This is a genomic window from uncultured Megamonas sp. (assembly GCF_958438645.1).
GTDB lineage: Bacteria > Bacillota > Negativicutes > Selenomonadales > Selenomonadaceae > Megamonas.
This window is the reverse complement of record NZ_CAUBSM010000012.1, coordinates 1-57,671: the sequence shown is the minus strand read 5'-3', so window position 1 is coordinate 57,671 and position 57,671 is coordinate 1. Positions and strand designations below refer to the sequence as shown.

Here is a 57,671-nt window from a genome sequence, read left to right as displayed (position 1 = left end):
TTAGCCCTCGAGCCTGAAATCATTGTCTGTGATGAAGCGACATCTGCTCTTGATGTATCTGTTCAGGCTAAAATCATTGAATTATTAGTAAAACTTCAACGAGAAAAAAATATCACCTATATTTTTATTTGCCATGATTTAGCTCTAGTTAGTTTATTTAGTCATCGTATAGCCGTGATGTATTTAGGCAATATCGTTGAAAAATTTGATGGTGATAAATTGATCGAAGCAAAGCATCCATATACTAAAGCTTTATTAAAAGCAGTTTTTTCTCTAGATAATGAGCAAAATAAAAATATAGAAACTCTTTCCGGCGATATTCCAAGCCCTTTAGATTTACCTAAAGGTTGTCCATTTCAAAATCGCTGTAAATATTGTAAAGATATTTGTACGCAAGAAAAACCTGTATTAAAAGAGCTTTCAGCTAATCATTATGTTGCTTGCCACCTAGTTTAATTTTCTAGGATAACATATCCCTCCTAAAACACCTATAAGAAAAATATTTTTTATAGGTGTTTTTTCTTAAAAATTTATTGATTTTGATTATAATTATTAAGGAGTTTTTAACAATTATGCGAAAAAAGTTAATAACTAAATTATTAGTTGCTACTATTTTATCTATAACAATATCTACAGGAATTGCCTATGCAAAAACAGATACGAAAAATATAGATGAAACAAATAATAAAATTGTAGAAGAGCAACAAAAAAGTATTATTAATAAAGAGAAACAAGATATAATTACTATTAAAGGATTAAGTCGTTATGATATCCGCCACGATAATCGACCAGGTAAAAAAGGTGAAACGCGTAAATCTTTATGGCGTACACGTTTAGAACCAACTATAAATATTGATAATGGCTGGAAAATAAAAAATCGTATGGATTATGAACAAAATTATAAAGCTAAAGGAGATGATAAATCTCATTTTTATAATCGTATGCTATATTTACAAGGACCAGCGTTTGGCGGAACAATTTCTCTAGGTAAAGTAGATTATGCTGATTTTGCTAATATGGATATTGCTTATGGTATGATTTTTGATGATTATATTAAAGGTGTAAAATATGCTTATACAGATAAAGATACTAGAAATATTTATACAGCAATGATAGGCAATTTTGATTCACCATATAACGACAATGTTAATGGGAAAATGCATTATAATGGTAAACAAGCTTATCCAGAAAGTGATGCTATGCATTATGTAGGATTACAAGCAGAAATGCCTATCTCAAATAAATTAATGACAGGACTTGCTTATCATAATATAAGAAGTGGAGAACTTGAAGATACTCAGCAAATTCTTGAAGTTGCAGGAGAATATAAATTGGATAATAATTTTAAATTAGGTGGTGTATATGCTTTATCTAATTTAGATGCTAATAAATATGACTTAGGCAATAGTGCTCAAGAACAAGCTTATATTTTTCAATTAAATTATAAAGGAGCAAAACGTACTATACCAAATACGTATGGATTATGGGTTGCATATAAAAATATTGGAGAACTAGCTACATTTTTACCAACATATACTAATAGCTTCACAGGTGAACAAGGTTATGAATTAGGGGCTAGATATATATTTGCTAAAAATTTAATGGGTGAAGTTTCATATTTTAATGGTAATGATATTGAAAATGATAAAACAAAAACACGTTGGTTTGGTCGTGTAGAATATCGTTTTTAAATAAAATATAATTAGGAGATTTTATGCTATCACAATTAACTCATAAAGAATATCTAAAAGTAACTATTCCTTTTATGTTATCTACAGCTACACAGCCTCTATTAGGAGCTGTAAACACGGCTGTTATGGGACATATGTCAGAAGCTTTTTATATAGCTGCTGTTTCTTTGGGAGTAATCTTATTTAACAATATATATTGGCTATTTGGATTTTTGAGAGTATCTACTACAAGTTTTTCCGCTCAAGCTTTAGGCAGTGAATCCGCCAAAGATAAATTTTTAGCTTTAGCTAGACCACTACTTATAGCTATAGTAATAAGTTTAATATTTTTAATCATTTATCCGTGGATTTTCAAATATTATGCATTGCTCATGAAGCCTGAAAGCCAAGTTGTTGAATTGATGAAAAATTATTGTGATATCATTATATGGGGAGCTCCGTTTGTTTTAATCAATTATGTAACGCTAGGCTGGCTCATGGGGCAGATGATAATTCGCTATACTATGTTTATGCAAATATCCATGAATGTGTTGAATATCATCTTATCTATTGTATTTGTATTTATCATGGATATGAATATTCAAGGTGTAGCCTATGCTTCATTGATTGCTCAAATATATGGTTGTATGATAGGTTTTATCGCTATTTATAAACAAGGAAATTTAACTATTCGCAGTGAATACATTCAAAGTTTAAAAACTATACAGCCATTTTTAGCCATGATGAAGGTAAATGTGGATTTAATGTTTCGCACTGTTTGTCTATTGACGATAAATAATTTATTTGCCATAGCTGGGGCAAGCATGGGGACAGTTACACTAGCTAGTAATGCTGTTATTTTAGAAATTATTTTTATCGTGGTCTACTTTATTGATGGTATGGCAAATGGTGTGAGTGTATTTTCAGGAAAAGCAAAGGGATATAAGGATATAAATCTATTAAATTCAGTATTAAAGATAAGCTTAAGATGTTTAGCTATATTTATAATTTTTATTTCAGTGATTATGTATATCACTAAATCGTATTTTATAAATATGATGACTGATTTAGCAGTCGTAGCTAATTATGCTAACGATTATAGTATCTATTTGATTTTGCATCCAATATGTGCTTGTGTGGGATTGCTTTTATATGGTATGTATACAGGTATTGGTGGCAATACAGCTTCTATCAGAAATATGATGTTTGTCGCTGTGATATTTTTTTATATCTGCCAAAAAATATTGATGTCTTATCTAGGTAATGATGGTATATGGCTAACATATAATTTAACGTATTTATTAGAATCAATTATTCTCATTTTGTATTTACCGTCATTAAAAAAATATTTTAATTAAAGAAAACCTACTATAAATTACTTTTAAATAAGTTAATTTATAGTAGGTTTATTTTTATAATACGTTATATTGTTTTAAAGCATAGGCTATGCCATCATTATCTACATCTAAAGTGATGAAATCCGCTATCTGTTTTAAGCTATCATTAGCATTTCCCATAGCGATGCCATATTTTACAGCTTCAAGCATTTCCACATCATTTCCGCCATCGCCAAAAGCCATAGCTTCATTAATATCTATATCATAATAAGCTAAAACTTTTTTGATGCCTGTGCCTTTACCGCCATCTTTAGGAATAATATCTGTAAAATAAGGACACCAACGAACAGCTTTGCAATTTGGCAAATATGGTAAGACTTCTTGTTCCTCATCTTCATTTAAGAAAATATTCAATTGATATGTTTTATGATTAGATACTCGACTTACATCATCAAATGCCCTATCAGGTGCAGTATCTCCCAGTTTTTCTTTTAATTTTGCCAAGCGGTCATTATAAAGATTAAAATAAAAATAATCCATTTCCATAAAACCACAAGCGATATCTTTATCTTTGATGTAATTTGTAAATTGAATTAAATCTTCGCGATTTAAATATTCTTCGTGTAAGATTTTTCCTGTACTATCATAACAATATTGACCATTAAAAGTAATATAACCAGTGAATAAATCGCCAAATTTATCAATTAAAAATTTTAAGTCATATGGCGGACGACCAGTTGCGATAAATAATTTTATTCCTTTAGCTTTTAAAGTATGTAAAGCCTGTATTGTAGATTCAGGAATTTTATGTGTTTTAAAACTGACTAAAGTGCCATCAATATCAAAGAAAATAGCTTTTATCATCATATCACCGTACTTTCATTAAAATCATAAAATATAAATCAATTAATTATAACAAATTTTAAGCTAGTACGTATATTGTTTTTATGCTATATTATAAACGGCAATTATTAACTAGATAAATATATAGAGAAAGAGATGTGATTTTTTAATGAATGCAACTTTAAAAAATATTACTGCCATGCTTGTTTTTGGTAGTATAGGTTTATTCGTGCGAAATATAGAAATTGCAAGTTCACAAATAGCCCTAGTGCGTGGTTTTATAGGAGCTTTTGTTTTATTTATCGCGATGATATGTCTACATAAAACATTTAATCGCCAAGCTTTAATAAAAAATCTACGTTACTTATTAATTGCTGGTATAGCTATTGGTTTAAACTGGATTTTTTTATTTCAGGCATATAATTACACTACAATAGCGACAGCAACACTTACATACTATCTAGCACCTACTTTTGTAGTATTATTATCACCATTTGTATTAAAAGAATCTTTATCTACTTTTAAAATTATTTGCGTTGTTTTATCCTTATTAGGTATGGCATTAGTTGCAGGTATATTCAATGATAATCAATCAGGAACGAATGATTTCATCGGAGCTATATACGGTACATGTGCTGCGTTATTTTATGCTATTGTAATTTTAGCAAATAAATTTTTTAGAAATATTGCTGCTCTTGATAGTAGTATTGCTCAATTATTATTGGCTTCAATAATTTTATTACCTTATGTAATTTATCAAGATAATTCATGGAGTATGAGTGGTTTTTCCTTGTTATCTTTACTTATTTTAGGTGTTATACATACAGGTATAGCATATTTATTATATTTTTCATCATTGCAGACATTACCAGCACAAAAAGTTGCTATATTTAGCTATTTAGATCCTGTGACTGCGATTATTTTATCCACTGTACTTTTAGCTGAACCAATGAGTATATCCCAATGGATTGGTGCTATTTTGATTTTAGGTTCATTATTTGCCAGTGAATTAATAAAGAAAAATAATTAACGATTATTGACAAATAATAATTTATAAATTATATTGTATATATAAATTAATAACAGGGAGCTAGTAAACTGGCTGAGAGGAAGTTGTGAACTTCGACCTATGACCTGATTTGGATAATGCCAACGTAGGATAATATTTGTAGTTTAATGATAATTATAAGAGATGGCATTATGTCATCTCTTTCTTATTTAAATATCTATATATTAATATTAGTTTAAATTAATTTTTAAAATTGCATAGAGTTGACCATGTGATTGAACAGGAGTTCATGAAGGGGTGCACCACCGCGGGTGTATCTTTTTGTGGACTCCTTTTTTAATAAAATTTTTCAAAAGATAAAAAATGAGGAGGTCTTATTTTGATAATAGTTAATGGACAAAATCAAGAAATATCTTTGCCTATGGATTTAGTTACTTATTTGCAAGAAAATAATTATCCTTTAGATAAGATAGCTATAGAGTTAAATGGTCAAATAGTCCCAAAAGCAAAATATGCACAAACTATTTTAAATCCTAATGATAAATTAGAAATCGTAACTTTTGTTGGTGGTGGCTGATAATGGCAGATATTTTGGCAAAAGAATTAATTTATCAAACTTTAAATGACCGCCATGGCATAGTCAATCAAGAAAAATTGAACAATGCTAAAGTTGCTATAGCCGGGCTTGGCGGTTTAGGCTCTAATATTGCTGTGGCACTGGCTAGAATAGGTGTAGGTCATTTACATTTAATTGATTTTGACAAAGTAGATATCAGTAATCTCAATAGACAACATTATTTCATCTCACATTTAAATAAATATAAAACGCAAGCTTTAGCTGAGCAATTACAAATGATAAATCCTTATTTAAATATTGTTACTAATTGTATAAAGGTAACAGAAGATAATATATTCTCATTATTTAAAGATGAAGATATCATCTGTGAAGCTTTTGACGTTCCCGAAAATAAGGCGATGTTAGTAAATAAGGTATTAGAACTTTTCCCCGAAAAATATATTATCTCAGGAAGTGGTATGGCGGGTTTTGGTCATAGCAATGAAATTCATACTCGCAAGGTGATGGGTAAATTTTATATCTGTGGTGATGAAAAAACTGCATTATCCAATGAAAATAGTTTAATGGCTCCTAGAGTAGTTATTTGTGCTGGTCATCAAGCAAATTTAATCACTCAATTGATTTTAGAAAATAATTTATAAAGAAGGTATCATATTATGTGGCAATTAGGAAAACATCAATTCAATTCAAGATTTATTTTAGGTTCTGGTAAATATTCTTTAGAATTAATTCAAGCAGCAATCAATGAAGCAAAAGCTGAAATCGTAACTTTAGCACTTCGCCGTGTAAATAATGGCGGTATGGCTAATATTTTAGATTATATTCCCAAAGATATAGCACTACTCCCTAATACTTCTGGAGCTAGAAATGCCGATGAAGCCATTCGCATAGCTCGTTTATCTAAAGAACTTTGTGGCAGTGATTTAGTAAAAATTGAAATTATGCGTGATAGTAAATATCTTTTACCTGATAATTATGAAACTATCAAAGCTACTGAAGTTTTAGCTAAAGAAGGCTTCACTGTTATGCCATATATGTATCCAGATTTAAATGTAGCTAGAGATTTAGTAAATGCTGGTGCTAGTTGTGTAATGCCTCTTGGTGCTCCCATCGGTTCTAATAAAGGTTTATGTACAAAAGAATTTATTCAAATCCTCATAGATGAAATCGATTTACCAATTATCGTAGATGCTGGCATCGGTAGACCTTCTCAAGCTTGTGAAGCTATGGAAATGGGTGCCACTGCTATTATGGCTAATACTGCTATAGCAACAGCAGGTGATGTCGTTCGCATGGCAAAAGCTTTTAATTATGCTATTGAAGCAGGACGCCTCGCTTATGAAGCAAAATTAGGTCGTATAAAAGCACAAGGAGCAAGTGCATCTTCTCCATTGACAGGATTTTTACAAGATTAATTATTAATTTAATCAGTAATAATTGTGAGGTAAGATGAATGAATAAAGATAATCATATTAATGAAAGTATTATTAATGATGAAGTAAGAGCTGAATTAAAAAAAGAACGTATTGACCATATGGCATATTTACCAGATATGGAAGTTATACCTAGCGATATTTTAGATAAGGTTATAGCTGATATGAATAGTTATGATTATGATAAATATACAGCTCAAGATGTACAAACTGCACTTAGTCATGACCATATTACACCAGAAGATTTTAGAGCTTTATTATCTCCAGCAGCACTCCCATTTCTTGAACAGATAGCACAAAAAGCTCAAAAAACTACTAAGAGATTTTTTGGTAATTCTATCTATATGTTCACACCAATATATATTGCCAATTACTGCGAAAATTATTGTATCTATTGTGGTTTTAATTGCCATAATAAAATCAAACGTGCTAAATTAAATTATGATGAAATCGATAAAGAAATGCAGGAAATTGCTAAATCTGGATTGCAAGAAATATTGATTTTAACAGGTGAAAGTCGCAAACAATCCAGTATAGAATATATAGGTGAAGCTTGTAAAATAGCTAAAAAATATTTCCGCGTTATTGGACTTGAAATCTATCCATTAAATACAGATGAATATGCTTACCTACAAAAATGTGGTGCGGATTATGTAACTGTATTCCAAGAAACATATAATAGTGATAAATATGAAACTCTTCATTTAGCTGGACATAAACGTATTTTCCCTTATCGTTTCTATGCTCAAGAAAGAGCAATTCGTGGCGGTATGAGAGGCGTTGGTTTTGCTGCACTTTTAGGTTTAGATGATTTTAGAAAAGATGCTTTAGCTACAGGTATGCATGCATATTATTTGCAACAAAAATATCCACATGCAGAGATCGCATTCTCTTGTCCTCGCCTTCGTCCTATTATTAATAATGATAAAATCAATCCAAAAGATGTACATGAAGCCCAACTTTTACAAGTTGTATGTGCTTATCGTCTATTCATGCCATCTGCTAGTATCACTATATCTACTAGAGAATGTGCTAGAGTTCGTGATAATCTCGTAAATATTGCTACTACTAAAATTTCCGCTGGTGTAAGTACCGCCATCGGTGAACATAGCCAAGAAAGTGAAGATAAAGGCGATGCTCAATTTGAAATTGCCGATACTCGTTCTGTAGACGAAGTATATCATGATTTAATTCATAACGGCTTACAGCCTGTTATGGCAGATTATTTATACGTATAATTTACTTCGTATATATTATTCTTTCTATGATTATTGTACTAAATATTGTACAATAATCATAGAAAGAGGTGTTAAATATGTTAGCTGTAAACTATTCTACAATTAGAAATAAACTTAAAAATTATTGTGATGAAGCAACAGATAATAATCAAACTATTATTGTTACTCGTAAAGCTGAAAAAAATGTGGTAATTCTAAGTCTTGAAAAATATAATCACCTCATGAAAATAGTTCAAAATGCTGAATATTTATCTATGTTAGATAGAGGAATAAAACAACTAGAAGCTGGAAAAGGTCAAAAACACGACTTAATAGAGGCGGATATTGATGAATAAACTTTGGTCTGATAGGGCTTGGGATGATTATTTGTATTGGCAATTTCAAGATAAAAAAATTTTAAAGAAAATAAATGAGCTCGTAAAAGATATAGAACGAAATGGATTATCTGAAGGAATAGAAAAGCCAGAGCCTTTAAAATATAAAAATGTTTGGAGTAGACGTATAGATAAAGAAAATCGTTTAGTTTATAATATTGTTAATGGGGAACTCTGGATTATAGCTTGTAGAGGTCATTATATTTCTTTATAAATTATGCTGTAATATGTTAAAAAGTCTAACCTTTTGGTTAGACTTTTTCTTTTTAAAATATAATATATAGATTATTTGTTAATAAAAGCCAACAAATCTTTTGTAGTCCAAAGATTTATATTAAATCCATTTTTATTTAGAGCTCTTGCTGTTTCGAATGCATTTTCATTATATGTAGATGTAGTAATAAATATAGCATTTTTCACACCATCCATCATTGCGGCACCAGCAAGTTTTTGAATTTCTTCCCTGCCAATGGTTTTATTACTATTCCAATATTTGCATTCAATATATGTTTTTATACTATTTTTTCTATAATGATATCTTTTCCGCCATCATTAGTTCGTGGTGTCAATATTACTTTAAAATTTTTTACTTTAAACTGTTTAGCTATAAATTGTTCAAATTTTCTCCAATCGTTAATATTTTCTATATCTTCTTTTCTATATTTTTGCAGATTATTCTTTTGTAATTCGATAATCTTTTTATGAGCTATCTCTAATTCATTTTCAAGTAATATTAATTTTGCATGTTCTTTATCATAAGTACGTCTAAGATAAATAATCTCATCATGAGTTTGTATATATTTTTTATTTAGTTCTTCATATTTATTTTTCCATGTATTAGAATTATCCTCATTTAAAGATTTAATAGAATAGGCTATATTATTTTTCGTAGAATATTTTAGTGAAGTAATTACTTCATTTAATTTAATTATTTTTTGTTTATAATCTTTTATAGTTTGTTCTTTCTTAATTATTATTTGCTTATTTTTTTCTATTAAATGTATATTATTTTCATTAATAATATTAAATATATCTTTTTCTTTTTTATATAAAATATTTAAGTCATTTATTTTATTTTTTTAATTGGATATTTTATTATCTTTACGAGCATAATCTATAAAAAATATTAATATTATTAAAATAAGAAAAAAGAGCTCATACATAAAATCACTTCTTTATAAATATTGTGTATTATAATTATAGTATTTTTCTATATCTAATATTAAATTAATTATATCTTAATTAATATTAAAAATAAATGATAAAATATACAGTACTAATTGTTTATATTAATTTATCATTTATTATGGTAGATTATTTATATGTATAGAATATTTTAAATTAGGCACTAGACAAAACTATATTTCTAAAGTACACTTTAATCAAAGTAAATATTTCTCTTTGAAAGGATTAGGAGGACTTAATTATCTTATGCTAGTATTAAAAAAACTACCTTTTCTAGTACTTTTAATATGTTGTTTATGTTTAGTGCCAACTCCTACAAAAGCAGCTCCTACTGATACTAGTAATTTAGCCATCAGTACAGTTACGGGTTTTTTAAATCCAGAAAATGCTACTATAAGGGACGATTTACTAGAGCTATTGAAAGACTCTGAACATAGACAAGAATTAGCTGATTATATTGAATCAACTAGACCTGTTATTGAAAAATATAAAGGTTATTTTGATACAGCGTCTAATGTAGCAATATGGTCAGAAGAAAATATTCCCATTATCGGTCATTTAATAGGTAATGTAGCTATTAGTGTCACTAATTATTTTTATCAACAAGAACTACAAGAACTTGCCACTACTGAAGTTGCACAGAAATTTGCTAAGCTTCGTGAATCTGGTATTAATATCGAGATAGATATTTTTCAAAGGGCCTTATCTAATTATGTTTTAAATGGTGGCGTAGATTTATCCTTAATCATGAATTTACAACAAGTTCTCAATGAAAGATTAGAAGTGCATAACTTTTTAAAAGCTATAATTGAAAATTCTAACCTAGAATATAATATTGTTGATGATGGTAATATTATTCCTAAATTAGATACTAGAATTAATTTCAACAAATAAAAAATCCTATCTCTAAGTTAATGTCAATATTATTAATACGTATTGAATGCTTGGAGATAGGATTTTTTATAGAATTTTTTAGATAAATTTTTCAAAACGATATTTTCGGAAAACGTCAGGATATTTTTGGCGGTCGACTTCGCTCATAAACATATCTAAAGGTCTAATATAATCTTTATAATCACCATATAAAGCCTTATAAACTACAAATTGTTCATGAGTTTCTGTATGTGTAGCCACAGTAATAATCAAATATTTTTTATCTTCACCTTTGAAGTGAACCCATATTTCCCCTGATTTAGGTAGAGCTCTCATTATATTATGTTTCTCCTTTATTTTAATTATCAAATGAAATTACTAGCCATATGGCGGAGATGATATAAATCTGCATATAGATTTTCACCAGGACAAGCGGTAGCATTAAAATCGCGATGTCCAAATATTGTATTTTCATTTGGACTTAAGCTATACATTTGACATAACAAACCGATCAATTTACTTGCAGAGGCAATTTGCATATCTGTAGGCATTTCATCGTTAAAATTGCCAGATAAACAAATGCCTATACTACTATTATTGTGTTGATAAGTATGTGCACCGATATCTTCTAGCGGTCTGCCTGTTTCAATTAAACCACTTTTGCGAATAAACATATGATAACCTATACCAGACCAACCATTTTGCAGATGGATGCGATGGATATCTGCAGCTGTGATATCATCATTTCCGCCAATGGCAGAATGGTGTACTATTATCTGCGAAGTTCTTGGTCTAGTAGATAAAGATGTGAAATTAAAATAATTTTCTACAATTGGTAAATCAGAAGCATATAATGTATAATCGGCTGCTTTAGCTACATTATTATTTATATTTGCTATAGAATTTAAAAATGTGGAAATATTTGCTCCTGCAAGTAAAGCTCCACCTAATTTTAATCCTTTAATTATAAAATCTCGTCTATTCATATACTCGGAACCCTTCTATTTAATAATTCAATAATATGGCTATAGTATAGCATTTTGAGTTAACTTTATGTCTAGTAAAAAATAACCCAATATAATATATTAAATGTATTGAAATATATTTTCAAGTATATTAGAGAATATTTCTCAATTATCTCGAAATAAAACTAAAAAGTACAATATTTACTACACTTTGAAATTTGCAGTTGCTTATGATACAATAAAAATTAGTTTTTATAAAGCCTTGAAATATAAGGCTTTATTTTAAATTCTTGAATATTTTATAGGTTAATTTTTATTAAAATTTTAGGAGGAATTTTTTAATGGCACACCGCAAGACTAAACAACATACTGTAAATGTTGTAAAAGCTCAATTTTGTGCACCAGAAAACATATCATATTTGGATTTATTTGAAGGATTTAACGAATTATATACTATAAATATAGCTACTAATATAGATTTTTTAGCTAATCTTTTAGAATTATTTACAAAAGTAGAGATTATTTTTGGTAATCTCGCACTTGTACCATCTACTTTGGAAAATACATTTGCTATGCAAAGAAATACTTTGCAAGAATTATATAAAACGGAACATTATGCTAATTTTAAAGAAAAACATGCTCAAGACAATTTAAATATATATTTAGCAGATGCTCCCTTATACCCTGAAAAATTATTTTGCTTGAAAAATACGCAGACAGGAGCAACTAGAGTAATCTTAGGCAGTAACAATTTTGACCAATTACCAGCTAATAGTGACCGCAATCAAGCTTTAGTTTATTTTGATGATGAAAATGCTTTTAATTATTATATGAACATATATAATGATTTCAAACAAAATAATAGCGAAATAGTAAATGAACAAGCATGGGAAATAACATATGAAGATACTCAAATGCTCGAAAATTTACCTATTTTGCATAAAGCTAAACAAGATAGCGAACATATCTATCCAGCAGTTAGCAAGACAACTATCGTAAAAGCAGCAGAATATATCTCAGATATCGAGCGTTTAGCTAAAGATTTTGTAGATATTCCTAAAGCAGACCGTAAAGGACAGGCTAAAATCACGAATGATAAGATAGATACTATTAAACGTAAAACATTAGAAAATATTCAAGTTCGCCGTGCTAAATTTGAAAAATTTATGCCACAATTGGTTATTGAACCAGAACGCAATCGTGCTTTTTATAATGAACGTGAATTTAATTTCCGTCCTTATCGCAGTGATGTAAAACGTGATGCTGAAATTTATTTACAATATATGGAAGGTTTTAATACAGCAGTACCAGCTAAAAATATTGAACCTTTAAAATTTGAGTATTTTAAATTGATGTCATGGTGCTTTTTATCTCCATTTTTAGCACGTGTGCGTACTACAATTAGAGAAGCTACTGTAACTGATGAGGTATTTACATATCCGATAGTAGCTTTATTATGTGGTCAATCAAATGCAGGAAAAACAATCTATGCTTCTTTATTAATGAAAATGATGACTGATTCTGCTTTGTATAAAGCTTTTGGTCAAAATAACTTCACAAAGACACGCATTGATTCACTTCTCTGCGATATAAAAGGTTTACCTATATTAATAGATGATATCACTCAAACTCAATTTACTAATAATAGTGGAAATATCATCAAACAAGAAGAACGTATCATTCGTGAAACTAAGCCAGAAAATTTAAATTATTATTCAGCTATTTTACTTACAGCTAATAAAGATTTAAATAGTTTAAAAAATGAGCTTACTAAACGTATGGTCGTTTTCCATGTAAATGCCAGCTGGAACAACGAATTTACACGTCAGCAAAAAAGTCCATGCTCTGAATTAATTCAAAAAATGAGAAACAATTTTTATAGTGCATATCTGGCAAAAATCATTCCTCATATTAATTTGTATTTAAGCCAAATCAATGATTTAGGCTCTAGTAGCATAGATTTATATAATATAAGCTCTGAAGTAATAATATCTATCTTTAAAGAATGTGGTTTAGATGTTCCTAGTTATATGCGACCACTTACTATGAAAGATTATTTTGATAGTAGAGCTGTAAATGAAATCATGATAAAATTCTTCCAAAGACAATATCGCTTAAATCGTGATTTCTTTGAAGTTAACAAGAAAAATAATCAATTGATCTTTGAAGATAAAAGCTTATCTTCTGTAGGTAAGATGACTCCTATGCGTATTGCTGAATCACTTCCACCTGAATTGGAAGCAGATGTAGTCGGTGATAAAGTGATCATGCGATTGGATAGTGCAACTAAATTCTTTAGCACAGAATTCAAAGAACAAGGTCTTTTAAATAAGTTATTTGGCAGATAAATTAATAACAAATAAAAAAGCACACATTTATTTGTGTGCCTTTTTTTTATCTTCGTTTACATTTTCATTTAAATTAATGCCAGTAGTATAACGTTTATCCATTTTATTATAGATGTGAGCATATTTACTAGTTATATTGACATTACTGTGACGTAAGACTTGTTTTACTATTTGTAAATCTTTTGTATCTTTATAAAGTAGAGTGCCACATGTATGACGGAGCATATGGCAGCTTATACCTTCTTTTTTTAATCCTGCCTTAGTCAGCCATTTATCCACATTATAACGAATACCTCGTCTATCCATTCTTTTTCCTTTTACTTGATTAGTCAAAGTTGTAAATACCGGCTCTCCAAATTCATCAATAAAGGCAAAATTAAATGGTCGTATTTTTAAATATTCTTGTAATAAAATTAAAACATCATCACGAGGATAAATAAAATCATTATGCCCTTTACCATGAATATATATTGTCTTCATCTCCCAATTTATATCATTGACAGACATGCGATGAACTTCCACTGTTCTCAATCCTTCTAATGCCATAAGCATAATGATGAGTTTATCTCTTAAATATTCAATATGTTTTTCATCATAATCAGGTATAATATTTAATAAATCTCGTAGTTGTTCTAATGTAAGAAATTTCATAGGAGAGATTTCACTTGCTTCATGTATTTTCACTCCTACATCTTTAGCAGGACTATTTTCTATTAATTTTAATTTTACAGCAATATTATAGAATTGTTTTATCGCATTTAACTTTACCTTAATACTACCTTTTTTCATATTCATTTTTATTAAAAAATCTCGATAATACATAAATTGATATTCTGTTATCTTTAATGGATGCACTTTATTTGTTAAACACCATTTTATATAACTATCAATAGCAGAACAATAACTTCTTAAAGTGTCTTCTGATGGTTCACCTTGAGAAAGATATCTTTTCAATAAAGTTTTATAATTCAATAATAAAGTATTTTCATTTATCTCTTCTTGTCGTAAATAATCTTTTACTAAAAAATCATTATCATCTATTTTTATTAAATTTACCAAAAATCTCACTCCTATTTAAATATAATATAAAATTATTTATTATATACAAATTTACCTATTTAATATAAATAATAATAAATATTGATTTAAATTTATTTTTATTAAATATAAATTATTATTTTTATACAGTTATCTATTTTATATTTATAATTTATTAATTTTAAGTATTCATAAAAATTATTTATTATAATTATAGCTGTTTTAAGCGTTTTATTTTTCGTTTTAATATAAATGTATGTAAAAGAAAATAAAACCTCTTAAAATCGATTTTAAATAAAATTTTTATATATGATGAATTTATTTTTTCAAAAACAAGCTTTTCCTTTAAATCAACTTCCTATTTTTTATGAAATAGGAAGTTAATTTAATTATATCATCAATTTATATGATTAGTAAATAATAACAAATAAAATCCATTAACAATATATTTAATTTTCTGTATATTTTACTTTTGATTTATTAATAATTATTATTTAATTAATATGTTTATCTAAAACATAAAAATTATGTTTAAATAATAGTTATTAGAATTTAATTATTATCGATTTTAAACATATAATAATTTTATGTATTATATAGAATATATCTATATAAAAACAGAGGTAATATTTTATATAATAAACAAATATGATAAAATATTTACGAGGTGATTATTATGGCAAAACGCCCTAAAATAAAAATAACATTAATCGATAGAAAAGGACCTTGCGGTTGTCATCGCGGTCATAAAATAGGTGATAGCTTTGATTTTGATACACAACGTGGTAAATTATGCCCTATGGCGATGCATGTAGCATTTCCTTATATTGATATCTTAAGATATGGTGGTTCTATACCTAATCAACCAGAAGGCACAGCTGTATTTTGTTGCCCAGACGTAGACACCATAAACGTTTTTAGAATAGAAAAGGAAGATATTTAATTTATATATTTTATTTTCATTAAATAAAAATGCTTAATATTACACACATTATATAAATTGACTATTTTTTTATTAATGTATTAATATATTTTTTATGGCACTTATATGACACTAAAATGGCACCGCATAACTTATTACTTTGTAGTAATAAGTTATTTTTTTATAGATTTTTCAATTTCATCAAGAATTTTATTATTAGCACTATCTATAAAAGCTAGAAATCCTGTATTTCTAGCTCTTACCCATTCACTAGTAGTTGTAGAGATTTCTTTTTCTTCTTCGTCAAGTCTCTAACTTCTTTTTCGAGCTCATCAAAATTTAAATTTTTATTTGTTTCATCAGCTAATAAAGAACGAATTTCTTCTTTTCTTTGTAAAATTTCTTCTAATCGTTTATTCATTGTATTTTCCTTTCTGAATATCTTAAAAATGGGTACAAAAAAGCACCTTCTTAGGTGCTTAACTAATAAATTTATGTTATACTATTTTCGTTACTCAACTCCAATCTGGTAACAGAGAGGAGGTGCATATAATGAACTTCACTGATATTGTTGTGCTTATTATGGTAAATGTAATCTCTTACTTCATTTACAAATGGATAGATAAGCACTTTTTTGAGTAACTATCCTAACGCTCTAGCATTAGCGCAATAATGTAAAAACCCTTAGGAACTACCACTTCCTAAGGGTTTTGTGCATTATAATGAACTTCACTGTTTCTATAATTAGTATAGCATATCTTGTGATTTTTGCAATATAAAACACAAAATCCTTTTATAAATACGTCATATACTGTGCTATAAACTTTTCTAAAAATTCACTAGCAGACATCATTGGATTGGAATACGAACTTAATAAATAATTCAACCTATCATTAAGCACATTTTTTATTTTTCCATTATCCTTTAGACCAAAAGATGTAAAAAGTAGAAGAATTTTTGGACACTGGGAGCTAGATACCATAGTATCTAGTAGTGGAAAATCTAAGGCTTGTTTAGCAACATTTATAGAAAGTTTATATGGCAATAAAAATAAAAAATAGAACAGTCCCATCAATGCTAAAAGCAATAAAAAAGTTAGTGAAAGTACTACCAAAAAAGGCATTAAAAACATTTACAACAGATAGAAGAAAAGAATTTGCATGTTACAAAGAAGTAGAAAAATTAAATATAAAAGTATATTTTGCAGATGCTTATACAGCATGACTAAGAGGTAGCAACGAAAATTCAAATGGGTTATTAAGAGAATATTATCCAAAGAAAACAGATTTAGGAAAAATATCTAATGATGATTTAATAAAAAAATTAATATTATTAAATAGTAGACCAAAAAGAATTGTCGCACTTGGATTGACAATTCATTATTAATAAAAAGTATAGCCATCTAACTTAATTATATATTGACAAAATAATGATTATCCTTATATAATTGAACTAGAAAAATATAATAGTAACAAACTACATTAATCCCTAAAATACTTGCTTCTACTGATCGTCATTGTAGAAGCTTTATTTTTTTATAGAGAAAAAAAGATAGACAGAAATATTTCTGCCTATCTTTTTTAATTGGGGGATTTATTTATTCTTTATTGATATATTCAATAATGATATCTGCAATATCTTCAAGGGATTTATGGCTAGTATTAACACTTAAATCATAATTTTTAGGATTTCCCCATTCTTTGCCTGTATAATAAGCATAATACTCAGCTCTTTTAGCATCTTCTTGATTTAATTCAATAACAGATTTTCCATCATATACTGTTCTACCGCGTTCTTCACGATATTCATCATTCGCACAAACAAATACAGAACATACATTTTCATTGCCTTGTAAAACAGCATCTGCACATCTACCAAGAATAATGCAATTACCATCTTTAGCCAAACGACGAATAATTTCAGATTCTTGTTCAAACATTTTATGGTTCATTGGTTTAGCACCACTCATACCAAAAATATAGAATGGCATAAATTTCAAAGAAAGTGGTGGCACATTATCTTCTAATTCTTTTAAGTCTTTTTCACTCATACCACTAATACCTAATTGAGCAGCAGCCATATGCACGATTTGTCTATCATATAACTTATAATTTAATTTTCTAGCTAAAATATTTGCGAGTTCACGACCGCCACTACCATATTGACGACTAATTGCTATAACATTATTTTTCACAAGAAGACCTTCTTTCAAAATTATTTATTAATTAATCATTTACTTTGCGGAAAGCTAAAGAATATCCTAAAACCACTGCAAAACATACTACAGGTAAATAAAATGCTGTTCTAATAGCTGCTTCGGCTGCGGAGAAACCACTAACCATGAAGCTTAATGCACTAGAGTCAACTAACCAACCCATGATAGGAGTGATTATTGCACCACCTAAGATAGCCATGATTAAACCTGCTGCACCAAATTTTACTTCAGCACCGAGACCACGAAGAGCAATACCATAAATTGTTGGGAACATTAAGCTCATGCAACCAGAAATTGCAATTAAGCAATATACAGATACAGATGTTGGTAAGTAAATTGTACCGAAGCAACATAAAATACCAGCTAAAGCGAAGACTGCCATCATTTTTGCAGGAACAAAATATTTCATCAAATATGTGCAAAGCCATCTGCAAGCGATAAATAATACCATTGCATAGATATAGTAATTAACAGCATCAGCTTCAATGATATTTTTTGTAGCCATAATATATTTAATAGTCCATGTCCAAACTGCGATTTGTACACCTACATAAAAGAACTGAGTGATAACACCCCAATAGTAACGAGGATTTTGTAATAATTTACCAAATGCTTGAGGAACAGTCATTGCTACACGACCATCCTTATCATTTAATTTACTTCTAAAGAAAATAACCCAAATAATAAATGCGATTAAGATTAATCCAACATAAGGAACACATACCCAGAAAAGTTCTGTATCTCTGATAGCGGAAAGTTCAGCAGGAGACATAGCTAATCTATCATCTAAATCAGCAGGATTCAAGTTTGCTAAGATAATATATTTTGCTAAGAATAATCCAGCCATTGAACCTACAGGATTGAATGCTTGAGCAAAATTCAATCTGCGAACGCTTGTTTCTTGAGCACCTAAGGATAATACAAATGGATTACATGTTGTTTCTAATACAGATAAACCACCAGCTAAGATAAAAATAGATACTAAGAATAAATTGTAACTTTGCAAAATAGCAGCTGGAATATAACCAAATGCTCCTATCATATAAAAACCAAGACCAACTAAAACGCCAACACGATAGGAATATTTTTTAATGATAAATGCTGCTGGCATAGCAAGTACAGCATATGCACCATAAAAAGCTACCTGTACTAAAGAAGAATCAACAGCTTTAATCATAAAGATCTTAGCAAATGAAGGAACCAAGTTATCAGTCATATTGTTTAATAAACCCCAAAGAGCAAAACAAGATACTAATAAGAAAAAATATATTCTATATTGAGCAGGAACTACTGGTATACTATTGCTATTATTCGCAATATTCTTTTGACTTAATGTATTTGCGTTATTTTCCATGATAAAACCTCTCTTAAATATTTATACACGAACAAAATCACATAATTAATCCACTACAACACCTTTTTGTAGCATGATATTAGCGTAAAGAGCCTTTTCACTTGTAGCGATAATAGCATAAGCTGTTTTGGCTTCTTCGTAGAAAGCAAATCTTTCAATATTACCGATGGCATTTGCTCCACGTTCATCATGTTTAGCTACGATTTCTTTGTAAGTGTCCCAAATAGGTGTTTCTACTGTATCACCTGGCATTACTTCCATGAGATTAACAGGTTTATCAACATAAATATCTAATGGAAAAACTTTTAAAATTGCATCTAATAATTCAGGTACACCATGTCCATCACATCTGATTACTATTGCATTTTTACCCATAGACTCTGCTGGGAAATTTCCATCAGCAATAACAATTCTATCGCTATGACCCATTTCACAAAGTACTTTTAATAATTCAGGTGATAATATTTTAGGAATATTTTTTAACATAACAAATTCTCCTTAATATTTTTATATATTTCGTCCCAATTTTCATCTTTTTGAGGTTCATAAACAGTAACATTTTCAGAATTAGCAATTATCTTGCGTGCTTCTTTAATATCTTTTATTTCACCTAATGCCATTAATTGCAGTGCAATATTTCCCATTACTGTAGCTTCTACAGGCCCTGCTACTACTTTTCTACCACAAACGTTAGCTGTTAATTGACATAATAGTTTACTTTGGATACCGCCACCAATGATGTTTAATGTATCATATTTTTTGCCAGTAGCTATTTCAATCTGTTCTAAAGCAAATCTGTATTTAACAGCTAAGCTCTGATCAATACAGCGAACAATTTCTGCTTCATTTTGAGGAACATATTGGCCTGTGCGTTTGCAATATTCTTGAATTCGTTTTGGAATATTACCTGCTGGAACAAATTCTTCATTATCTGTATCAATAAAGGAATTTATCATGCCCACTTTACTAGCCATCTGTTCAAGTCCACCAAAACCATATTCTTTACCTTCTCTAATCCATTGACGGCGACTTTCTTGAATGAGCCATAGTCCTATGATATTTTTTAAGAAAGAAGTTTTATTATCTGCTCCGCCTTCATTAGTAATATTCAAACTTGCAGAAGTTTCATTAATTATTGGTGTTTTCAATTCTGTTCCTAATAAGGACCATGTACCACAAGATAAGAATATAAAATCATCTTCTTGAGTTGGCACTGCCACCATAGCTGATTGAGTATCATGTCCTGCTACAGCAATTATATCTATTTCATTTATACCTAACTCTTCACTAATTTGTTTGCTCAACTTACCAATCTTCGTTCCTGGTTGAACAATTTTAGTGAATATATTTTTTGGTAAATCCAAATTTTCAATAATTTCTGAAGACCACTTTTTATTTTTTGCATCTAATAACTGAGTTGTAGAAGCTATTGTATATTCTGTACATTTCTCATTAGATAAGAAATAATTTAATAAATCCGGCATCAGTAATAAAGTATCAGCTTTTTCTAATAATTCTGGTTGATTTTCTTTTATAGCCATCAATTGAAAAAGAGTATTTAATTCCATGAACTGATTACCAGTAATGCTATAAATAGTATCTTTATCCAATTTAGCAAAAACTTTATCCATCATACCTTTTGTTCTAGCATCTCTATAATGAACAGGATTTTCTAAAAGTTTGCCATCTTTATTTAAAAGACCAAAATCAACGCCCCATGTATCTATACCTAGACTTTTTATTTCACCCTCTTGTTTTGCTTTTATTAAACCAGTTTTTATATCATGAAATAATCTTAATACGTCCCAATACATAGTATCTAATAATATTACAGGATCATTTGTAAAGCGATGTATCTCTTTTAATGAAATTTTTTTGCCATCAAAAGTTCCTATAATAGCTCTACCACTAGATGCACCAAAGTCTAAAGCTAATACCTTAACGTCCTTTCCCATATTCTCACTCCTCATTGTTAACTTTTAACCTTATTATATCAACACATAATTATTAAATCTTGTTATATTATCACTAAAAATAGAACTATATTCACATTTAATAAATAATTTGAAAATTTTATATAAAATCATAAAACAAAATAAACTGACAACAAAAATAAATTTAAAAATTTACTACCTATATCTTTAATTTTATTTTTCATAAAAAAATAGCCCAATAGTATATATTGGGCTATTCTATAAAAATTAGTCTTCTTTATAATGTTTATAACCTGGGTGTCTGCCTTTTACGCCATAGTAGCTGCGTAAGTTGATGAGTTTATCAATATTTTCACGAGAAATTTCTTTTGGTCCACCTAAAAGATAAGCATTTAAGTTGATTTTAGCAAACAATTCTAATGTTTCCATTTTATAATAAGCTTCCACCAAATTAGAACCAACAGTCAATGCACCGTGATTTTCTAATAATACAGCATCATGTTCTTGAATGTAAGGTGCAATAGCTTCAGGTACCTCGTAAGTAGAAGGTGTTCCATAAGGGGTGATAGGAATAGAACCTAATGCTACTACTGTTTCAATCATATCATATCTATCTAAAGGTACATGAGCTACAGCAAAACCAGTAGCTGTTGGGGGATGTGCATGAAGCACTGCACCTACATCTTCACGATCAGCATAGCAACGCAAATGCATTTTGATTTCAGAAGATGGTCTATAACCTTCATTTGCTTCTAAAATTTCACCTTGAACATTGATACGTACTAATTTTTCAGGAGTGATGAAACTTTTACTAATTCCTGTTGGTGTAGCAAGGAATGTGCCATCATCTAATTTTACAGTTATATTACCATCATTAGCAGCAACCCAACCTAATTGCCACATTTTATGACAAATATCGCATATTTGATCTTTTATTTCTTCATAAGCCATAAACAAGCTCCTCCAATTAATCTATATTATATTCTAATTATTTATATAAAGGACCATAGTTTTTGCAAGCTCTATAGTCTTGACCTTCTTTATCCATACCGAAAGCATTCCAAGCAGCAGGACGGAAGATTTTATCTTCAGGAACGTTATGCATGCATACAGGAATTCTGAGCATAGAGCATAATGTAATGAGGTCTGCACCGATATGACCATAGCTGATAGCACCGTGATTTGCACCCCAGTTATTCATTACATCATAAGCAGATTTGAATGCACCTTCACCAGTTAAACGTGGAGCGAACCAAGTGCAAGGCCAAGTGTAGTCAGTACGTTTCCAGAGTTTATCAGATACTTCATCTGGTAATTTTACAGTCCAACCTTCTGCAATCTGTAATACAGGACCTAAGCCTTTTACAAGATTTAAACGAACCATAGTTACAGGCATTTCACTATTTGTTAAGAAACGAGAGCTAAATCCGCCACCTCTAAAGTAACCATTATCAGCAGGGCACCATTCAGTTGCATCAAGGCAAGCTTTTTGGTCTTTTTCAGTCATTTCCCAGAATGGTTTAATTACGCCATTACCATTTTCATCTTTTGCTTCACCACAAGCATCGATACAAGCAGCACCGGAGTTGATTAAGTGAATAAATCCTTTGGATTCTTTAGCAACGCCTTCTAATTCATAACCAGTAGCCTGTTTAACTGCTTCAGGGCTCCAGTATGTTCTAACATCAGCGAAGATCTGTGCAGTATTTGTTAATAATTTACCAAAGAGCATACCAACACCGTTTAATGTATCATTTTCTGTAGCAAGTACATATGGTTCTCTTGCACCATTCCAGTCAAAAGAAGAGTTCATCATTGCTTCTGGGAAGTCGCAGTTTGGATAGAAATCTGTCCACTGTCTTTGACCTTGGAAACCACCAGCAATTGCATTGTGACCTAATTGTTCTTCTTCGCAACCTTCTGGTAAGTTTTTATTACCATTATAGAGGTCTTTAATGATACACATCATTTTTACAACAAATTCCCAAGCTTCTTCTTTTTCAGCGTCAGTTTTACGGCAGAAATCTGGGTTTTTGTCAAAGCCTTGTTTGCAGTTTTCTTTAGTCCATTTTAAAGCTTTTTCAAATTCTGCATGGTCATAAATACCTTCTGTCATACGACGGATAATTTCAACTTCATCTACGGATTCAACTCTCATGCCAAGATATTCTTCAAAAAATTCTGGACTAATGATAGAACCTGCGATACCCATACAAATAGAACCAATCTGTAAGTAAGATTTACCTCTCATTGTAGCAACAGCTACAGCTGCACGACCAAATCTTAAAAGTTTTTCTTGAACATCTTCTGGAATTTCTGTAGCATCTGCATTTTGAACATCATGTCCATAGATACCAAAAGCTGGAAGACCTTTTTGTGCATGGCTTGCAAGTACAGAAGCAAGATATACAGCACCAGGACGTTCAGTACCATTGAAGCCCCAAACACCTTTGATTGTTTTTGGATCCATATCCATTGTTTCAGAACCATAACACCAACAAGGAGTTACTGTTAAAGTAATATCTACGCCTTCTTTTTTAAATTTTTCTGCACAAGCAGCACTTTCAGGTGCACGACCGATTGTTGTATCAGCAATAACTACTTTTACAGGTTCACCGTTAGAATATTTGAGGTTTTCTGTAAATAATTTAGCAGCAGCTTTTGCCATGCCCATAGTTTGTTCTTCTAAAGATTCTCTAACTTTTAAAACGCCTCTACGTCCATCAATTGTAGGGCGGATACCAATTACAGGATAATCTCCAATTAATCTATTTGTTGCCATTATAAAATTCCTCCTAAGAAATCTTTTTGTATATATCTTTTTGTTTGTTGTTCACTTGATGATTAAATTATAGCAATTAAATATTAATAATACTTGTTATATTATCACTAAAAATATAACAATATTCACTTTTTAAAAATTGTATGAAACTTTACATTTTTAGAAATATAAGTATAATAATAATATAAAATTTTATTTATTAGGAGAACAATTATGAAACGCGATAGTTATAATGAACAAAGAGAACGCGGTAATTTTTCATTTCCTGTAGAATATCACTATGTAACTAATCATCATCCACGCTACAATATGCCATATCATTGGCATATTCAATATGAAATAATTCGCGTATTAGAAGGTAAAATTGTAATTTCTATAGACGAAAATGAATATACGGCTAGTGCAGGAGATATAATTTTCATCACAGATGGTTGCGTTCATGGTGGAAAAGCTTTTTTAGAAAATACTATATATGAATGTATGGTTTTTGATAAAAAATTATTTGAAACGAATATAGGTGATCAAAATATTCTTCAAAACTTCTTTGATCATCATCTTATTGTAAATAATTATTTTGATAATAAATATCCTGATATACATCAAGCTATATGGACTATATTTGATGCTTTAAAAAACAAGCTATTTGGTTATGAATACATTGTATTAGGTGGTTTATTTAATTTTTTAGGATTAATTTTAAAATACAAATTATATACTAAATCCTTTACAAATTTTATAAGTAGTAACCAAAAAAATATTCATAAATTAAAAAAAGCATTTCATTTAATTGCAACCTCTTATAATCAACCGCTTACTTTGGAAGATTTAGCCAATACTTCTGGTTTATCACCAAAATATTTCTGTCGATTTTTTCAAAGTATGACGAACAAAACACCTATAGCTTACTTAAATTATTATCGAATTGAATGTGCTTGCACTAAATTAGTTAATGAAAGGGATTTATCAATCACAGATATAGCATATAGCTGTGGTTTTAATGATTTATCTTACTTTATAAAAACATTTCGTAAATATAAAAATACTACTCCCAATAAATATATGAAATCTTATTTTGAAATGACAAAAAAATAACAAAAAGGCTCTTATTAACCTTATATTTAAAAGTTAATAAGAGCCTTTTTAATCAATAAAATTATTATTGTTGTTCACTAGGAGTTTCTGTTTTTTTATTATCTTGAAAAGAATTTTTCAATGGTTGTAAAGGGCTAATAGTAGAAATAGCATGTTTATATACCATCATCTGTTTTCCAGCAGAATCTAAGATAACTGTAAAATTATCAAAACCTTTTACATTTCCACGTAATTGGAAGCCATTTGTTAAATGGATAATAACTCCTACATTTTCTTTTCTCACTTGATTTAAAAATACATCTTGTAAATTTATTGTTTTATTTGGCATCTTAAGAGTCCTCCAATTAAAATATACTTCGTTTACTCAACTAAATTAGTTATTTATAATAATTTTATTATCATAAAAACAAAATTATATGTCAATTCATACAGTCTCCATATTAAAATGTATTAAACAATCTTTTAATACTTTAGACAATAAATCATCTTCATCTAATTGTTCAACATCATACCAAGAAATATATGGCATTTTCTTATACCATGTAAATTGACGCTTTGCAAAATGACGAGTAGCTTTCTTCATTTCATAAACAGCAGTATTTAGATCGATATTGCCATTTAAATAATTAGCTATTTCTCGATAACCAATACCTTTCATTGATTGCCAGTCTATCTCAGCTCCATTTTGCAACAATGATTTTACTTCATCTATAAAGCCATTATCCATCATAATATCTACACGTTGATTAATTCTATCATATAAATTTTGACGACTGCGTTTTAAGCCTACAATATACGCATCATAAACCAATTTCCCTGTTAATTCATAGTGATTTTTTTGCGATATTTGTTCTTTACCTAAATGATAGACTTCTAAAGCACGAATAATACGATTAAAATTATTGATATGCAATCTTTGAGCTGTTTGAGGATCTACCTCTTGCAACATTTTATAAACATATTCTCTTCCATGCTCATCTGCCAATTGCTCTAAATGATGTCTATATTCAACGTCACCAGAAGTTTCATTAAAAATATAACCTTCAAGTAAAGACTTTACATATAATCCTGTACCGCCAGCTAAAATAGGAATGTTCCCTTCATCATTTATCTGTTTGATCAAAGGTTTTACTTTATCATGAAAATCACTTACATTGAAATTTTCCCATGGTTCTAAAATGTCAATAATATGATGTTTTACACCATTCATTTCCTCAATTGTCGGCTTTGCAGTACCTATATCAAAACCCTTATATACTAGCATACTATCGCCAGAGATTATTTCTGTGGATAACTTTTGAGCTAAATCTATGCTAAGCTTTGTTTTTCCTACAGCAGTTGGCCCTAGAATAACGATTAATTTTGATTTCTCCATCTTATTTTACTAAATCCAAAGATGAGCCAACTGGTACTATATCTACAGTACAATGTGAAATACTTTCTGTATAAGATTTAAATGCTTCAGGATTTTCAGCAATAACAGGCCAAGTATTATAGTGAACAGGAATTGCATGTTTTGCTTTTAATAATTGAGCTGCTTTTGCTGCGTCTTGAGCATCCATTGTATAATTACTGCCAATTGGTAAAATAGCATAATCAATCTGTTGTTTTTCACCAATAAGAGCCATATCACTGAATAAAGCAGTATCTCCAGCAAAATATACTACAGTATTATCATTAAATTTAATTACAAAACCACAAGGTGTTCCCCCAGCAACACCTGCACTATGCAAAGCTAATACTGCTGTTACTACACCAAATGGGAATTTAAATGAACCACCTAAATTCATACCATGAACATTAGTATAGTCTTCTGGCAATTTAGTCAAAACTTCCGGTGTAGAGATAACTTTAGCTCCAGTTCTTTGAGCAATCTGTGTAGCATCACCATAATGGTCGCCATGAGCATGAGTCAACAAAATATAATCACATTCTACTTCATCAGCAGAAATACTTGCTAATGGATTTCCTGTTAAAAATGGATCGAATAATAATTTTTCATTTTCTGTTTCTAATAAAAAACAAGCATGTCCATAATATTTAAATTTAATCATTTAAATCACCTTCTATAATTTATTTTAAAAGAAAATTAATGCTTCTTTTCTTTTTTTAGCATTAGCCAACATTTCTTGAGCATTATCAAGAGAAGCTTGTGTAAAGTTTATACCAGATGACATTCTTGCAATTTCAGCTATTTTAGCATCATAGTCAAGTTCATCAATAATAGTAAAAGTTTTATTATCTTTTGTTTCTTTTTTTATATAAAAATGAGCATCTGCCATAGCTGCAATCTGCGGTAAATGAGTTATACAAATTACTTGTCTATATAATGATATGCGAGCTATTTTTTCAGCCATCATTTGAGCGGTTTTACCGCCAACACCTGTATCCACTTCATCAAATACCATTAAATCAATATCGTCTTTTTGAGCTGTAATTGTCTTCAATGCTAAAGCAATACGTGATAATTCACCGCCAGAAACTATTTTCTGCAATGACTTTAAGTCTTCACCCAAATTAGCTGAAAATAATATTTCTACTTCATCGGCACCATTTTCAGTAAAATTATCATTCATATTTAAATTTATTACTAATTTAGCATCAGCCATAGATAACGATGTCAATTCATTCATAATAGCACACTCTAATGCTTTTGCACTTTCATAACGTATTTCATGCAGAGCTACAGCCTCTTGATGTACTTTTTCGCTTAATAAAGATAATTCTTGTTCCAATTTTGCGATATTATCGTCATAATTTTCGATATAAGTTAATTCATCCTTAGCTTTAGCCAGATAATTTAATATATCTTCAATAGTATCGCCATATTTTTTTCGCAATTTATCAATATCATTCATACGAGATTGCATCATATCTAATTTTTGAGGACTGTAATCTATACTTTCACCATAATTACGAATTTCATCAGCACTATCTTGTATTTGGAAATAAGCTTCATCCAATATTTGATGAACTTTAGCCATATTTTCATCATATTGAGATAGATTTTCTAAATCTTTACGAACTTGACTCAATGAACTCAATACGGAAAATTTACCATTTTCACCTTCATAAAGTAAATTATACGCATCTTGCGTTAATAATGATATCTTTTCTGCATTAGCTAAGATTTTTATTTCAGACTCTAATTTTTCATCTTCACCTAAAGTCAATTTAGCATTTTCAATTTCATTGATTTGCCATTTTAACATATCTAATCGTTGAGCCATCTCTTGTGTATTTATTTTATTATCAGCTAATTTTTGTTTTAATTGTAACCATTGATAATATTCTTTTAAATACTTTTGCTTTTGTTCTAAAATTTTATTATCGCCATAAGTATCAATAAGCGATAACTGTTTTAAAGGCTTTAATAATGCTTGATTAGCATGTTGACCATGTATATCTACAAGCAATTCGCCTAACTGACGTAATATAGCCATTGTCGTATGACAATTATTGATTTGTACACTATTTTTACCGTTTGTATTTATCTGTCTTGTTATAATTAAAATATCATCTTCAACTAAAATATTATATTCTGTCAAAAAATTTTTAACTACATCATTATCTAAAGTAAAAACAGCTTCTACTCGCATGTATTCACAATTACTGCGAATAACATCAATATTTGTACGTCGTCCAATGACCATACCTAAAGCACCTAGTAAAATAGATTTACCAGCACCTGTTTCACCAGTAAGAATATTAAGACCTTTATTAAAATCTATTTGTACATGCTCAATTAGGGCAAAATTCCAAATTGATAGTGTCTTTAACATGAATATCCTCCAAATTAATTAAGCATATCCTGTAATCTTTTCATTATATCTTCCACAGCAGATATAGGTTTTACTACTATAAAAATATTATCATCACCAGCTACTGTACCTATAATTTCAGGCCATTTAGCATAATCTAAAGTAGAAGCCACTGCATTAGCTGCACCTGGAAGTGTTTTTACCACAATGATATTTTCACTGAAGTTTAAACCAACTACAGAATCTCTAAATAAATTTAATAAACGATTTTTGGAATACATCAATTCCTTATCTGTTGGATAAGCATATCGATATCTTCCATCACCTGTTGGAACTTTTATTAGCATTAATTCTTTGATATCACGAGAAACAGTAGCCTGTGTTACTACTATATGCTGTTCTCGCAAAGCATTAGCTAACTCTTCTTGTGTTTCAATAACAGAATGTTCAATAATCTCCTTAATTCTTGCATGTCGTGTAGCTTTCATGCATATTCACCAACTTTCTCAATCCAACATAATGCTGGAGCATTTAAATTATGATTTATCATTTTATACCAACCTACTGTAAAAGCTTTTTTAGGCAAGTCTTTTACAAATAGTTTTATAGCCTGATATTCCTTTAAACCTTCTTCATGACCTGGATACATAACAATTGCAATATAGCCATTTATATTTAAAACATTTAATATTTTATCTATGGTCTTTAATGTTGTATCATTTTTAGTCGTAAATTCGTGATCTCCACCTGGTAAATATCCCAGATTGAAAATAGCTACATCTATTTTTGCCTGTATATAATTATTAATATTTTCATGAGAATCATGTATGAATTTTATATTTTCTAAAGGTAAATTTATATTATTTTTATTTTCAATTAATAATTTTTTAGTATTCAATATTGCTTGTTCTTGTATATCAAAAGCATATAATTTAGCTTTTGATTTTGCATTTTGAGCTAAGAATAATGTATCATTGCCATTGCCAGCTGTAGCATCAACTATTATATTAGCTTCAACTAATCTATCTTTTAATAGGCAATGTGCTAATTGTATCGAATTACTAAGCTTTTGCATCGAAAATTCCTCTTTTATATTATTTTAAAATAAAAATTTAAATTTATAGACATAATTTATTCATAAATGTCTGATAAAAATTTTTATCTTCAAATCTAACTATTTGTGCTGGAAATTTGGCTTTTTCAATGATAATTTCATCATCAGGCTCAATATCGACACTTTCTTGACCATCCAATGTCAGATTTACACTTCTCTTTGTCATACTGATAATATTAATAATATTCAATGTTACTTTTTCACTTTCATCGATTACCATAGGACGAATAAAACAAGAATGAGGACATATTGGCGTTAAAATTATACCTTTTACTTTTGGATTTACAATTGGGCCACCTGCTGATAAAGAATATGCAGTAGAACCAGTAGGTGTAGATATTATCAATCCATCAGCTTTATAATTCGTCACCATATAATCATTGATGGCCACACCAAAATGTAACATACGGGATACGCCACATTTACTCACAACGACATCATTTACTGCACTGCCTATATAATTTAACTTATCTTGTCGTTTTATATAAGCAGATAACATTAATCGTTCTTCTATTTTGTATTGTCTATTGATTATTTTTGTTAATTTAGCTTCAATTTCGCCTGGTTCAATATCTGCTAAAAATCCTAAATGACCAATATTTATACCACAAACGGGTGTACCATTTTTAGCTAAAGTTCTACAAAGACCTAATAATGTACCATCTCCGCCAATACTGATAGCCATATCAATGTATTCGTTTTCCAAGTTTTGACTAATCAATTCTTCATGATAGAAAAATTTACCTTCTTTTGGTGGTAATAATAGTTCAATATTATACTGATTAGCAAATTTTATTATTCTCTCTAAAATTTCGCCAGCTCCAGATTTAGTTACATTAGGATAAATAGCTATTTTCATGAAATATTATCCTCCTATTTATCTAATTGTGCATGGGCCTTTTGTACAACATTTTTTATTAAATTATCATCAATATTACTTTGATGCTGTTTATCCAAATCTAATAAAATAAGATATTCAATATTTCCTTCTGGCCCTTTTACTGGAGAATATGTCAATTCTCTAGGTACAAAACCTAATTGTGTACTTAAATCTACGATTTTTTTGATTACTTCTTCATGCACACTTGGTTCGCGAACGACTCCTTTTTTACCAACTTTTTCTTTTCCAGCTTCAAATTGCGGTTTAATCAATGCTACAATTTTTCCATCATCGCTAAGTAATGTTTTAGCTACAGGTAAAACTTTGTCCAATGAAATAAATGCTACATCAATTGAGGCAAAATTTATAGGTTCGCCTATATCTTCTGGAGTAACATAGCGAATATTTGTTCTTTCCATATTTACTACGCGTTCATCTGTACGCAAGGACCATGCTAATTGACCATATCCTACATCTATAGCAAAAACTTTTTTCGCCCCATTTTGCAAAGAACAATCTGTAAATCCGCCAGTAGATGCACCGATATCAGCTACAACTAAATCTGTTAAATCCAAATTAAATTCTTTAATTGCTTTGGCTAATTTTAATCCACCGCGACTTACATAACCTATACTATCTCCTAAAACACGAAGTACAGCATCTTCTTTTACCATGGTACCTGGTTTATCTATTTTTTGGCCATTAACCAATACCAATCCAGCCATTATAGTTGTTTTAGCACGTTCTCGACTAGATACTAAATTTTGTTCTGTCAACATCACATCTAAACGTTTTTTTGCCATTGAATTCACACCTATTTCTATTCTTTAAAATCTTTTATTACTTGTACTATATCTTCACTTGTTAACTTACATTCAGATAATAATTCACTGCGTGTACCTTGTTCTATAAATTCGTCTTGTATACCCATACGAATTACTGGTTTATAAATTTTATGTGCATTTAATAATTCTAAAATTGCACTGCCAAAACCGCCAGCTAAAATACCTTCTTCAATAGTTACGATATAATTTACTTTTTCAGCCATGGATAAAATCAAATCTTCATCAAGTGGTTTTATAAAGCGAGCATTAATAACATTGCAATTTATGTTTTCTAATGATAATTTTTCACTAGCGATCATGGCTTCTTTTACCATTGAACCAACAGCTATTATTGCTACGGTAGCATTTTCATTATCTTGTAAAATTTCACCTTTGCCTAAAGGTAAAATCTCTGTTTCTTCTTTAACTGGAACACCGCAGGCATTGCCTCGTGGGTAACGTATGCTACAAGGACAATTATAATTTACACTACTAAATACCATTTGACGAAGTTCGTTTTCATCTTTTGGTGCCATGACTATCATATTAGGCATTTGTCTCATATAAGCTATATCAAATACACCATGATGTGTTGGCCCATCTTCACCAACAAGTCCTGCTCTATCTAAACAAAATACTACTGGTAATTTTTGCAAACATATATCATGAATCATTTGATCATAAGCACGTTGTGCAAATGTTGAATACAATGCTACAAATGGTCGTTTACCGATGCAAGCTTGACCGCCAGCAAAAGTTACAGCATGTTCTTCTGCTATACCTACATCAAAAAATCTATTAGGATATATATTAGCAAATTTTTGTAGCCCTGTACCTGACGGCATAGCTGCTGTTATAGCGGTTATTTCTTTATTTTTGGCGGCTAAATCCACTAAAGCTTGACTAAAAACTGCTGTATACGTAGGCACAATACTATTTGAAGCAATCACTTCTCCTGTCAATACATCAAATTTACCAATACCATGGAATTTGGCTGGATTATTTTCTGCTGGCAAATAACCATGCCCCTTTTTTGTTTGTATATGAATAAGTACAGGCCCATCAATATTTGATTTCACTTTTTCAAATACATTGATTAAATCTGTTAAATTATGTCCATTAAGTGGACCGATATAGTTAAAACCTAAAGCTTCAAAAATACCACCAGGAACAATGGCATTTTTTACACCATCTTTTACATAATTAGCTGTTTTTAATACAGATTCACCTATTTTAGGTATATTGCCTAAAAATCGTTGAATATCCTTTTTAGCACGTTTATATTTCCCATCAATGCGAATAAGTGATAAATATTCAGACAATGCACCTACATTTTGTGAAATAGACATTTCATTATCATTTAAAATTACAATCAATTTACGCTTCGAAATGCCTGCATTATTCAATCCTTCAAAAGCTTCTCCACCAGTTAAAGCACCATCACCAATGATGGCAATTACATTATAATCTTCACCATTTAAATCACGTGCAACCGCCATTCCCAAAGCTGCTGAAATTGATGTACTAGCATGACCTACACCAAAAGCATCATATTCACTTTCAAAACGATTTGGAAAACCTGTTATTCCATTTTTTTTACGCAATGTAGAAAACTTTTCTAATCTACCTGTTAATATTTTATGTGCATAAGCTTGATGACCAACATCCCAAACAAATTTATCTCTAGGACAAGAAAATACTTTATGTAAGGCTAAAGTAAGTTCTACCGTTCCAAGACATGGAGCTAAATGTCCACCATTTTTAGCTACAGTTTTTATTATCACGTCTCTAATCTGTGTAGCTACAATTTCTAATTGAGTCTCGGTCAAATATTTTAGCTCTGCTGGAGAATGTATCTGCTCTAAAATATTCATATATAACACACTTTCTTTAGTTTATTTGTTTCTAGTAATCAAATAATCTACTAAAGCTCTTAAAAATTCTGCATTTTCACCAAAGCCTTCTAAAGCAACTTTTGCTTTATTTACAGCTTCTTGTGCCAAAGCTTTTGCACTTTCTAATGAACCTAAAGTTACATACGTAGATTTATGATTTTTTTCATCACTGCCTACAGGTTTACCTATAGTTTTTTCATCGCCAACGACATCTAACATATCATCAGTAATTTGGAAAGCCAATCCAAATTGACGGGCATACTCTGTCAAATTAGCTAATTGTACATCATTAGCACCAGCTAAAATAGCTCCAGAACGAATAGCAGCACAAAATAATGCACCTGTTTTAGCTGCATGCATTTGTTTTAAAGTCTGCATATCAATTTGTTTATTTTCTGATTGCATATCTATGACTTGTCCACCAACCATACCTTCAGCACCAGCAGCCTTACTCATTTCTGCGATAATTTTAACTTTTGTATCTGCATCTACATTTTTATCTGTAGCAATTATTTCAAAAGCCATAGTGAGAAGTGCATCACCAGCTAAAATAGCTAAAGCTTCACCGAAAACTTTATGATTAGTAAGCTTTCCTCGACGATAATCATCATTATCCATAGCAGGCAAATCATCATGTATCAATGAATACGTATGAATAAATTCTATTGAAGTAGCTAATCTTAAAAATTTTTCTCCATCAACACCTAAAGCATCAGCTGCCGCCATTATTAAAATAGGACGAAGTCTCTTTCCGCCAGCCATTAAACTATAATTCATAGCTTTAGCTAAATCCTTATTAAGTGCCATATTTTCTGTGTAAATTTCTGTTAATTGTTGATTTATCAAATCTATCTTTCTTTGCATATAAGCTTTCATCATTTAATAATCACCTTCTACATTCAGCTTTTTTTCAGTTATTTTATTATCTTTTATATCAACTTCTGTATATATAGCATCTTTTGCTTTATTTAGTTCATCTAAACAAAAATTCGATAATTTCATACCTTCATTATATTTATCTATTAATTCATTTAACGGAATATCTCCTGCTTCCAATTGATTAACAATTTCTTCAAGAGTTTCCATAGCATTTTCAAATGTTATTTTTTTTCTAGCCATGAGAAAACCTCATTTTTCCTGTATTTCTATAATTTTAGCTTGAATTTTACCATCATTAATCTCTATATTTAATGGCTTATTAATATCTATATCATGTATACTTTTTACATATTTATCTTCTTGTTTTGTAATACTAAAACCTCTTTGTAACACGTTTAAAGGATTTAATACTTTCATTTTTTCTATAAGAAGTTCTATCTGATGTTCTTTATCTATATATTTATCTTTTACAATTTTATTTAATCGTTCAATCAATAAATCTAATTCTTGTTGTCTATTTTGTAACAATCGTTCTTTATCACTAAAAATACTATGCTTTAATAATAATTTAAATTTATTTTGTTTAATCAAAAAAAGATTATACGCTTTATTTCTACAATCTCTCTTTAGACTTTCAATATAGTTCACTAATGCATCTTTTTCTACTACAGCCAATTCTGCAGCTTGAGAAGGTGTTGCCGCTCTTACATCGCTTACAAAATCTGACAATGTATAATCCGTCTCATGCCCTACTGCTGAAATAATTGGTATTTTCGATGCAAAAATTTCTCTTACTACAATTTCTTCATTAAATGCCCATAAATCTTCAAGTGAACCACCACCACGCCCGATGATGATAACATCTACAGGACATTTTTCATTAAAAAACTTAATGCCTTGTACAATTTCTTTACTAGCATTTTCACCTTGTACTAATACTGAATACAATAAAATTTTTACTAATGGATTTCTTCTTCTAGCTACATGGCAAATATCTTTAATAACTGCCCCTGTTCTTGACGTTACAACACCTATTCTTTTTGGATAAAAAGGCAATTCTTTTTTATGATTTTTATCGAATAAACCTTCACCATTTAATTTATTCTTTAGTTGTTCAAACGCTAGTGCAAGCTCACCGATACCTTCTGGAGATAATTTTTGCACATATAATTGATATAATCCATCTTTTTCATAAATCGATATATATCCATTTGCTATGACTTTCATTCCATTTTGAGGAGCAAAACGAAATTTCATAGCATTAAAACGAAATGCCACACATTTTATACTAGCTGAATTATCTTTTAAAGTGAAATAACAATGTCCCGAAGAATGTACCTTAAAGTTAGATATTTCTCCTTTTAACATAATGTTTTGTAAAATAACATCATCTTCAAATTGTTGCTTTAAATATTTATTTAATTGACTTACTGTATAAATTTTTTCTGCCATTATATCCTCATATAAATAAAAATGCCAGGCTGTAACTAGCCTGGCAAATAAACATTGTTATTTAATCATTGAGCCCAAAATACCATTAACAAAACGGGCAGAATCATCTGTACCGAATTTTTTGGCTAATTCGACAGCTTCATTGATTGCTATATTAGGCACCAGTTTATCTGAACTGAATTTCATTTCAAATATAGCTAGACGAACGATATTTCTATCAATACCTGACATACGCTCGATTTTCCAGTCTTTAGACTTTTCCGCTATCATTTTATCAATAGACTCTAAATTTTCTCTAGTACCATTAACTAATATTCTTACAAAATCACAATCAGCTCCATGAAGTTTTTTATGTGATAATGCATTTTCAATAGCACTATCTACTTCACATTCATTAAAATCTAATTGAAATAATGACTGTAATGCGATTTCTCTCGCTTGTCTGCGACTCATATAAAAAACTAGCTCCTTTTACCAACGACGTGAATAGGGTGGTAAGATTTTTTGAATTTTATATAAGATATTATCAGAAAAATCATCATCTTTATCTATTAAATTACCCACATAAAAGCCTATTCCCATACAAATTATTACAAACAATGTAGTAAATAAACCAAATATAAGTATAGATAATGAAATTACAAATCCTAAGATAATACCAATAGTCCTACCACAATGCTCATGTAATTGATATTTGATAAAATTTAAAATATCTTCTTTCATTGTGCACCTCAGCTAAAACCTCATACAACACGCTTTTTATTGTTAGTAGAATTATTTGATATACTTTCTACATTAATATCAATTTTAGCTTCTTCAATACCTATATATTCTTTTAAATATATATCAAGTTGTTTTTTTATTTCATCACTAATTGATACAATGTTATTTTCTTCGCCAACAATTAATTTTAGCTTAAAGTTTGGTATTAAAGTTTTATCTTTGGTTGGTGCCTTAGTCATTTTTAATCTTACTTTAACATCACGGACTCCTGTAATAGAACGGGCAATCTTATCAGCCATATCTTTTAGTGCCATTAAGGAAATATGAACTTCTCCCATTTTTCCTTGCACAATTACAGCCTCATTTGTTGATACATCATTACTATGTGTAGATAAACTCTGTATTAATAAATATAGACTACAAATAAAAATGACTATTGCAACCACCACAGTTTCCATACGGCTACACAAATACAAAAACTCATTCCAAATCTGAGCATCTGGAATAAATCTAGCAAATAAAACTATAGTCAATATAGAAACTGCACCAAATGCCAAAGCGTAAAAGAACAGGATGATACGATTTATAACGCTCATACTACTCCTCTTTCTTATACTTAGCGAACGCGTGCTTCTTCTGTTTTTGCATCTTCAGGAAAACCTACACCCTGAACATGAACATTAACTTCTACAGTATTAAGACCTGTCATATTTTCAATAGCAGATTTTACTGTTTCTTGTACATTTAAAGCTATATCTGGAATACGCACACCATATTTAACAATGATATAAAGATCAATAGCTGCTTCTTTTTCGCCAACCTCAACTTTTACACCTTTAGAAAAGTTTTTGCGGCCTAAAATTTCAGCAATACCACCAGCGATACCACCGCTCATTCCTGCTACACCATCAACTTCAGTAGCAGCAAGACCTGCAATAATACTTACTACTTCATCCGCAATGCGAATAGTACCTAATGCATTGTTAATACCTTTTTTTTCGTCCATGTTAAATCCTCCTTTGAAACTAAAGCAGTCTATATTGTTTTAGTTTTTTTATTAAGTTAATTATAACAAAAAATTTATAAATATACAACTAATGGAAATTACTCTCTTTTCATTATAAATCATCTATAAATTTACTATTTATGCTTAATTTTCATGAAGAATTACCTTAATTTAATTTTTAATTTTTCTTTATTATTCTTAGAAAAATTATTACAAAAAGCCTTAGAGAAAAATCTCTAAGGCTTTTCTATTAATTATTTAATTTTAATCTAAAAATTAAATTGTATGAACACGGATTGTGCTTGTATTACCTTCACCGAATTTCATACCAGAAGTGATGATTGTTTTGTCACCCTGTTTTACGATACCCTGACGAACTGCTGCAGCTGTTGCTGTTGCGATCATTTCATCAACATCATCCCAAGCTTTACCTTCAACAGGAACAACGCCCCAACGAAGATTTAAGTGACGAGCTACACGATCATTTGGAGTATATGCAATGATTGTAGCCTGTGGACGATATTTAGATACAACTTTAGAAGTGTAACCGCTTTCAGTTGGAGTAATAATAGCTTCTGCACTAAGTTCATAAGCCATTTGTACTGTAGCATGAGCAATAACATCAGTTGTAGAAACATTGTGATGAGTGAAACCTTTGGATACGAAGATTTCTTTGTATTCAAGAGCTTGTTCTACACGTTTAGCGATAACGTTCATTGTAGAAACAGCTTCTAATGGATAATCACCATTAGCGGATTCACCAGAAAGCATGATTGCATCTGCACCATCAAAGATAGCGTTAGCAACGTCAGAAGCTTCTGCACGAGTTGGACGTGGGTTAGAAGTCATAGTTTCAAGCATCTGAGTAGCTACGATAACTGGTTTACCAAGTTTGTTACATTTTCTGATGATATCTTTCTGAATAAGTGGAACTTCTTCAGCTGGCATTTCAACACCGAGGTCACCACGAGCAACCATGATAGCATCGGAAGCAGCGATGATAGCATCAATATTTTTAACAGCTTCAACACATTCGATTTTAGAAATGATTTCCATGTGTCCACCATGTTCTTTAATAAGAGCACGGATTGCTTCAACGTCTTCAGCACGTTGAATGAAGGAAGCTGCTACGAAATCCATATCATGTTCAATACCGAAAATGATATCGTTTCTATCCTGTTCAGAAATAGCAGGAAGACCGAGGGATACACCAGGAGCTGCAGCACGTTTACGAGTGCTCATAGGACCATCATTTAAAATAGTACAAATGATGTCTTTGCCTACGATTTCATCAACATGAAGACCTACAAGACCATCAGAAAGTAATAAGATATTACCTGGTTTAACTTCTGTGTAAAGTTTTTTATGATTGATGGAAACATGAGTTTCATCACCTGGAATGTCATCATTAGTTAAAGTGAATTTATTACCTTTTTTAAGGTATACTTTACCTTCAGCAAAATCGCCAAGACGCATTTCAGGTCCTTTTGTATCAAGCATTAAAGATACAGTTTTACCAAGTTTTTTAGCAGTTTCTTTTACTTGATTAATGCGAGCTTCATGTTCTGCATAGTCACCATGAGAGAAATTGAAACGAGCAACATTCATACCATTTTCAATAACTTTTTCTAAAAGGCCATCGCCTTTATCATAGTTAGGACCCATTGTGCAAACGATTTTTGTTTTCTTTAACATTTTTAAAATCCCCACCTAAATAATAAAATTTTATTTACTCATTGCTTCTTGAACAGCTACTGCTACGGCTACGCTAGCACCTACCATAGGGTTATTACCCATACCGATAAGTCCCATCATTTCAACGTGAGCAGGAACGGAAGAAGAACCAGCAAACTGAGCATCAGAATGCATACGACCCATAGTATCAGTCATACCATAAGATGCAGGACCTGCTGCCATGTTATCTGGATGAAGTGTTCTACCAGTACCGCCACCAGAAGCAACAGAGAAATATTTTTTACCCTTTTCGATACATTCTTTTTTGTAACAACCAGCTACTGGATGTTGAAAACGGGTAGGATTAGTAGAGTTACCAGTGATAGAGATGTCAACATCTTCTTTATGCATGATAGCAACACCTTCTTGAACGCTATCTGCACCGTAACATTTAATAGCTGCACGTTCACCATTAGAATATGCAGTTTCATTAACTACTTTGATTTCACCAGTTGCATAATCATATTGAGTCTGAACATATGTGAAACCATTGATACGGGAAATAATTTGAGCTGCATCTTTACCAAGACCATTTAAAATAACTTTTAAAGGAGTAGTTCTTACTTTATTTGCAGTTCTAGCGATACCAATAGCACCTTCAGCTGCAGCAAAAGATTCATGACCAGCAAGGAAAGCAAAGCATTTTGCATCTTCACTTAAAAGCATAGATGCAAGATTACCATGACCTAAACCAACTTTTCTGTTTTCTGCAACAGAACCAGGAATACAGAAAGATTGTAAACCTTCACCAATAATTTTTGCAGCGTCTACAGCTTTTGTAGCACCTTTTTTAATAGCCATAGCTGCACCTACAGTGTAAGCCCAGCAAGCATTTTCAAAGCAAATTGGCTGAATACCTTTAACGATAGCAGCTACATCTATGCCTTTATCATCACAGATTTTTTTTGCTTCTTCTAAAGAAGAGATGCCATAGCTGTCTAAAGCTTTGTTAATTTTGTCAATACGACGTTCGTAACTTTCAAACAATGCCATTTAATTTCATTCCTTCCTATTTTCTGTATTATTCTTTACGAGGATCTACGTATCTTGCAGCTTCAGCAAAACGACCATAAGTACCTTTTGCTTTTTCTAAAGCTTCTTGTGCAGGAATACCTTTTTTAGTAATCATTTCCATCATTTTGCCGAGATGAACGAATTCATAACCAATGATACGGTCTTCTGCATCAAGAGCAATTCTTGTTACATAACCTTCAGCAAGTTCAAGATAACGAGAACCTTTTGCAAGTGTACCATACATAGTACCAACCTGACTTCTTAAACCTTTACCAAGGTCTTCAAGGCCAGCACCGATAGGAAGACCACCTTCGGAGAATGCAGTCTGAGTTCTACCGTATACGATCTGGAGGAATAATTCTCTCATAGCAGTATTAATAGCATCACAAACGAGGTCTGTGTTTAATGCTTCAAGAATAGTTTTACCAGGAAGAATTTCAGAAGCCATAGCTGCGGAATGAGTCATACCGGAGCAACCAATAGTTTCTACTAAAGCTTCTTGGATAACGCCATCTTTAACATTAAGAGTTAATTTACATGCACCTTGTTGAGGAGCACACCAGCCAACACCATGAGTTAAACCGCTGATATCTTTAATTTCTTTAGCCTGTACCCATTTGCCTTCTTCAGGAATTGGAGCTGGGCCATGTTTTTCAATGCCTTTTGCCACACATGTCATATTAGACACTTCTTGTGAATAGATCATCTTTGTTTCCTCTCCTTAATATATACATTTTATACACGATATACATTATATCATTATATTATATCATTATTCAAGTTTATGATATCAAAACTTAAAATAATAATTGCTTTTCTAAAATTAATAATACAATTTTATATTAAAATCGAAATTCATCAATAAAATTAATATTAGTCAATTAAAGCTTTACCAGTCATTTCTGCTGGAATTTCAAGACCTGCTAATTTTAATAAAGTTGGAGCGATATCACATAAAGCACCATCTTTAACTTCTTTAACTTTATCAGAAACTACGATAAATGGTACTGGATTTGTAGTATGAGCTGTAAATGCTTCTTTTGTTTCTTCATCTAACATTTTTTCAGCATTACCATGGTCAGCAGTGATACATACGCTACCACCAACTTGTTTTATAGCGTCTACAAAACGACCAACACAAGTATCTACAGTTTCAACTGCTTTTACAGCTGCCTCCATAACACCTGTATGACCAACCATATCACCATTAGCATAGTTTAAGATGATAAAATCATATTTTTTAGATAAAATAGCTTCAACTACTTTGTCTGTTACTTCAATAGCACTCATTTCTGGTTGTAAATCATAAGTAGCAACTTTTGGAGAAGGTACTAATATACGATCTTCACCTTCATAAGGCTGTTCAACCCCACCATTAAAGAAGAAAGTTACATGTGCATATTTTTCTGTTTCTGCAATACGAAGTTGAGTATAACCGAGTTTACTTACATATTCACCTAAAGTATTTGTTAAAGATTCAGGTTTATAAGCAATTTCTACGTTCATACCTTTTTCATACTGAGTCATTGTTGCAAATGGAACTTTTAAATCTTCATTGCGAGCAAAACCATCAAAAGTAGTATCTACAAAAGCATGAGTAAGTTCACGTGCTCTATCAGGACGGAAATTGAAGAAAATTGCTCCATCATTACTTGTCATACCAGTATAATTACCGATTACAGCTGGAACAACAAATTCATCTGTAGTATCTTCTTCGTAAGAATTTTTAATTGCAAGTTCGCTAGAAGCTTGTTTTACACCTTCGCCTAAAGCGATAGCATTATAAGCTTTCTGTACACGATCCCAACGTTTATCACGGTCCATAGCATAATAACGACCAGAAATTGTAGCTATTTTACCAACACCAATTTCTTTTAATTTAGCTTCAAGTTCAGCTAAATAATCAGCAGCACTAGATGGTGGTACATCACGTCCATCAAGAAAAGCATGTACGAAAACGTTTTCAACGCCTTCTTGTTTTGCTAACTGTAAAAGTGCATAAAGATGACTGTTATGACTATGAACTCCACCATCGGATAATAATCCCATTAAATGAAGAGCACCATTATTTTTCTTAACAGCATTGATAATATCTAAAAATACAGGATTTTTAAAGAATGCACCTTCACGAATAGCTTTTGTAATACGTGTTAATTCTTGATAAACGATACGACCAGCACCAATATTTGTATGACCAACTTCAGAGTTACCCATTTGTCCATCAGGAAGACCTACAGCTTCACCAGAACAAGCAAGTTGGGCATGTGGATATTTTGCTGTTAATCCATCAATAACAGGTGTTTTACCTACGTTAACAGCATTAGTTGTGCTTTTAGGATCGCCAACTCCCCAACCATCCATAATAATTAAAGCAACAGGAGCGTTAAGTTTTGACATTATTACACTACCTCAATCTATTAATTTTAAAATAGCATAGCACACATCAATCACAATCATTTTATAAATTACTATGATGTGTGCTTCCTGTATTACAGGCAATCCCCATGTGCTACACGGTTTATTGTTTATTAATAATAAAAATTATTTAAAATTAACAATAGCACTGAAATCAGCAGCTTTCAAGGAAGCACCACCAACTAAAGCACCATCAACGTTTGGTTTCTGCATTAAACCATCAATAGTAGCAGGTTTTACGCTTCCGCCGTATTGAATACGTACAGCATCAGCAGTAGCTTCATCAAACATAGCTTTTACAGTCTCACGAATATAAGCACAAACTTCTTCAGCTTGTTCGAATGTAGCAGTTTTACCAGTACCGATAGCCCAGATTGGTTCATAAGCGATTACAAGACCAGCAACTTGCTGAGCAGTTAAACCTTCAAGAGCAGCTTTAATCTGAGCACCAACAAAATCATTAGTTGTGCCAGCTTCACGAGTTTCTAAAGTTTCACCGCAGCAGATAATTGGAATAATACCAGCAGCAAGAGCAGCTTTAGCACGTTTATTTACATATTCATCAGTTTCACCAAACATTTCACGACGTTCGGAATGACCGATTACAACGTATTCAACGCCAAGTTCTGTAAGCATTTCAGCAGAAATTTCACCAGTGAAAGCACCGCTTTTTTCCCAATGAACATTCTGAGCACCAACATGAATATTAGTACCTTTTGCAGCTTCACAAACAGCAGCAAGAGCTGTAAATGTTGGGCATACAACGATATCTACAGTATTGTTATCTTTTACAAGTGGAGCAAGTTCTTTTACAAGAGCAGTGCCTGCAGCCACAGTATTATTCATTTTCCAGTTTCCAGCAATAATAGGTTTACGCATTATTAATCAACCTCTTTATAATTTATTTTTATTATTTGTCAGCAATAGCTGCGATACCTGGCATAGGTTTACCTTCGAGGAATTCTAATGTAGCACCGCCACCAGTGGAAATGTGAGAGATTTTGTCAGAAAGACCAGTTTTCTTGAGAGCTGCGATAGAATCACCGCCACCAACAATACTAGTACCTTCAGATTCAGCAACAGCATGAGCGATTTCTTCTGTTCCTTTTGCAAATGCATCAAATTCAAATACACCCATAGGTCCATTCCATACGATTGTTTTTGCATTTTTAACAGCATCTTCACATTCTTTGCTGAATTTGTTATCAAGAATCATCCAATCAGCTGGAACTTCATCAACGGATACAGTTTTATGATTTGCATCTGCTGCGAATTTATCAGCTACTACAACTTCAGCAGGAAGGAATACTTTTACGCCTTTTTCTTCAGCTTTAGCAAGTAATTCTTTAGCAAGTGGTAATTTTTCTTCTTCGAATAAAGAAGAACCAATGCCTTTACCTTGAGCAGCAAGGAAAGTATTTGCCATACCACCGCCAATTACAACAGCGTCAGCTTTTTCTAATAAGTTAGAGATAACACCGATTTTGTCAGAAACTTTTGCACCACCAATGATAGCAACGAAAGGACGTTCTGGATTGGATAATGCTTTACCAATGAACTGAATTTCTTTTTCAATTAAGAAACCGCCAACAACTTCTACATATTGAGCGATACCAGCGTTAGAAGCATGTGCTCTATGAGATACACCAAATGCATCATCAACAGCGATATCTGCTAAAGAAGCAAGCTGTTTTGCAAATTCAGGATCATTTTTAGTTTCTTCATTGTGATAACGGAGGTTTTCAAGAAGTAATACTTCACCTGGTTTTAAATCAGCAGCAGCTTTACTTGCAGCTTCGCCAACACAATCTTCAGCATATTTAACTTCTTTACCTAAAAGTTCAGAAAGTCTTTTTACAATAGGTTTAACAGACAATTCTGGAACTCTCTGTCCTTTTGGACGACCAACATGGCAAGCAAGAATAATAGCTGCATTATGTTCTAAAAGATAATTTAAAGTAGGTAATGTAGCACGAATACGTTTATCATTTGTGATGTTTTGGTTTTCATCCATTGGTACGTTAAAGTCCACACGAATAAAAACTTTTTTTCCGTTTACATCAATGTCTCTAATAGATTTCTTATTCATTAAAAAAACCCTCCGTAAATTCAAAATAGGACCGGCCTTTTTAAGACCGGTCCATAAAAGGCTGCACAAATCAAATTACTTAAGTTCAGCGAAGTATTTAATTGTACGAACCATCTGGCTAGTGTAGCTGTTTTCGTTATCATACCAAGAAACAACTTGTACTTGAGTATTTCCATCTTCCATAGGAGCAGCCATAGTCTGAGTTGCATCGAAGAGGGAACCGAATCTCATACCAACGATATCGCTGGATACAAGCTGTTCTTCAGTGTAACCGAAAGATTCAGTTGCAGCAGCTTTCATAGCAGCATTGATTTCATCAACAGTTACATGGCCTTTTACAACTGCTACTAAAATAGTAGTAGAACCTGTAGGGGTAGGAACACGCTGTGCAGAACCGATTAATTTACCGTTCAATTCAGGAATAACAAGACCGATTGCTTTTGCAGCACCAGTGGAGTTAGGAACGATATTAACAGCTGCAGCACGGGAACGACGTAAGTCACCTTTACGCTGTGGGCCATCAAGAGTCATCTGGTCACCAGTGTAAGCATGAACTGTAGTCATGATACCGCTCTGGATAGGAGCAAGTTTGTTAAGAGCGTTAGCCATTGGAGCTAAGCAGTTAGTTGTACAAGAAGCAGCGGAAATAACTGTATCGCTAGCTTTTAAAGTTTCATGGTTTACATTGTAAACAATTGTTGGAAGATCGTTACCAGCAGGAGCGGAGATAACAACTTTTTTAGCACCAGCTTTGATATGAGCTTCTGCTTTAGCTTTAGAAGCGAAGAAACCTGTGCATTCTAAAACTACGTCTACATCAAGTTCGCCCCAAGGTAATTCTTCAGGATTTGGTTTAGCATAAATAGTGATTTCTTTACCGTTTACAGTAATAGAGCTTTCACCAGCTACAACGCTATCAGCATATTTATATCTACCCTGAGTAGAATCATATTTAAGAAGGTGAGCAAGCATTTTTGGGCTTGTTAAGTCGTTAATTGCAACAACTTCATAACCTTCTGCATCGAACATTTGTCTGAAAGCGAGACGACCGATACGGCCGAAACCATTAATAGCAACTTTAACTGCCATTTTAAAAATACCCCCTAAAAAGTAAAAAAATTTTTCCAGTTTAAAAGCTGGAATAATATTTAACTAAAATATGTAAATACATACTCTAGCTTATAACAACTTAATAAACTACTAGACGTATAATAATAAATTATCATTCAAATATGTGTCTAAGTTTTTCACTAGGATTATAATACAATAAATTATATCAAATTGTCAATCTAATTCAGCAGTTTTTCCGTTATAAATTTATTATTCTATTAATAAAAATAATTTATATAACAAATTGTTTACAAAAAACCTGCAAAAACAGTTTTTCTTATCGATTTTATTGTAAACAAAAAAGAATTCTTCTATTAGAATATTTGTATATTCTTTATTCTAGAAGAATTCTTTTTTTCTTAATTCTGTATATTAATTACAATTTTACTATATATTTATAAAATAATTATAAACCAAATTTTTCAGCTGTTTTTACTACAATAGCACATTCACAACGTTTTTTCTGTAATTCACAACCAAGTTCATATGGTTCATGAATATTGCCATGGAATAAATCAGCATTAGCATGACAACCGCCACTACAGAAGAACTTCGCCCAACAATCACGGCATTTTTCTTTACTCAATACATGAGTTCTTCTGAATTCTTTTGGAAGTTCTGTATTCTTTACACCTTCAAATACATTGCCAAGCATATAATTTTCTCTACCTGCGAATTGATGACAAGGATACATATTACCATCAGCAGCTACAGCAAAATATTCATGACCAGCACCACAACCGCTTAAACGTTTAGCTACACAAGGGCCATGTTCTAAATCAATATTAAAATGGAAGAAGAAGAACCCTTTTCCCTCTTTTTTACGTTTTAAATAAATTTCTGTCAATTTATCATACTCAGCAAAGATCTGAGGTAAATCTTTCTCTGTAAAACCATATGGAGAATCTTTTAATACAACTGGTTCTACAGATAAAATATCGAATCCTTCATCAGCCATACTAAGTACATCTTTGGAAAAATCCATATTGCGATTAGTAAATGTTCCACGTAAATAGTAATTATTACCATTGCGAGACTCTACTAATTTTTTAAAGTTTTTAACAACTTTATCATATGTGCCATGTCCACCAACATCAGGACGCATATAATCATGCACTTCTTTACGACCATCAAGACTTAATACTAAACTAATATTATTATCATTTAACCATTTAATATTTTCATCATTTAATAAAACGCCATTTGTAGTAAGTGTCAATTTAAATATCTTACCAGTTTCTTTCTCTTTTTGACGTACATATTCTGTTACATATTTTACAACTGGCATATTAACAAGTGGTTCACCACCAAAAAAGTCAAGTTCACAGTGTTTACGTTTACCACTATGTGCAATGATATAATCAACAGCTGCTTTACCAACTTCTTTTGTCATCAAACGACGGTCATGACCCATATCACCCGTACCAGCAAAACAATATTTACAACGTAAATTACAATCTTCTGCCACAAGTAAACACATTGATTTTACCAATCCAGTTTCACCAAAATAAGGAGGCACATCAATATCTGGAGCAAATAATTCTCCACGATTCATGAGTTCATGTAATTCTTCTAAAATTTCACGAAGGTCTTTTTCATCATACGTATCAGCTAGATTTTTAATTACTTCTTCATCATTTGTACCATCAAAATAATCCATTACATCATAAACTGTTTTATCAATTAAATGTACAGTAGAACTATTCACATCCAATAATATGTACATTCCATTTTGATAAAATTTGTGTATTTTATTACTCATAGCCATTATTTAAAATTCACACCTCTAATAATAAATATAATTTATAATTCATCTCAATATATAATTTATATTTGAGTTTATTCATTGTCGCGAAATTACTAAAATCACTAAGAAAGGGACTGTCAATACAGCCCCCTACTTGAGAAATATTAGTGTTTTTCACAAACCTGATTACCAACTGTGCAAGAAGTTTTGCAAGCAGACTGACAAGATGCTTGGCATTCGCCACAACCGCCAGTTTTAATAGTAGCTTGAAGGTAAGGTTTGTTAACAGTTTTAATGTGTTTCATACTTATCTCTCCTTTGCGATTTAATATATAATATTGTATATGTTTTTAATCAAATAAGCAAGTCTAGCAAAATATATAAAAAAACTACCTGAAAATCATCATTTTCAAGTAGTTTTTTATTCTTTATTATTTCTCTGGTATTAAAATAATTTGCACTGGTAAATTTGAAGCTCCTGGTGGTGTATATAAGAAACTTAATTTATCACTATTATTATATGTTCCTAAATAAGCATAATAATTAATATCTTTTTCATGTCCAAAAAACGGCAATTCATCTGGAGTAGAAATCATTTTATATTCACCATTTTCGCCTACTTTTACAGAGATAGCACCAGCATATACACCGCCTAAAGGCTTAAGATAATAACTTGTTTTTCCTTTACCTTCAAGCTTTGGTTCAAAATTATACACTATTCCATAATTACCAAAATTTTGTGTAATAGAATTATCTGTACTATCTTTACCATATTTATAAAGGTCTGTTTTATTATCACCTATATAAAAATACGCTTTTCCCATCTCTTCTGGATTATAAGCTCGTCTATTTGTTATATAACGTTCCTTACCTTCATAAGTTCCTCTTAAGCGATGTTCATCCTTTTTTAATATAGGTGCATAATTTACATATTTTAATAAATTTTTATCTGTAGGAGCAATCATTACACTTACTTTTAATGGTTTTTTTGCATAAAAGTCAAAAATACCATAAACTAAACCACCACTAGGAACAATTCTTTCATTATCTGCTACATTTAAAAAAGTTTTTTCATGCGGTGCAAGTCGTATTTCTCTAGTTTCGTGGTCATTAAAATATCTTTGCATAGTTACTTTTCCTACATAAAGATAATCCTCACTAGGACCAGCCACCGCTTCTTTTTTTACAGTGATAATATTACTTTCATTAGACATATTCTCGATGACTACAGCTATTTTTTTATCTTCTTTCATTCCATTTAAATGATAATATAATAATCTAGCATCACCTTTTACTGTATCTTGATACAAAATACCATCTTGTTCTACAGTTTCTGGAGAATCAGAAAATAATAATGTACTGCTATCGTCTTTTGATTCCATAAATAACAATTTATCAGCTTCATATTTTTCTACATCTTTATTTTTATTATTTAAAACGATTGTATTTTTTAACTCATTATTATTTTCTTGGGCTTGAGCTACTGAAAAATTATATACAACTGCTAATGATAATAAAAATGAAAAAATCTTATTTTTTTTCATAAATAAATAATACCCCTGTTCTATTTTAATGCTGATTAATAACTAATCTAGATAAAATTTTTGTTTTTAAAATACGCCATTTAAAACCAATATAACCAAAACGATAATTTGATACATTCGTTCTTTGTAATAAATACTTATTAGTTTTAAATGTATTAAATCCAGCATCACCAGTTACTGCTGCTAAATAATTATTATCCTTTAAACACTGAATGCTTTCATCTGTATATATTCCATTAGGATAAGAAAAGAAATATATTGTTTTTAATCCATTCCATTCCATCAATAATTTAGATAACTTAATTTCATTATCTAAGTTTTCCACTTCAGTCAAAGGTAAATGATTTGCCGTATGACTGCCAATTTCAATATTGTTATCTTGCATTTCTTTTAATTGTTGCCAATTAACATAATTTTCCTTGCCGATATAATTAGTTGCCATGAACATAGTGGCCTTCATACCCATCTCGTTAACTATCGGCATCATATTGGTATAGTTATCCTCATAACCATCATCAAAAGTTAAAATAATGGGATTTTCTGGCAATTTTTCACCATATTTTTCAGCACGAATAAAATCCATCATTGAAATTGTATGATAATTATTTTCCTTAAAATAATTTAATTGTTCTCTAAACTGTTCTTTTGATAAAGTATAATCATCTGTATCTACAGTATCATCATTTACTCGATGATATTCAAAAATCATCACACCTTGTGGAGGATACATATATACTGAACCAATTACTCCACCCATAAATATAACAAATAAAAGCATTATACTAAATGCTATTTTTTTTAAATTCATTCTTTTATACTATTGTCCTTCCTGATTTGCATTGCTAAAGCATCAATCTTACGCATGCGATGATTAATCGCAGAACGACTACAATTCGATAATTCAGCTAATTCCGTAAGAGACGCTTCTGGATTATTCAAACGCAATGTTGCTGTCTGCTTTAATGCTTTTGGTAACTTATCATATTCATCATATTTCATCAATAATTTTATATTGTCAATTTGTTTTATAGCGGCATTAATAGTTCTTTGTAAATTTGCCGTTTCGCAATTTACCAAACGATTAACTTGATTTCTAATTTCTTTTAAATTACGTGCAGATTCAAAAGCTTGCAATAAACTTTCCTCTACACCAATTAAAGCTAATAACTCTAAAATAGCCTCACTTTCTTTTAAATATACAATATATACATTTTTTCTATCTGTAAGCCCTACAGGTAAATATAATTCATGACATAAATCTCGTATCAATTTAGCAAAAGTATAATTATCTGTTACAAATTCTAAATGATATTCACCTTCTGGTTTATTTACCGAACCGCCCCCTAAAAAAGCTCCTCTTAAATAAGCTATTTTACAACAATCATTTTGTAATATATTGCGATCAGTACCTGCATCTAATAGATTTTTTGCAGTTAAAAAACCTAACTTTTTCAAAATACTACTAGCTTCTGGTGATGGTGTAGCTCTGACAGCATAATTATTATGCTTTCGTAAACGACGAGAACGTCTAACTGTAACTTCTGTATGAATTCCTTGTGGTACACTAGCTTTTAATAAAGTTAAAATTTTTCTAGCTACGGCTGCATTTTCAGTGACAAAATTTATACCAAAATCATGTTTACTATTAAAAGAAATAGTGGCTCCCATACGAAGCAATGCAGCTAATTCCGCTGTTTTACAACATACTTGAGAGCCCAACACATGTACCAATTCATTTTTTACTTGACTTGCAAATGATGGCATCTAAAACCAACTTTCAAAATATAATTATTCTACAGATATCTTAATCTTCTTGTAAAGTATGATATATTTTCATAACATTTTGAGCTAATTTCATAGAATCATGATGTATCATTTCTGAATCATCAATTATATCTGCTTCAAACAAACCTACACCTAAATCCTCTACAGCTTTTTTATCAACAATTACAGGATATTGACCTTTTTGAGCATAATATTCCTGCATTTCTGTAGAAATCTCTTTATTATTAACTAAAACATAATCCACAATGCCGACACCACCATGTTCTATCAGAGCTTTTACATGCATGGAGGCAGTATAATCATCTGTTTCACCCGGCTGAGTCATTACATTACAAATATAAATCTTTATAGCCTTACTTTTCTTTATTTCATCAGCAATATTATCTACTAATAAATTAGGAATTATGCTCGTATATAAACTACCAGGGCCAAATACAATTACTTCTGCTTCTCTAATAGCTTTTATTGTTGAAGGAACTGGCTCTACGTGATGTGGAAATATATGCACACGTTTTATTCTCTTATGCACTAGTGGAATTTGTGATTCACCTTCAACTATCGTACCATCTTCCATAGTAGCACTCAAGCGGACTTTTGCTGTTGTAGCAGGAAAAACTCTACCTTTTACAGCTAATACACGACTTGATTCTTTTAAGGCTTGTTCTATATCACCTGTAACTTCTGTCATTGCTGTAATGAATAAATTACCAAAACTATGACCTGCTAAATCACTTTTTCCACCAAAACGATATTGAAATAATTTTTCCATCATTGGTTCTGTATCTGCTAAAGCAACTAGACAATTGCGTAAATCACCTGGAGGCACAATATTAAACTCTTCACGAAGTCGACCAGAAGAACCCCCATCATCCGCCACAGTAACAATTGCTGTAACATTTCTGGTTTCTTCTTTCATACCACGAAGCAATACAGATAAACCTGTTCCACCGCCAACAACAGTAACACTTGGCCCTTTATCTAATTTACGATGTTCATAAATCATATCAACTAATCGACCAGATTTATCAGGGACAAGTACCGTTATCAAAGAACGAATTACCATTCTTGTAGCCAATAACATTGTAATTATACCTAAGATAATGATAGTTACACCAACAACAGCTGTTATCGTATAATTATATGATCCTGTCCATGTATATACAGCATAAAATAAAAATTCTTCAATGCTATCTATATATTTATAATTAAATACTATGGCTAAGCCTAAACCTGTAAGTAGTGCACCAACAGCAAATAAACATAACCATCGTTTAAATCGCATTCCAGGATAAAGCCATTTTAATAAATGCATTTAATCCCCTACTTTCTTATATTATTATGTTAATTCGCTATATGCTCTTTTACTTCATTTTTCATCAAATCACGATGTTCTAAATTGGCTGTATAACCTTTATTATTCAATAAATTATACAAATGATTTGCTATATATACAGAACGATGCATACCACCAGTACAACCGACAGCAATAACCAATTGACTTTTACCTTCATTGATATATTGCGGTATCAAAAATTCTACCAAATCATCTAGTTTTTTCTTAAATTCTGTAGTAACCTCATATTTCTCAATATAAGCAGCCACTTCTGGTACAGTTCCACTCTTATGACGAAGTTTTTCATCATAAAAAGGATTTGGTAAAAATCTTACATCAAAAACTAAATCTGCATCTAAAGGTAAACCAAATTTAAAGCCAAAAGATAATATACTGATATTCATCTTACCTGTATCATCAGTTTTAAACATTTTAGTGAGACGCTCTTTTAGCTCTGCACGTTTCAAGCAACTAGTATCAATAATAAAATTAGCACGTTTTTTTATCTTATCCAAAGCTTTACGTTCAAGTTCAATAGCATCACTAACTAAAACATTAGGTGCCATTGGATGACGTCTACGTGTTTCTTTATAACGACGAATAATTACTTCATCAGAAGCATCCATAAATAATAAATGATAATTTACTTTTTGAGCATCAATTTCATCTAAAACCTGATTAAATGTATCAAAGAAATCTTTACTGCGTGTATCTACTACTAAAACAAATTTCTGCATATTTTCTGTAGAATTACTACATAAATCTACAAATTTTGGTATCAAAACAGGTGGCAAATTATCAACACAAAAATAACCTAAATCCTCAAGATTACGACATGCTAATGTTTTCCCAGCTCCAGACATACCAGTAACAATTATCAAACGAAAATCTTTCATATTTAACACCTCTAATCTATAAACTAGGAACATTATCCATTCTTATATAATAATCGCTCAAATGTCTTTTTTCAACACATATTTATAAATAGCCTCAGCTACTCCATCATGTTCACAATCGCCCACTACAACATCACCACAAGCTTTTACATCATCTTTAGCACTACCCATTACTGCACTAAAACCAGCTGTTTTAAGCATTGGCACATCATTATTAGCATCACCAATAGCCATTACTTCATCTATACTCAAATTTAATTTTTCTGCCAAATGAATAAGTCCACTAGCTTTACTTATATTAGGAGCCATTATCTCTACATAATTAAATTGTGATTTTGCCGCATGAGCTTTTCCTGAAAATTTTTCATTAAAAAGTCTTGCTACTTCATCACTTTCTTCATTACTACTAGTAATAACTAATATTTTAGGTATTCTTTCTAATAATGTATAAATTTTATCTCCTATAACATAACCTTTTATATTAATACCTTCTTCATATCCCTTTGTCTTATCTGTATAAACTTCATAATATAATTTATCATCTTGATAAGTTTGAAAATAATAATTCATTTCTTTACAATAATTATAAATTTCATCAACAATTTTAGGCGGTAAAAATCCTTCAAAATAAACTTTTCCCGATACAGATTTTATTAAAGCCCCATTGTAAGTGATAATCGGTACATCTAATTTCAATTGTTCAGCAAATCTACGAGAAGCATCATACATTCTTCCTGTGGCAATTGTTGGTATTATCCCATTTTCAGCCATTTCTTTTATGGCCATTTTATTTTTTTCAGATATCTCACCTTTTTTATTTAATAATGTTCCATCTAAATCTGTAGCAAATAATTTTATGCCCACAAAATCACATCCTATTTTTATTAATAATTTATTCAATTATATCATAAACTTTCATTTTTATTCATTTTTTATTGCCAAGATATACCATTTCCCGAAATGATCTGATTTTCATTATTAGAACTAATTTGCACATTCAAAATAATAGGCATATTAGCTTCACTTTCCATCCATGATTTCAATTTTACTACATCTTGGCTAGATAATTGTTCTTTTACATATACGATTACCATAAATTTTAAAGCTTTTACCTCTCCTTTTTCATTGATATTATTGATTGTTCCTCCTTCAATCTTATCAATTTGAGGAAATAAAATCTTTCCTTTTGTATTAAAAGCTTTTAATATAGTTTGATTATCAGTTATTCTTTGATAAGCTGGATAATATTGTACACTTAAATTTTGATATTTTATCAAATCATTATCCTTATTATTAGCACTTAAAACACCATCACGCTGTTGAATACTACTATTAATTAAGTTTTCAATATCCTGTTTTGTATAACCTTCATCATAAACATTTTGAATAACTTTTAAATTTAAATCTTTGAGCTGACTATAATTTAACAAGTCCTTTTTCAATTTATCAATTTGCGTTTCTTCCAAAGTTTTACCTATCAAGACTACTTCAAAAGTCTTACTATCATCTCGTATATGATAAGCTACTACCTGTCTATTATCATAATTAAAATATTCATTTATATAACTATTAGCTTGAGCATTTTCTATATTGGTCTTCACACTTTGATAAGCCGTATATACACTAGGGAGAATTGTTATAATACCAATAATTGCTAGATAAAATTTCTGTCTACGCAATATTTGAATAGATACATATTGTTTTACAGGAATCTTAATAAACTTCAAGACTATAAAAGTTGATAAACAAATAAATACACCATTTATACAAAATAAATATAAGGCACCACTAAAAAATTTTAAAGAATGTGTGGCGATACCATAACCTGCTGTACAAAGCGGTGGCATCAAAGCTGTGGCAATAGCTACACCTGGAATAACATTGCTTTTTTCTTTGCGAGTTATACCTATTATTCCAGCAAGACCACCAAATAGAGCAATTAAAACATCCCATATTGTAGGTTCTGTACGTGCTAATAATTCTGAAGAAGCTGTAGAAATTGGTGATAGATAAAAATAAATCGTCGATGTTAAAATACAAAATCCTACTTGAAACAATAATTTTAAAAATGATTTTCGTACATAAGCTGTATCATAAGTAGCTATACCATAGCCAATAGCCATAATAACGCCCATTAATGGAGAAATTAACATTGCCCCAATGATTACAGCTGTACTATTCATATTCAAACCGATAGAAGCAATGAACATAGCTAATATTAAAATAGCCATATTAGTTCCTTTTAATAAAGCACCACTTTCAATCCGTTCAGCAATTTCTTGCATAGTTGCTCTATCTGCGTTTAAATCGAATACATCCAACAATACTTTTTTTAAATTATCCATATATATCACCCTTTCTATAAGTATATAACTTTTCTTTCATTATAAATATTTTTGCAACAATAATCAAAAAATTTAGACTAAAATCTCATAAATAAAGGGAATAGATAAATTTATCTATTCCCCTTTATTAAAATCATAATATGATTATCTTTTACTATTAAATTTCATAAAAATCAATTTTAGCTTTTATTTCACCATTAGGTTCAAAGACAATACCAGTTGCCTCTTGTGTAGGATAAATACGTGTGCTTATTACATATTCGCCACCATTAATGAAAATTTCTAAAGATGAATAATCACTAAATATTTGTAAAGATATTTTTTCATCTTGTAAATTAACTTTAACTTCACGTTCACCAGTTACAGCTTTACCGGATTTATCACGATTTAATTTAAACACTTTACTATTTTTATCATAGCTAATAATAGTTTCTTCATTTTCAGAAACACGCAATTTCAAATTAAAACCATTAGCTTTTGTCAAATCAAAAGTAGTATTTAATTCATAACAATCGCCATTTATTCCTTCTAAAATACAATTTTGAATTAAATCAACATCATATTTTACATTAGTTTTTCTTAATTTTTCTAATTCAGGTGCTGGCAAACTGTATACTTTATTATTTTTAACTTCTAATACTCGAGGAATACTCATCATACCAGCCCAACCTTCTTCTTGTTCTGGCATTTCACTTTCCCACATAGCAAGCCATCCAATCATAAGACAACGATGATTAATCTCATCTTGCATTATCTGCGGAGCATAGAAATCAAAACCATAATCTAACATCTCAAAATCAGTTTCACGTTCAAATACCCCTGTATTATAATCCATTTGCCCTATAAAATATCCTGATTGATGAAGATTTAAAAATTTATTTCCTTCAGGTTCAACACCTTGAGGTGATAAAATCAATACTTCATGATCACCTATTTCCGCAAAATTAGGACATTCCCACATAAATCCTAAATTTTCATCTGTGGTAGACATAGCCATAACATTTACAAAATCCCAGTTTAGTAAATCCTTGGATTTATAAATAAGTACCTGTCCTGTTTTTTCATTTGTTTGAGCACCTACTACTTTGTAATACATATCTTTGTATTTCCAAACTTTCGGATCTCTAAAATGTTCTTTACGAATATTTAAATCATCTGGGAAACTATCTATATTTATAATCGGATTATTTTCCAATTTTTCAAAGTTTATACCGTCTTTACTAATTGCTACACATTGTGTTTGTAATTGTGCATCATCGTCATCAGTATTTTTATCTAAAACTACATGACCTGTATAAAAAATATACAAATCATCATCTTTTTCTATTGCACTACCAGAAAAACAGCCATCTTTATCATATTCATCAGTAGGTGCAAGTGCTATTGGTTTAGTCTTCCAATTAACTAAATCTTTACTTGCTACATGACCCCAGTGCATAGGTCCCCATTGGCTGGAATATGGATGATATTGATAAAATACGTGATATTCTCCTTTAAAATAACAAAAACCATTAGGATCATTAATCCAATTTGCTGGAGCACTAATATGATATTTAGGTTTCCAATAACTTTTCTTAGCAATTTTTGCCATTTTATGTTGATGTTGTTCTGCTTTTGCTAAAGCTTCTAAATGTGTCAAAATCTCTCTCCTTTATTTCATATTCATGAAATTCATTAAAATTTATCGGATTTTATAAAACCCGTTTGATATTTTTATATAATAGCACTATATCAAAAAAAAAGCAAACTTTTTATAAATAATATTAATACCTAAAGATATTTAAAATTTATATTTTATATCACAAATGTTAAATAAATGTCAAATTTCATAAAAAAAAGAACTACCTTTTGAGTAGTTCTAAAAAATAAATTTATAATTATTATTAATATTATTAGAAGTAAAATTCCATTTGTGCACGGAAGATATCTACATCTT

The 57,671-nt window shown here is 30.6% G+C and carries 62 protein-coding genes and 1 riboswitch (1 of these 63 running past the window's edge); of the genes, 15 read left to right on the top strand and 47 right to left on the bottom strand.

Going from position 1 to position 57,671, the window contains the following annotated elements; all coding sequences use genetic code 11:
* From Q5I67_RS08720 to Q5I67_RS08710, 3 genes are all read left to right on the top strand, one after another.
* On the top strand, positions 1-456 hold the 3' portion of the coding sequence (locus Q5I67_RS08720; protein ID WP_302487063.1) for an ABC transporter ATP-binding protein. It extends 489 nt beyond the left edge of the window; 456 of the gene's 945 nt are visible here — the last part of the coding sequence; the start codon falls outside the window, past its left edge; it ends in the stop codon at positions 454-456.
* 116 nt (positions 457-572) lie between these two features.
* Positions 573-1,691 carry a hypothetical protein gene (locus tag Q5I67_RS08715; protein ID WP_302487062.1) on the top strand — a complete coding sequence of 373 codons (1,119 nt, stop codon included), beginning with the start codon at positions 573-575 and terminating at the stop codon, positions 1,689-1,691.
* A gap of 23 nt (positions 1,692-1,714) precedes the next feature.
* On the top strand, positions 1,715-3,028 hold the full coding sequence (locus tag Q5I67_RS08710) for an MATE family efflux transporter (RefSeq protein ID WP_302487061.1): 1,314 nt from the start codon (positions 1,715-1,717) through the stop codon (positions 3,026-3,028).
* 54 nt (positions 3,029-3,082) lie between these two features.
* Here Q5I67_RS08710 and Q5I67_RS08705 read toward each other — a convergent pair whose 3' ends face one another.
* A complete protein-coding gene (locus tag Q5I67_RS08705; RefSeq protein ID WP_302487060.1) occupies positions 3,083-3,874 on the bottom strand; it encodes a Cof-type HAD-IIB family hydrolase in 792 nt (263 codons plus the stop codon).
* A gap of 145 nt (positions 3,875-4,019) precedes the next feature.
* Here Q5I67_RS08705 and Q5I67_RS08700 point away from each other — a divergent pair, with 145 nt between their 5' ends.
* From Q5I67_RS08700 to Q5I67_RS08670, 7 genes are all read left to right on the top strand, one after another.
* Positions 4,020-4,880 (top strand): DMT family transporter, encoded by an 861-nt coding sequence (locus Q5I67_RS08700; RefSeq protein WP_302487059.1) that lies wholly within the window; start codon positions 4,020-4,022, stop codon positions 4,878-4,880.
* 43 nt (positions 4,881-4,923) lie between these two features.
* Positions 4,924-5,029, top strand: a riboswitch (TPP riboswitch).
* 209 nt (positions 5,030-5,238) lie between these two features.
* The gene (gene thiS / locus Q5I67_RS08695) at positions 5,239-5,436 is read left to right on the top strand and encodes a sulfur carrier protein ThiS (RefSeq protein WP_018999352.1); all 198 of its coding nucleotides are present in this window, start codon (positions 5,239-5,241) and stop codon (positions 5,434-5,436) included.
* Between the two features lie 2 nt (positions 5,437-5,438).
* Entirely contained in the window at positions 5,439-6,077 is a 639-nt protein-coding gene (thiF, locus tag Q5I67_RS08690) for a sulfur carrier protein ThiS adenylyltransferase ThiF (protein ID WP_302487058.1), read from the top strand.
* Between the two features lie 15 nt (positions 6,078-6,092).
* Positions 6,093-6,851 carry a thiazole synthase gene (locus tag Q5I67_RS08685; RefSeq protein WP_015562200.1) on the top strand — a complete coding sequence of 253 codons (759 nt, stop codon included), beginning with the start codon at positions 6,093-6,095 and terminating at the stop codon, positions 6,849-6,851.
* A 38-nt stretch (positions 6,852-6,889) separates the two neighbouring features.
* Positions 6,890-8,107: a 2-iminoacetate synthase ThiH gene (gene thiH, locus Q5I67_RS08680; protein ID WP_302487057.1), complete on the top strand. Its 1,218-nt coding sequence runs from the start codon at positions 6,890-6,892 to the stop codon at positions 8,105-8,107.
* Positions 8,108-8,184: 77 nt separating this feature from the next.
* Positions 8,185-8,442, top strand: coding sequence for a type II toxin-antitoxin system Phd/YefM family antitoxin (locus Q5I67_RS08675; RefSeq protein WP_302487056.1), 258 nt, complete (start codon positions 8,185-8,187; stop codon positions 8,440-8,442).
* Positions 8,435-8,695, top strand: a complete 261-nt coding sequence (locus Q5I67_RS08670; RefSeq protein WP_302487055.1) for a Txe/YoeB family addiction module toxin — start codon at positions 8,435-8,437, stop codon at positions 8,693-8,695. The genes Q5I67_RS08675 and Q5I67_RS08670 overlap by 8 nt, the downstream gene beginning before the upstream one ends.
* 71 nt (positions 8,696-8,766) lie before the next feature.
* Here Q5I67_RS08670 and Q5I67_RS08665 read toward each other — a convergent pair whose 3' ends face one another.
* Both Q5I67_RS08665 and Q5I67_RS10430 read right to left on the bottom strand, forming a co-directional pair.
* Positions 8,767-8,997 carry a restriction endonuclease gene (locus tag Q5I67_RS08665; RefSeq protein ID WP_368043395.1) on the bottom strand — a complete coding sequence of 77 codons (231 nt, stop codon included), beginning with the start codon at positions 8,995-8,997 and terminating at the stop codon, positions 8,767-8,769.
* Positions 8,994-9,119, bottom strand: coding sequence for a restriction endonuclease (locus Q5I67_RS10430; RefSeq protein ID WP_368043394.1), 126 nt, complete (start codon positions 9,117-9,119; stop codon positions 8,994-8,996). The genes Q5I67_RS08665 and Q5I67_RS10430 overlap by 4 nt, the downstream gene beginning before the upstream one ends.
* A gap of 793 nt (positions 9,120-9,912) precedes the next feature.
* Between Q5I67_RS10430 and Q5I67_RS08660 the strand changes: the two genes are divergently transcribed.
* Positions 9,913-10,560, top strand: coding sequence for a transposase (locus tag Q5I67_RS08660; protein WP_302487054.1), 648 nt, complete (start codon positions 9,913-9,915; stop codon positions 10,558-10,560).
* A gap of 78 nt (positions 10,561-10,638) precedes the next feature.
* Here the strand turns inward: Q5I67_RS08660 and Q5I67_RS08655 are convergent, their stop codons facing one another.
* Positions 10,639-10,875 (bottom strand): DUF1653 domain-containing protein, encoded by a 237-nt coding sequence (locus Q5I67_RS08655; protein WP_302487053.1) that lies wholly within the window; start codon positions 10,873-10,875, stop codon positions 10,639-10,641.
* Between the two features lie 29 nt (positions 10,876-10,904).
* A complete protein-coding gene (locus Q5I67_RS08650) occupies positions 10,905-11,525 on the bottom strand; it encodes an N-acetylmuramoyl-L-alanine amidase (RefSeq protein ID WP_302487052.1) in 621 nt (206 codons plus the stop codon).
* Between the two features lie 320 nt (positions 11,526-11,845).
* On the opposite strand from Q5I67_RS08650, the gene Q5I67_RS08645 reads away from it, so the two are divergent.
* Positions 11,846-13,852, top strand: a complete 2,007-nt coding sequence (locus Q5I67_RS08645) for a hypothetical protein (protein WP_302487051.1) — start codon at positions 11,846-11,848, stop codon at positions 13,850-13,852.
* A gap of 27 nt (positions 13,853-13,879) precedes the next feature.
* Here Q5I67_RS08645 and Q5I67_RS08640 read toward each other — a convergent pair whose 3' ends face one another.
* Positions 13,880-14,920: a tyrosine-type recombinase/integrase gene (locus tag Q5I67_RS08640; protein WP_302487050.1), complete on the bottom strand. Its 1,041-nt coding sequence runs from the start codon at positions 14,918-14,920 to the stop codon at positions 13,880-13,882.
* 646 nt (positions 14,921-15,566) lie between these two features.
* On the opposite strand from Q5I67_RS08640, the gene Q5I67_RS08635 reads away from it, so the two are divergent.
* Positions 15,567-15,833: a TIGR04076 family protein gene (locus Q5I67_RS08635; RefSeq protein WP_296922216.1), complete on the top strand. Its 267-nt coding sequence runs from the start codon at positions 15,567-15,569 to the stop codon at positions 15,831-15,833.
* Between the two features lie 238 nt (positions 15,834-16,071).
* Here the strand turns inward: Q5I67_RS08635 and Q5I67_RS08630 are convergent, their stop codons facing one another.
* A complete protein-coding gene (locus Q5I67_RS08630) occupies positions 16,072-16,233 on the bottom strand; it encodes a hypothetical protein (RefSeq protein ID WP_181805626.1) in 162 nt (53 codons plus the stop codon).
* Positions 16,234-16,605: 372 nt separating this feature from the next.
* Entirely contained in the window at positions 16,606-16,857 is a 252-nt protein-coding gene (locus tag Q5I67_RS08625; RefSeq protein WP_302487049.1) for a hypothetical protein, read from the bottom strand.
* Positions 16,858-16,910: 53 nt separating this feature from the next.
* Here Q5I67_RS08625 and Q5I67_RS08620 point away from each other — a divergent pair, with 53 nt between their 5' ends.
* A complete protein-coding gene (locus Q5I67_RS08620; RefSeq protein WP_302487048.1) occupies positions 16,911-17,036 on the top strand; it encodes a hypothetical protein in 126 nt (41 codons plus the stop codon).
* A 373-nt stretch (positions 17,037-17,409) separates the two neighbouring features.
* On the opposite strand, the gene Q5I67_RS08615 is transcribed toward Q5I67_RS08620, so the two are convergent.
* From Q5I67_RS08615 to Q5I67_RS08590, 6 genes are all read right to left on the bottom strand, one after another.
* Positions 17,410-18,006: an AAA family ATPase gene (locus Q5I67_RS08615; RefSeq protein ID WP_296898019.1), complete on the bottom strand. Its 597-nt coding sequence runs from the start codon at positions 18,004-18,006 to the stop codon at positions 17,410-17,412.
* Positions 18,007-18,037: 31 nt separating this feature from the next.
* On the bottom strand, positions 18,038-19,381 hold the full coding sequence (gene fucP / locus Q5I67_RS08610) for an L-fucose:H+ symporter permease (RefSeq protein WP_302487047.1): 1,344 nt from the start codon (positions 19,379-19,381) through the stop codon (positions 18,038-18,040).
* Positions 19,382-19,426: 45 nt separating this feature from the next.
* The gene (locus Q5I67_RS08605) at positions 19,427-19,867 is read right to left on the bottom strand and encodes an RbsD/FucU family protein (RefSeq protein WP_008537871.1); all 441 of its coding nucleotides are present in this window, start codon (positions 19,865-19,867) and stop codon (positions 19,427-19,429) included.
* Positions 19,861-21,336: a rhamnulokinase family protein gene (locus Q5I67_RS08600; protein WP_302487046.1), complete on the bottom strand. Its 1,476-nt coding sequence runs from the start codon at positions 21,334-21,336 to the stop codon at positions 19,861-19,863. Before Q5I67_RS08600 ends, Q5I67_RS08605 begins: the two co-directional genes overlap by 7 nt.
* 246 nt (positions 21,337-21,582) lie before the next feature.
* Entirely contained in the window at positions 21,583-22,266 is a 684-nt protein-coding gene (locus Q5I67_RS08595) for a class II aldolase/adducin family protein (protein WP_296898034.1), read from the bottom strand.
* A gap of 37 nt (positions 22,267-22,303) precedes the next feature.
* Positions 22,304-24,097: an L-fucose isomerase gene (locus tag Q5I67_RS08590; RefSeq protein WP_302487045.1), complete on the bottom strand. Its 1,794-nt coding sequence runs from the start codon at positions 24,095-24,097 to the stop codon at positions 22,304-22,306.
* Positions 24,098-24,310: 213 nt separating this feature from the next.
* On the opposite strand from Q5I67_RS08590, the gene Q5I67_RS08585 reads away from it, so the two are divergent.
* The gene (locus tag Q5I67_RS08585; RefSeq protein ID WP_296898042.1) at positions 24,311-25,189 is read left to right on the top strand and encodes an AraC family transcriptional regulator; all 879 of its coding nucleotides are present in this window, start codon (positions 24,311-24,313) and stop codon (positions 25,187-25,189) included.
* A gap of 64 nt (positions 25,190-25,253) precedes the next feature.
* Here the strand turns inward: Q5I67_RS08585 and hfq are convergent, their stop codons facing one another.
* The 33 genes from hfq to Q5I67_RS08420 all read right to left on the bottom strand — a co-directional run bounded on the left by hfq (position 25,254) and on the right by Q5I67_RS08420 (position 57,374).
* Positions 25,254-25,517: an RNA chaperone Hfq gene (gene hfq, locus Q5I67_RS08580; protein WP_296898045.1), complete on the bottom strand. Its 264-nt coding sequence runs from the start codon at positions 25,515-25,517 to the stop codon at positions 25,254-25,256.
* 96 nt (positions 25,518-25,613) lie between these two features.
* A complete protein-coding gene (miaA, locus tag Q5I67_RS08575) occupies positions 25,614-26,564 on the bottom strand; it encodes a tRNA (adenosine(37)-N6)-dimethylallyltransferase MiaA (RefSeq protein WP_302487044.1) in 951 nt (316 codons plus the stop codon).
* 1 nt (position 26,565) lies between these two features.
* On the bottom strand, positions 26,566-27,243 hold the full coding sequence (locus tag Q5I67_RS08570; RefSeq protein WP_296898049.1) for a metal-dependent hydrolase: 678 nt from the start codon (positions 27,241-27,243) through the stop codon (positions 26,566-26,568).
* Between the two features lie 24 nt (positions 27,244-27,267).
* On the bottom strand, positions 27,268-28,971 hold the full coding sequence (gene recN / locus Q5I67_RS08565; RefSeq protein ID WP_302487043.1) for a DNA repair protein RecN: 1,704 nt from the start codon (positions 28,969-28,971) through the stop codon (positions 27,268-27,270).
* Positions 28,972-28,985: 14 nt separating this feature from the next.
* Positions 28,986-29,438, bottom strand: a complete 453-nt coding sequence (argR, locus tag Q5I67_RS08560) for an arginine repressor (RefSeq protein ID WP_008537864.1) — start codon at positions 29,436-29,438, stop codon at positions 28,986-28,988.
* On the bottom strand, positions 29,435-30,025 hold the full coding sequence (locus Q5I67_RS08555) for a class I SAM-dependent methyltransferase (protein WP_302487042.1): 591 nt from the start codon (positions 30,023-30,025) through the stop codon (positions 29,435-29,437). Before Q5I67_RS08555 ends, argR begins: the two co-directional genes overlap by 4 nt.
* A gap of 43 nt (positions 30,026-30,068) precedes the next feature.
* A complete protein-coding gene (locus Q5I67_RS08550; protein WP_296898057.1) occupies positions 30,069-30,923 on the bottom strand; it encodes an NAD(+)/NADH kinase in 855 nt (284 codons plus the stop codon).
* 14 nt (positions 30,924-30,937) lie between these two features.
* Positions 30,938-31,747, bottom strand: a complete 810-nt coding sequence (locus Q5I67_RS08545) for a TlyA family RNA methyltransferase (protein WP_302487041.1) — start codon at positions 31,745-31,747, stop codon at positions 30,938-30,940.
* 17 nt (positions 31,748-31,764) lie between these two features.
* On the bottom strand, positions 31,765-33,642 hold the full coding sequence (gene dxs / locus Q5I67_RS08540) for a 1-deoxy-D-xylulose-5-phosphate synthase (RefSeq protein ID WP_302487040.1): 1,878 nt from the start codon (positions 33,640-33,642) through the stop codon (positions 31,765-31,767).
* A 21-nt stretch (positions 33,643-33,663) separates the two neighbouring features.
* On the bottom strand, positions 33,664-34,542 hold the full coding sequence (locus tag Q5I67_RS08535; RefSeq protein ID WP_302487039.1) for a polyprenyl synthetase family protein: 879 nt from the start codon (positions 34,540-34,542) through the stop codon (positions 33,664-33,666).
* Complete coding sequence (gene xseB, locus Q5I67_RS08530) at positions 34,543-34,782, bottom strand: exodeoxyribonuclease VII small subunit (protein ID WP_296898066.1); 240 nt, start codon at positions 34,780-34,782, stop codon at positions 34,543-34,545.
* A 9-nt stretch (positions 34,783-34,791) separates the two neighbouring features.
* The gene (gene xseA, locus Q5I67_RS08525) at positions 34,792-35,994 is read right to left on the bottom strand and encodes an exodeoxyribonuclease VII large subunit (RefSeq protein WP_302487038.1); all 1,203 of its coding nucleotides are present in this window, start codon (positions 35,992-35,994) and stop codon (positions 34,792-34,794) included.
* 57 nt (positions 35,995-36,051) lie between these two features.
* Positions 36,052-36,447, bottom strand: a complete 396-nt coding sequence (nusB, locus tag Q5I67_RS08520; protein ID WP_296898125.1) for a transcription antitermination factor NusB — start codon at positions 36,445-36,447, stop codon at positions 36,052-36,054.
* A gap of 18 nt (positions 36,448-36,465) precedes the next feature.
* Positions 36,466-36,717 (bottom strand): DUF2273 domain-containing protein, encoded by a 252-nt coding sequence (locus Q5I67_RS08515; RefSeq protein ID WP_296898127.1) that lies wholly within the window; start codon positions 36,715-36,717, stop codon positions 36,466-36,468.
* A gap of 20 nt (positions 36,718-36,737) precedes the next feature.
* Positions 36,738-37,313, bottom strand: a complete 576-nt coding sequence (gene amaP / locus Q5I67_RS08510) for an alkaline shock response membrane anchor protein AmaP (RefSeq protein WP_302487037.1) — start codon at positions 37,311-37,313, stop codon at positions 36,738-36,740.
* 20 nt (positions 37,314-37,333) lie between these two features.
* On the bottom strand, positions 37,334-37,723 hold the full coding sequence (locus Q5I67_RS08505) for an Asp23/Gls24 family envelope stress response protein (protein ID WP_296898130.1): 390 nt from the start codon (positions 37,721-37,723) through the stop codon (positions 37,334-37,336).
* A 276-nt stretch (positions 37,724-37,999) separates the two neighbouring features.
* Positions 38,000-39,418: a pyruvate kinase gene (gene pyk / locus Q5I67_RS08500; protein WP_296898133.1), complete on the bottom strand. Its 1,419-nt coding sequence runs from the start codon at positions 39,416-39,418 to the stop codon at positions 38,000-38,002.
* A 30-nt stretch (positions 39,419-39,448) separates the two neighbouring features.
* Positions 39,449-40,450: a GGGtGRT protein gene (locus Q5I67_RS08495; protein WP_302487036.1), complete on the bottom strand. Its 1,002-nt coding sequence runs from the start codon at positions 40,448-40,450 to the stop codon at positions 39,449-39,451.
* Between the two features lie 28 nt (positions 40,451-40,478).
* Positions 40,479-41,177 (bottom strand): iron-sulfur cluster assembly scaffold protein, encoded by a 699-nt coding sequence (locus Q5I67_RS08490; RefSeq protein WP_027889577.1) that lies wholly within the window; start codon positions 41,175-41,177, stop codon positions 40,479-40,481.
* Between the two features lie 167 nt (positions 41,178-41,344).
* On the bottom strand, positions 41,345-42,868 hold the full coding sequence (gene gpmI / locus Q5I67_RS08485) for a 2,3-bisphosphoglycerate-independent phosphoglycerate mutase (protein ID WP_296897334.1): 1,524 nt from the start codon (positions 42,866-42,868) through the stop codon (positions 41,345-41,347).
* 144 nt (positions 42,869-43,012) lie between these two features.
* Positions 43,013-43,765, bottom strand: a complete 753-nt coding sequence (gene tpiA / locus Q5I67_RS08480) for a triose-phosphate isomerase (protein ID WP_302487035.1) — start codon at positions 43,763-43,765, stop codon at positions 43,013-43,015.
* Between the two features lie 31 nt (positions 43,766-43,796).
* Positions 43,797-44,975, bottom strand: coding sequence for a phosphoglycerate kinase (gene pgk / locus Q5I67_RS08475; protein WP_296897330.1), 1,179 nt, complete (start codon positions 44,973-44,975; stop codon positions 43,797-43,799).
* 75 nt (positions 44,976-45,050) lie between these two features.
* Positions 45,051-46,064, bottom strand: coding sequence for a type I glyceraldehyde-3-phosphate dehydrogenase (gene gap / locus Q5I67_RS08470; protein ID WP_296897328.1), 1,014 nt, complete (start codon positions 46,062-46,064; stop codon positions 45,051-45,053).
* 427 nt (positions 46,065-46,491) lie between these two features.
* Complete coding sequence (scfB, locus tag Q5I67_RS08465; protein ID WP_296897336.1) at positions 46,492-47,847, bottom strand: thioether cross-link-forming SCIFF peptide maturase; 1,356 nt, start codon at positions 47,845-47,847, stop codon at positions 46,492-46,494.
* 149 nt (positions 47,848-47,996) lie between these two features.
* Positions 47,997-48,137, bottom strand: a complete 141-nt coding sequence (gene scfA / locus Q5I67_RS08460; RefSeq protein WP_008537952.1) for a six-cysteine ranthipeptide SCIFF — start codon at positions 48,135-48,137, stop codon at positions 47,997-47,999.
* A 126-nt stretch (positions 48,138-48,263) separates the two neighbouring features.
* Positions 48,264-49,376, bottom strand: coding sequence for a hypothetical protein (locus Q5I67_RS08455; protein ID WP_302487034.1), 1,113 nt, complete (start codon positions 49,374-49,376; stop codon positions 48,264-48,266).
* 25 nt (positions 49,377-49,401) lie between these two features.
* Positions 49,402-50,184 (bottom strand): polysaccharide deacetylase family protein, encoded by a 783-nt coding sequence (locus Q5I67_RS08450; protein ID WP_296897322.1) that lies wholly within the window; start codon positions 50,182-50,184, stop codon positions 49,402-49,404.
* On the bottom strand, positions 50,181-51,140 hold the full coding sequence (gene whiA / locus Q5I67_RS08445) for a DNA-binding protein WhiA (RefSeq protein ID WP_296897320.1): 960 nt from the start codon (positions 51,138-51,140) through the stop codon (positions 50,181-50,183). Before whiA ends, Q5I67_RS08450 begins: the two co-directional genes overlap by 4 nt.
* 40 nt (positions 51,141-51,180) lie before the next feature.
* Positions 51,181-52,473, bottom strand: coding sequence for a gluconeogenesis factor YvcK family protein (yvcK, locus tag Q5I67_RS08440; RefSeq protein ID WP_296897318.1), 1,293 nt, complete (start codon positions 52,471-52,473; stop codon positions 51,181-51,183).
* Between the two features lie 29 nt (positions 52,474-52,502).
* Complete coding sequence (gene rapZ / locus Q5I67_RS08435) at positions 52,503-53,390, bottom strand: RNase adapter RapZ (protein ID WP_296897316.1); 888 nt, start codon at positions 53,388-53,390, stop codon at positions 52,503-52,505.
* A 57-nt stretch (positions 53,391-53,447) separates the two neighbouring features.
* Positions 53,448-54,254, bottom strand: a complete 807-nt coding sequence (locus Q5I67_RS08430; RefSeq protein ID WP_296897314.1) for a Cof-type HAD-IIB family hydrolase — start codon at positions 54,252-54,254, stop codon at positions 53,448-53,450.
* Between the two features lie 68 nt (positions 54,255-54,322).
* On the bottom strand, positions 54,323-55,735 hold the full coding sequence (locus tag Q5I67_RS08425) for a TIGR00341 family protein (RefSeq protein WP_302487033.1): 1,413 nt from the start codon (positions 55,733-55,735) through the stop codon (positions 54,323-54,325).
* Positions 55,736-55,892: 157 nt separating this feature from the next.
* Positions 55,893-57,374 carry a sucrose-6-phosphate hydrolase gene (locus Q5I67_RS08420; protein WP_302487032.1) on the bottom strand — a complete coding sequence of 494 codons (1,482 nt, stop codon included), beginning with the start codon at positions 57,372-57,374 and terminating at the stop codon, positions 55,893-55,895.
* Between the last annotated feature and the right edge of the window lie 297 nt (positions 57,375-57,671).

Excerpts from the sequence above, each read along its gene's own strand:
- xseB (WP_296898066.1), bottom strand. The coding sequence starts at position 34,782 with ATGGCTAGAAAAAAAATAACATTTGAAAATGCTATGGAAACTCTTGAA.
- scfA (WP_008537952.1), bottom strand. The coding sequence starts at position 48,137 with ATGAAACACATTAAAACTGTTAACAAACCTTACCTTCAAGCTACTATT.
- Q5I67_RS08650 (WP_302487052.1), bottom strand. The coding sequence starts at position 11,525 with ATGAATAGACGAGATTTTATAATTAAAGGATTAAAATTAGGTGGAGCT.
- Q5I67_RS08605 (WP_008537871.1), bottom strand. The coding sequence starts at position 19,867 with ATGTTAAAAAATATTCCTAAAATATTATCACCTGAATTATTAAAAGTA.
- Q5I67_RS08550 (WP_296898057.1), bottom strand. The coding sequence starts at position 30,923 with ATGAAAATAGCTATTTATCCTAATGTAACTAAATCTGGAGCTGGCGAA.
- Q5I67_RS08515 (WP_296898127.1), bottom strand. The coding sequence starts at position 36,717 with ATGAAAGAAGATATTTTAAATTTTATCAAATATCAATTACATGAGCAT.
- thiH (WP_302487057.1), top strand. The coding sequence starts at position 6,890 with ATGAATAAAGATAATCATATTAATGAAAGTATTATTAATGATGAAGTA.
- Q5I67_RS08685 (WP_015562200.1), top strand. The coding sequence starts at position 6,093 with ATGTGGCAATTAGGAAAACATCAATTCAATTCAAGATTTATTTTAGGT.
- fucP (WP_302487047.1), bottom strand. The coding sequence starts at position 19,381 with ATGGAAAATAACGCAAATACATTAAGTCAAAAGAATATTGCGAATAAT.
- Q5I67_RS08635 (WP_296922216.1), top strand. The coding sequence starts at position 15,567 with ATGGCAAAACGCCCTAAAATAAAAATAACATTAATCGATAGAAAAGGA.
- pgk (WP_296897330.1), bottom strand. The coding sequence starts at position 44,975 with ATGAATAAGAAATCTATTAGAGACATTGATGTAAACGGAAAAAAAGTT.
- Q5I67_RS08450 (WP_296897322.1), bottom strand. The coding sequence starts at position 50,184 with ATGAATTTAAAAAAAATAGCATTTAGTATAATGCTTTTATTTGTTATA.
- Q5I67_RS08570 (WP_296898049.1), bottom strand. The coding sequence starts at position 27,243 with ATGATTAAATTTAAATATTATGGACATGCTTGTTTTTTATTAGAAACA.
- yvcK (WP_296897318.1), bottom strand. The coding sequence starts at position 52,473 with ATGCATTTATTAAAATGGCTTTATCCTGGAATGCGATTTAAACGATGG.
- Q5I67_RS08595 (WP_296898034.1), bottom strand. The coding sequence starts at position 22,266 with ATGGCTTATGAAGAAATAAAAGATCAAATATGCGATATTTGTCATAAA.
- recN (WP_302487043.1), bottom strand. The coding sequence starts at position 28,971 with ATGTTAAAGACACTATCAATTTGGAATTTTGCCCTAATTGAGCATGTA.
- Q5I67_RS08425 (WP_302487033.1), bottom strand. The coding sequence starts at position 55,735 with ATGGATAATTTAAAAAAAGTATTGTTGGATGTATTCGATTTAAACGCA.
- argR (WP_008537864.1), bottom strand. The coding sequence starts at position 29,438 with ATGAAAGCTACACGACATGCAAGAATTAAGGAGATTATTGAACATTCT.
- Q5I67_RS08505 (WP_296898130.1), bottom strand. The coding sequence starts at position 37,723 with ATGGACGAAAAAAAAGGTATTAACAATGCATTAGGTACTATTCGCATT.
- scfB (WP_296897336.1), bottom strand. The coding sequence starts at position 47,847 with ATGAGTAATAAAATACACAAATTTTATCAAAATGGAATGTACATATTA.
- Q5I67_RS08600 (WP_302487046.1), bottom strand. The coding sequence starts at position 21,336 with ATGGGAAAGGACGTTAAGGTATTAGCTTTAGACTTTGGTGCATCTAGT.
- gpmI (WP_296897334.1), bottom strand. The coding sequence starts at position 42,868 with ATGTCAAAACTTAACGCTCCTGTTGCTTTAATTATTATGGATGGTTGG.
- Q5I67_RS08715 (WP_302487062.1), top strand. The coding sequence starts at position 573 with ATGCGAAAAAAGTTAATAACTAAATTATTAGTTGCTACTATTTTATCT.
- Q5I67_RS08700 (WP_302487059.1), top strand. The coding sequence starts at position 4,020 with ATGAATGCAACTTTAAAAAATATTACTGCCATGCTTGTTTTTGGTAGT.
- Q5I67_RS08495 (WP_302487036.1), bottom strand. The coding sequence starts at position 40,450 with ATGGCATTGTTTGAAAGTTACGAACGTCGTATTGACAAAATTAACAAA.
- Q5I67_RS08455 (WP_302487034.1), bottom strand. The coding sequence starts at position 49,376 with ATGAAAAAAAATAAGATTTTTTCATTTTTATTATCATTAGCAGTTGTA.
- gap (WP_296897328.1), bottom strand. The coding sequence starts at position 46,064 with ATGGCAGTTAAAGTTGCTATTAATGGTTTCGGCCGTATCGGTCGTCTC.
- Q5I67_RS08710 (WP_302487061.1), top strand. The coding sequence starts at position 1,715 with ATGCTATCACAATTAACTCATAAAGAATATCTAAAAGTAACTATTCCT.
- Q5I67_RS08555 (WP_302487042.1), bottom strand. The coding sequence starts at position 30,025 with ATGCAAAAGCTTAGTAATTCGATACAATTAGCACATTGCCTATTAAAA.
- Q5I67_RS08675 (WP_302487056.1), top strand. The coding sequence starts at position 8,185 with ATGTTAGCTGTAAACTATTCTACAATTAGAAATAAACTTAAAAATTAT.
- xseA (WP_302487038.1), bottom strand. The coding sequence starts at position 35,994 with ATGGCAGAAAAAATTTATACAGTAAGTCAATTAAATAAATATTTAAAG.
- hfq (WP_296898045.1), bottom strand. The coding sequence starts at position 25,517 with ATGCCAAATAAAACAATAAATTTACAAGATGTATTTTTAAATCAAGTG.
- tpiA (WP_302487035.1), bottom strand. The coding sequence starts at position 43,765 with ATGCGTAAACCTATTATTGCTGGAAACTGGAAAATGAATAATACTGTG.
- Q5I67_RS08535 (WP_302487039.1), bottom strand. The coding sequence starts at position 34,542 with ATGATGAAAGCTTATATGCAAAGAAAGATAGATTTGATAAATCAACAA.
- Q5I67_RS08655 (WP_302487053.1), bottom strand. The coding sequence starts at position 10,875 with ATGAGAGCTCTACCTAAATCAGGGGAAATATGGGTTCACTTCAAAGGT.
- Q5I67_RS08585 (WP_296898042.1), top strand. The coding sequence starts at position 24,311 with ATGAAACGCGATAGTTATAATGAACAAAGAGAACGCGGTAATTTTTCA.
- rapZ (WP_296897316.1), bottom strand. The coding sequence starts at position 53,390 with ATGAAAGATTTTCGTTTGATAATTGTTACTGGTATGTCTGGAGCTGGG.
- pyk (WP_296898133.1), bottom strand. The coding sequence starts at position 39,418 with ATGTTAAAGAAAACAAAAATCGTTTGCACAATGGGTCCTAACTATGAT.
- nusB (WP_296898125.1), bottom strand. The coding sequence starts at position 36,447 with ATGAGTCGCAGACAAGCGAGAGAAATCGCATTACAGTCATTATTTCAA.
- dxs (WP_302487040.1), bottom strand. The coding sequence starts at position 33,642 with ATGAATATTTTAGAGCAGATACATTCTCCAGCAGAGCTAAAATATTTG.
- Q5I67_RS08490 (WP_027889577.1), bottom strand. The coding sequence starts at position 41,177 with ATGATCTATTCACAAGAAGTGTCTAATATGACATGTGTGGCAAAAGGC.
- Q5I67_RS08545 (WP_302487041.1), bottom strand. The coding sequence starts at position 31,747 with ATGGCAAAAAAACGTTTAGATGTGATGTTGACAGAACAAAATTTAGTA.
- whiA (WP_296897320.1), bottom strand. The coding sequence starts at position 51,140 with ATGCCATCATTTGCAAGTCAAGTAAAAAATGAATTGGTACATGTGTTG.
- Q5I67_RS08645 (WP_302487051.1), top strand. The coding sequence starts at position 11,846 with ATGGCACACCGCAAGACTAAACAACATACTGTAAATGTTGTAAAAGCT.
- miaA (WP_302487044.1), bottom strand. The coding sequence starts at position 26,564 with ATGGAGAAATCAAAATTAATCGTTATTCTAGGGCCAACTGCTGTAGGA.
- Q5I67_RS08630 (WP_181805626.1), bottom strand. The coding sequence starts at position 16,233 with ATGAATAAACGATTAGAAGAAATTTTACAAAGAAAAGAAGAAATTCGT.
- Q5I67_RS08705 (WP_302487060.1), bottom strand. The coding sequence starts at position 3,874 with ATGATGATAAAAGCTATTTTCTTTGATATTGATGGCACTTTAGTCAGT.
- thiF (WP_302487058.1), top strand. The coding sequence starts at position 5,439 with ATGGCAGATATTTTGGCAAAAGAATTAATTTATCAAACTTTAAATGAC.
- Q5I67_RS08670 (WP_302487055.1), top strand. The coding sequence starts at position 8,435 with ATGAATAAACTTTGGTCTGATAGGGCTTGGGATGATTATTTGTATTGG.
- amaP (WP_302487037.1), bottom strand. The coding sequence starts at position 37,313 with ATGAGCGTTATAAATCGTATCATCCTGTTCTTTTACGCTTTGGCATTT.
- Q5I67_RS08660 (WP_302487054.1), top strand. The coding sequence starts at position 9,913 with ATGCTAGTATTAAAAAAACTACCTTTTCTAGTACTTTTAATATGTTGT.
- Q5I67_RS08590 (WP_302487045.1), bottom strand. The coding sequence starts at position 24,097 with ATGGCAACAAATAGATTAATTGGAGATTATCCTGTAATTGGTATCCGC.